The organism is Larkinella punicea, from assembly GCF_003334855.1.
GTDB classification, from domain to species: domain Bacteria; phylum Bacteroidota; class Bacteroidia; order Cytophagales; family Spirosomataceae; genus Larkinella; species Larkinella punicea.
This window is the reverse complement of sequence record NZ_QOWE01000002.1, coordinates 1-57,671: the sequence shown is the minus strand read 5'-3', so window position 1 is coordinate 57,671 and position 57,671 is coordinate 1. Positions and strand designations below refer to the sequence as shown.

The 57,671-nt window shown below is 52.6% G+C and carries 45 protein-coding genes (1 of these 45 running past the window's edge); 15 read left to right on the top strand and 30 right to left on the bottom strand.

The window, feature by feature from the left end; translation table 11 throughout:
- Window positions 1–337, top strand: the 3' portion of a protein-coding gene (locus DUE52_RS02110; RefSeq protein WP_114404300.1) for an NADH-quinone oxidoreductase subunit J family protein. Its footprint begins 182 nt before the window's first position; only the last 337 of its 519 coding nucleotides appear in the window; the start codon falls outside the window, past its left edge; it ends in the stop codon at window positions 335–337.
- Between the two features lie 129 nt (window positions 338–466).
- A complete protein-coding gene (locus DUE52_RS02105) occupies window positions 467–1,753 on the top strand; it encodes an MFS transporter (RefSeq protein ID WP_310587765.1) in 1,287 nt (428 codons plus the stop codon).
- A 16-nt stretch (window positions 1,754–1,769) separates the two neighbouring features.
- Here DUE52_RS02105 and DUE52_RS02100 read toward each other — a convergent pair whose 3' ends face one another.
- From DUE52_RS02100 to DUE52_RS02035, 14 genes are all read right to left on the bottom strand, one after another.
- Window positions 1,770–3,257, bottom strand: a complete 1,488-nt coding sequence (locus DUE52_RS02100; RefSeq protein WP_114404298.1) for a capsule assembly Wzi family protein — start codon at window positions 3,255–3,257, stop codon at window positions 1,770–1,772.
- 26 nt (window positions 3,258–3,283) lie between these two features.
- The gene (locus DUE52_RS02095) at window positions 3,284–4,621 is read right to left on the bottom strand and encodes a sugar transferase (RefSeq protein WP_229312039.1); all 1,338 of its coding nucleotides are present in this window, start codon (window positions 4,619–4,621) and stop codon (window positions 3,284–3,286) included.
- A 304-nt stretch (window positions 4,622–4,925) separates the two neighbouring features.
- Entirely contained in the window at window positions 4,926–6,056 is a 1,131-nt protein-coding gene (locus DUE52_RS02090) for a glycosyltransferase family 4 protein (RefSeq protein WP_170315680.1), read from the bottom strand.
- Between the two features lie 72 nt (window positions 6,057–6,128).
- Window positions 6,129–7,208: a glycosyltransferase family 4 protein gene (locus tag DUE52_RS02085; RefSeq protein WP_114404296.1), complete on the bottom strand. Its 1,080-nt coding sequence runs from the start codon at window positions 7,206–7,208 to the stop codon at window positions 6,129–6,131.
- A 28-nt stretch (window positions 7,209–7,236) separates the two neighbouring features.
- Window positions 7,237–8,532 carry an O-antigen ligase family protein gene (locus tag DUE52_RS02080; protein ID WP_114404295.1) on the bottom strand — a complete coding sequence of 432 codons (1,296 nt, stop codon included), beginning with the start codon at window positions 8,530–8,532 and terminating at the stop codon, window positions 7,237–7,239.
- On the bottom strand, window positions 8,529–9,269 hold the full coding sequence (locus tag DUE52_RS02075) for a glycosyltransferase family 2 protein (protein ID WP_114404294.1): 741 nt from the start codon (window positions 9,267–9,269) through the stop codon (window positions 8,529–8,531). Before DUE52_RS02075 ends, DUE52_RS02080 begins: the two co-directional genes overlap by 4 nt.
- A 52-nt stretch (window positions 9,270–9,321) precedes the next feature.
- Window positions 9,322–10,179, bottom strand: coding sequence for a hypothetical protein (locus DUE52_RS02070; RefSeq protein WP_222930246.1), 858 nt, complete (start codon window positions 10,177–10,179; stop codon window positions 9,322–9,324).
- Window positions 10,180–10,383: 204 nt separating this feature from the next.
- Window positions 10,384–11,487, bottom strand: a complete 1,104-nt coding sequence (locus DUE52_RS02065) for a glycosyltransferase family 4 protein (protein WP_114404293.1) — start codon at window positions 11,485–11,487, stop codon at window positions 10,384–10,386.
- Between the two features lie 12 nt (window positions 11,488–11,499).
- Window positions 11,500–12,486, bottom strand: coding sequence for a hypothetical protein (locus DUE52_RS02060; RefSeq protein ID WP_114404292.1), 987 nt, complete (start codon window positions 12,484–12,486; stop codon window positions 11,500–11,502).
- 170 nt (window positions 12,487–12,656) lie between these two features.
- Window positions 12,657–13,574 (bottom strand): hypothetical protein, encoded by a 918-nt coding sequence (locus tag DUE52_RS02055; RefSeq protein WP_114404291.1) that lies wholly within the window; start codon window positions 13,572–13,574, stop codon window positions 12,657–12,659.
- A 232-nt stretch (window positions 13,575–13,806) separates the two neighbouring features.
- A complete protein-coding gene (locus DUE52_RS02050; RefSeq protein WP_114404290.1) occupies window positions 13,807–15,150 on the bottom strand; it encodes a flippase in 1,344 nt (447 codons plus the stop codon).
- Window positions 15,151–15,163: 13 nt separating this feature from the next.
- Window positions 15,164–16,141, bottom strand: a complete 978-nt coding sequence (locus tag DUE52_RS02045) for a GDP-mannose 4,6-dehydratase (RefSeq protein ID WP_114404289.1) — start codon at window positions 16,139–16,141, stop codon at window positions 15,164–15,166.
- A gap of 100 nt (window positions 16,142–16,241) precedes the next feature.
- On the bottom strand, window positions 16,242–17,354 hold the full coding sequence (locus DUE52_RS02040; RefSeq protein WP_229312038.1) for a GumC domain-containing protein: 1,113 nt from the start codon (window positions 17,352–17,354) through the stop codon (window positions 16,242–16,244).
- A gap of 33 nt (window positions 17,355–17,387) precedes the next feature.
- Window positions 17,388–19,808, bottom strand: coding sequence for an SLBB domain-containing protein (locus DUE52_RS02035; protein ID WP_114404287.1), 2,421 nt, complete (start codon window positions 19,806–19,808; stop codon window positions 17,388–17,390).
- A gap of 156 nt (window positions 19,809–19,964) precedes the next feature.
- Between DUE52_RS02035 and DUE52_RS02030 the strand changes: the two genes are divergently transcribed.
- The 3 genes from DUE52_RS02030 (at window position 19,965) to DUE52_RS02020 (ending at window position 21,594) form a co-directional block, all read left to right on the top strand.
- Window positions 19,965–20,474, top strand: a complete 510-nt coding sequence (locus DUE52_RS02030) for a gamma carbonic anhydrase family protein (protein WP_114404286.1) — start codon at window positions 19,965–19,967, stop codon at window positions 20,472–20,474.
- 39 nt (window positions 20,475–20,513) lie between these two features.
- Window positions 20,514–20,939, top strand: coding sequence for a hypothetical protein (locus DUE52_RS32010; protein ID WP_133299742.1), 426 nt, complete (start codon window positions 20,514–20,516; stop codon window positions 20,937–20,939).
- A 154-nt stretch (window positions 20,940–21,093) separates the two neighbouring features.
- The gene (locus DUE52_RS02020; RefSeq protein WP_114404284.1) at window positions 21,094–21,594 is read left to right on the top strand and encodes a Fur family transcriptional regulator; all 501 of its coding nucleotides are present in this window, start codon (window positions 21,094–21,096) and stop codon (window positions 21,592–21,594) included.
- 18 nt (window positions 21,595–21,612) lie between these two features.
- On the opposite strand, the gene DUE52_RS02015 is transcribed toward DUE52_RS02020, so the two are convergent.
- Both DUE52_RS02015 and DUE52_RS02010 read right to left on the bottom strand, forming a co-directional pair.
- Entirely contained in the window at window positions 21,613–22,266 is a 654-nt protein-coding gene (locus DUE52_RS02015) for a DedA family protein (protein WP_114404283.1), read from the bottom strand.
- Window positions 22,267–22,381: 115 nt separating this feature from the next.
- The gene (locus DUE52_RS02010) at window positions 22,382–24,265 is read right to left on the bottom strand and encodes an ABC-F family ATP-binding cassette domain-containing protein (RefSeq protein ID WP_114404575.1); all 1,884 of its coding nucleotides are present in this window, start codon (window positions 24,263–24,265) and stop codon (window positions 22,382–22,384) included.
- A 255-nt stretch (window positions 24,266–24,520) separates the two neighbouring features.
- Here DUE52_RS02010 and DUE52_RS02005 point away from each other — a divergent pair, with 255 nt between their 5' ends.
- The 5 genes from DUE52_RS02005 to DUE52_RS01985 all read left to right on the top strand — a co-directional run bounded on the left by DUE52_RS02005 (window position 24,521) and on the right by DUE52_RS01985 (window position 28,691).
- Window positions 24,521–25,516 carry a formylglycine-generating enzyme family protein gene (locus DUE52_RS02005; protein WP_114404282.1) on the top strand — a complete coding sequence of 332 codons (996 nt, stop codon included), beginning with the start codon at window positions 24,521–24,523 and terminating at the stop codon, window positions 25,514–25,516.
- Between the two features lie 60 nt (window positions 25,517–25,576).
- Entirely contained in the window at window positions 25,577–25,879 is a 303-nt protein-coding gene (locus tag DUE52_RS02000) for a type II toxin-antitoxin system HigB family toxin (RefSeq protein WP_114404281.1), read from the top strand.
- A complete protein-coding gene (locus DUE52_RS01995; protein ID WP_114404280.1) occupies window positions 25,876–26,226 on the top strand; it encodes a helix-turn-helix domain-containing protein in 351 nt (116 codons plus the stop codon). The genes DUE52_RS02000 and DUE52_RS01995 overlap by 4 nt, the downstream gene beginning before the upstream one ends.
- A 52-nt stretch (window positions 26,227–26,278) precedes the next feature.
- Complete coding sequence (locus DUE52_RS01990) at window positions 26,279–27,604, top strand: Gfo/Idh/MocA family protein (protein WP_114404279.1); 1,326 nt, start codon at window positions 26,279–26,281, stop codon at window positions 27,602–27,604.
- A 100-nt stretch (window positions 27,605–27,704) separates the two neighbouring features.
- A complete protein-coding gene (locus DUE52_RS01985; protein WP_114404278.1) occupies window positions 27,705–28,691 on the top strand; it encodes an FAD:protein FMN transferase in 987 nt (328 codons plus the stop codon).
- A 9-nt stretch (window positions 28,692–28,700) separates the two neighbouring features.
- On the opposite strand, the gene DUE52_RS01980 is transcribed toward DUE52_RS01985, so the two are convergent.
- From DUE52_RS01980 to DUE52_RS01955, 6 genes are all read right to left on the bottom strand, one after another.
- Window positions 28,701–30,269, bottom strand: coding sequence for a S41 family peptidase (locus tag DUE52_RS01980; RefSeq protein WP_114404277.1), 1,569 nt, complete (start codon window positions 30,267–30,269; stop codon window positions 28,701–28,703).
- Between the two features lie 123 nt (window positions 30,270–30,392).
- Window positions 30,393–32,555 carry a PepSY domain-containing protein gene (locus DUE52_RS01975; protein WP_229312036.1) on the bottom strand — a complete coding sequence of 721 codons (2,163 nt, stop codon included), beginning with the start codon at window positions 32,553–32,555 and terminating at the stop codon, window positions 30,393–30,395.
- A 50-nt stretch (window positions 32,556–32,605) separates the two neighbouring features.
- Window positions 32,606–33,106 (bottom strand): DUF2271 domain-containing protein, encoded by a 501-nt coding sequence (locus DUE52_RS01970; RefSeq protein WP_114404275.1) that lies wholly within the window; start codon window positions 33,104–33,106, stop codon window positions 32,606–32,608.
- 4 nt (window positions 33,107–33,110) lie between these two features.
- The gene (locus DUE52_RS01965; RefSeq protein ID WP_114404274.1) at window positions 33,111–34,580 is read right to left on the bottom strand and encodes an ankyrin repeat domain-containing protein; all 1,470 of its coding nucleotides are present in this window, start codon (window positions 34,578–34,580) and stop codon (window positions 33,111–33,113) included.
- Between the two features lie 171 nt (window positions 34,581–34,751).
- The gene (locus DUE52_RS01960; RefSeq protein ID WP_114404273.1) at window positions 34,752–36,263 is read right to left on the bottom strand and encodes a SusD/RagB family nutrient-binding outer membrane lipoprotein; all 1,512 of its coding nucleotides are present in this window, start codon (window positions 36,261–36,263) and stop codon (window positions 34,752–34,754) included.
- Window positions 36,264–36,272: 9 nt separating this feature from the next.
- Window positions 36,273–39,305, bottom strand: a complete 3,033-nt coding sequence (locus DUE52_RS01955; protein ID WP_114404272.1) for a SusC/RagA family TonB-linked outer membrane protein — start codon at window positions 39,303–39,305, stop codon at window positions 36,273–36,275.
- Between the two features lie 101 nt (window positions 39,306–39,406).
- Between DUE52_RS01955 and DUE52_RS01950 the strand changes: the two genes are divergently transcribed.
- Window positions 39,407–40,489 carry a helix-turn-helix transcriptional regulator gene (locus DUE52_RS01950; RefSeq protein ID WP_165840841.1) on the top strand — a complete coding sequence of 361 codons (1,083 nt, stop codon included), beginning with the start codon at window positions 39,407–39,409 and terminating at the stop codon, window positions 40,487–40,489.
- Window positions 40,490–40,501: 12 nt separating this feature from the next.
- On the opposite strand, the gene DUE52_RS01945 is transcribed toward DUE52_RS01950, so the two are convergent.
- The 8 genes from DUE52_RS01945 to DUE52_RS01910 form a co-directional block, all read right to left on the bottom strand.
- Entirely contained in the window at window positions 40,502–41,611 is a 1,110-nt protein-coding gene (locus DUE52_RS01945) for a mechanosensitive ion channel family protein (RefSeq protein WP_114404270.1), read from the bottom strand.
- 88 nt (window positions 41,612–41,699) lie between these two features.
- Window positions 41,700–42,293: a GNAT family N-acetyltransferase gene (locus tag DUE52_RS01940; protein ID WP_114404269.1), complete on the bottom strand. Its 594-nt coding sequence runs from the start codon at window positions 42,291–42,293 to the stop codon at window positions 41,700–41,702.
- An 11-nt stretch (window positions 42,294–42,304) separates the two neighbouring features.
- Window positions 42,305–42,706, bottom strand: a complete 402-nt coding sequence (locus DUE52_RS01935; protein ID WP_114404268.1) for a nuclear transport factor 2 family protein — start codon at window positions 42,704–42,706, stop codon at window positions 42,305–42,307.
- 39 nt (window positions 42,707–42,745) lie between these two features.
- Entirely contained in the window at window positions 42,746–44,194 is a 1,449-nt protein-coding gene (locus DUE52_RS01930; protein WP_114404267.1) for a DUF1501 domain-containing protein, read from the bottom strand.
- 117 nt (window positions 44,195–44,311) lie between these two features.
- Window positions 44,312–47,788, bottom strand: a complete 3,477-nt coding sequence (locus DUE52_RS01925) for a DUF1553 domain-containing protein (protein WP_114404266.1) — start codon at window positions 47,786–47,788, stop codon at window positions 44,312–44,314.
- Between the two features lie 134 nt (window positions 47,789–47,922).
- Window positions 47,923–49,449 carry a c-type cytochrome domain-containing protein gene (locus DUE52_RS01920; RefSeq protein WP_114404265.1) on the bottom strand — a complete coding sequence of 509 codons (1,527 nt, stop codon included), beginning with the start codon at window positions 49,447–49,449 and terminating at the stop codon, window positions 47,923–47,925.
- 175 nt (window positions 49,450–49,624) lie between these two features.
- A complete protein-coding gene (locus DUE52_RS01915) occupies window positions 49,625–50,692 on the bottom strand; it encodes an NHL repeat-containing protein (RefSeq protein ID WP_114404264.1) in 1,068 nt (355 codons plus the stop codon).
- A gap of 40 nt (window positions 50,693–50,732) precedes the next feature.
- Window positions 50,733–51,140: a contact-dependent growth inhibition system immunity protein gene (locus tag DUE52_RS01910; RefSeq protein WP_133299741.1), complete on the bottom strand. Its 408-nt coding sequence runs from the start codon at window positions 51,138–51,140 to the stop codon at window positions 50,733–50,735.
- A gap of 199 nt (window positions 51,141–51,339) precedes the next feature.
- On the opposite strand from DUE52_RS01910, the gene DUE52_RS01905 reads away from it, so the two are divergent.
- The 4 genes from DUE52_RS01905 to DUE52_RS01890 all read left to right on the top strand — a co-directional run.
- Window positions 51,340–52,011, top strand: a complete 672-nt coding sequence (locus DUE52_RS01905; RefSeq protein ID WP_114404262.1) for a sigma-70 family RNA polymerase sigma factor — start codon at window positions 51,340–51,342, stop codon at window positions 52,009–52,011.
- Window positions 52,012–52,068: 57 nt separating this feature from the next.
- Window positions 52,069–53,070: a FecR family protein gene (locus DUE52_RS01900; RefSeq protein ID WP_114404261.1), complete on the top strand. Its 1,002-nt coding sequence runs from the start codon at window positions 52,069–52,071 to the stop codon at window positions 53,068–53,070.
- 28 nt (window positions 53,071–53,098) lie between these two features.
- Entirely contained in the window at window positions 53,099–56,638 is a 3,540-nt protein-coding gene (locus DUE52_RS01895; protein WP_229312035.1) for a SusC/RagA family TonB-linked outer membrane protein, read from the top strand.
- A gap of 63 nt (window positions 56,639–56,701) precedes the next feature.
- Window positions 56,702–57,671: RagB/SusD family nutrient uptake outer membrane protein (locus DUE52_RS01890; protein WP_170315679.1), on the top strand; the 970-nt coding region annotated here is incomplete at its 3' end.

The following is a 57,671-nucleotide window of genomic DNA, read 5'->3' as shown; positions in this document are numbered from 1 at the left end:
CTATGCCGGTGCCATCATGGTCTTGTTTCTGTTCGTGATCATGTTTCTGAACATGAAAACGGAGGATGAAGAATCCAAGACCACCATCACCAAGCTGGCGGCCGTGGTGGTCGGCGGGGTGTTGCTAGTCGTCATGGTGGCGGTGTTTCGGGCGGCTTCGATGGCTACGTACAATCCATCGACCTACAGTGCAAAAGTGGGGCTGGTCGAGAACCTCGGCCTTGTGTTATACCGCGACTATCTGCTGCCGTTCGAACTGGCGTCGGTGCTGCTACTGGTCGCCATGGTGGGGGCGGTAATGCTGGGAAAACGCGAACCGGGCGACCGGCACTTTTAGACCGGGATTCGTATAAAAAGATTGAACAGGTTGTACTGGAAACAGTGCAACCTGTTTTTTTTGGATTTACCGCACTTATTGACGTGTATTCTTGTCAATAAACCAAAGCATAGAAACCAGATGTCCACCATGCGATTAGGCCTTCGGGAAAACTGGCAGCAGTTTACGTTGCTGGTGCTGGTCAATGCGTTTGTGGGCGGGATGGTCGGCCTGGAAAGAACCGTCGTTCCGCTGGTGGGTACCGAAGAATTTGCTATTGGATCCGAACTGGTCATTTTCTCTTTCATCATCGCCTTTGGCGTCGTCAAGGCGTTCACGAATCTGATTTCAGGGCTATTGGCGGATCGTTTTACGCGAAAAAAAGTGCTGATTTTGGGGTGGATCCTGGGCCTGCCGGTTCCTTTCCTGCTGGGCTGGGGACCCACCTGGAACTACATCGTCGGTGCGAATGTGCTGCTTGGCATCAGCCAGGGTCTGGCGTGGTCTATGACGGTCAATATGAAAATTGATCTGGTAGGTCCCGGAAAACGCGGCCTGGCGATGGGATTAAATGAAGCTGCGGGCTACGGAGCAGTCGGTTTGACCGCTTTGCTGACAGGATACCTGGCATCGGTTTACGGCTTGCGTCCGCAACCGTTTTACCTCGGCATTTTTTATACCGTGGCTGGCTTACTCGTCTCCATGCTGATGATTCGGGATACCCGGGCGTATGCCCGGCTGGAATCATCGCAGATTGGTCGAACGCCAGCCGGAGAGACGCCCCACAAACCGCGCCTGGGATGGGTTTTTGCCGAGACCTCCTACCGCAATAAAACTTTGTTTTCGGTTTCTCAGGCGGGTCTGATCAACAACCTGAACGATGGCATGTCGTGGGGCGTGTTTCCACTGCTTTTTGCGGCTGCCGGGGTCAATCTGGAAGGCATTGGCTGGATCAAGGCGGTTTATCCGGTTGTCTGGGGCATCGGTCAGGTCATTACGGGGCCGCTGGCCGATCGGATCGGTCGTAAACCGCTCATTGTCTGGGGAATGATGATTCAGGCGGTTGGCCATGCCGTCATAGGAATCGGTTTCTCATCAGCCCTCGTCACGGGTCTTGTCGGCTCCGTTTTGCTCGGCATCGGAACGGCCCTGGTCTATCCCGCTCTGCTGGCGGCAGTCAGTGATGCCGCCCATCCTGCCTGGCGGGCTTCGTCCGTTGGCGTTTACCGCTTCTGGCGTGATAGTGGCTACGCTGTGGGGGCGTTGATGGCGGGCGTGGTTTCAGCCTGGCTCGGCCTGACCTGGGCGGTTCATCTGGCGGGTTTTCTGACCCTGGTTTCCGGGATCATTGTCTGGATAACCATGAAAGAAACCCTGCTACAAAATCCTTCCTCACCTGCGAAAACGGGCAGCGAAACAACGCAGATCCCGCAATAAGACGGCAGGAAGCTGATTACCGCGATGAGATGATTTTCCGAATCCCGACATAACCGCCCGCTGAGTCGTAGAGCAGTCCGCCGTAATCGTTCGCAAAAGACGCGTTGATCTGGAAATCGCCCAAACCGCCCAGACTGACCGGAGCCATCAGGCTGAACAGCGTTGACCACTGCCGGGGATTGTTGGTATAGGGTTCGTTATAGGTCCCGATGTTGCTGCTGTACGACAACTTGCCCAGCCACTCGACCCGGCCGATGGTGCCGGACAGGCCAAAATGCAGCAAGCTCACCCGGTTGTTGCCAATGGCACCGTTGGGTAGCCCCGCCTGAACATCGCGGCCCGGCGTCATAAACGGGGTGCCAATGGTGCGGTTTCCATAAACCCAGCCGTCGACGTACTGCGAATGATTGAAATAATTATCGCGTCCCCGTTTGGCGGGGTTGCTGATCAGAAACGTGGCCCCCCCCTGATGCTTGGTATACAGAAACTCGAACAAGGCTTCGTGGATCGAAACAAACGCTTTTTCGGGTCGGGTGTTCCTCAGCCGGATTCCGTTCAAACCGTCGCGGATGTTGGTCAGATAAAACAGGGAGCCGTCGTCGTAGATGCTCTGGCGATACATGAAAAGATTGAACGAGCCCAGATCAGCTTCCAGCGCCAGATCAACCGTGCCCAGGTGATTGCCGACCCGGTTTTCTTCAAAACTGGGCAGGGTCGTATCGATTTTGTTCGGATTGCGGTGGGAAGTAACCACAAACCAGTAGTTTTTCAAACTGCGGGGCAGATACCCGTTGTTCGTAAAATCCGGTGAAATCTGATCCGAATAGCCCGCCCACTGCACCTGGTGATTAATCCCGGCGTATAACTTCAGTTTGGAGCCCGGTTTTCCCATGCGCCCGTAGAGGGCCTTTTGATGCAGATAGGTATTGCGGACAATCCGGTCGTTGTCGAACCAGCCGTGGTTGTAGAAGGCATAAATGGCAAGAAAATTTCTGGTCAGCGGAACGGGAACAAACCCCTGGGTTCCGATCTGAATCACCGGAATGGGCAGCGCATTGCCCGACCAGGCAAACGAGCCGGAGGTCAGCGTCGTATCCATCAGACCAACGACGTTCCGACGGCGACCGGCGTAGAACTCGATCCGCCCGTAACGCGCTTTTACGTAGGCTTCCGGGAGCAGGATTTTTGTGTTACCGGCTACATTGGCAACCAGATCGACGCCGTAGCCCCAGTCGAATTTTTTCTGGCGAATGGTGCCGCTGTCGATGACCGGTTTTCCGTAATCAGACGAAATGCCGAGCCGGAAGGTAGCCGCGGGCGTGGTCGTGGGAACGATACCGAATTGGTTGGCCCGCAACCAGAACGGTGTGCGGTTGCCCGAAGAGAGATAAGCGCCTGCCTGCAGATCATACCGCGTGGTCTTCGGGAAGTAAGCCCGCTGACCCAAAACCGGGTATAAACAGCAGCAGGACAGGAGAAACACCAGCCCGGCTTTTAAGTTCATAAATATAATAAGTGACCTCTACACGTTTACTTTCCTCTGCCCTGCACCATGACGCGGACGGTTTGGACAATGAGCCACACGTCGGTCGAGAGAGAAACATTTTGCAGATATTCAAGGTCATACCACAGCCGCTGCACCATCTGCTCAACATTTTCGGCATAGCCGAATTTGATTTGTCCGATGGAGGTAATACCGGGTTTGACCATCAGCAAATACTTGTATTCCGGCGATTTCTCGACGATTTGATTAATGAAATACTGCCGCTCCGGCCGAGGCCCAACCACCGACATATCCCCCTTCAGCACATTGTAAAACTGGGGAAATTCGTCGAGACGTGTTTTTCGCATAAACTGCCCCCAGGGGGTTATGCGGTCGTCGTTGTCGCCCGATGAAAGAGCGGGTCCGCCCCGTTCAGCATCGGGATACATGCTGCGGAACTTGTAAATCCGGAACGGTTTTCCCCACTTCCCAATCCGCTCCTGCGAATAAAAAGCGGGGCCTTTCGAACTGAATTTGGTAATGAGTGCAATAATAAGAAAAAATGGCGCACCAGCCGCGAGCACACTCGCCGAGAAAGCAATATCGAAAGCCCGTTTGAATACGTTCACCTGCAAATCGTCCAGATAATGGGTCGACAGACTAATCACCGGCTGGACGTCGTGGTATTCGACCGTCACGCCTTTCGTAAGAAACCCTTTGAAGTCGACAATCAGCTTCACCTGATAACTGGCTTCCTCCGAAAAGTTCATAATATCACGCAACTGCTCGGTTTCGATATAGGGCAAACAGCAATAAACGCAGTCGATTTCGTTGCGGGTAATGAATTCTTTCAGATAACTGTAATCCCCCCGCAGGGCGGTGGCATTTTCGGCGTTCATTTTATCGAAATACCCGTAAAATTTGAACCCGATTTCCGGATACATCTGGTAGAACGTCTGAATGCTCCGGGAAAGCGGCCCGTAGCCAACCACCACAAACCGCCGGGTGTTGTAGCCCATCGCGCGGTAGACTTTCAGCAGAATAAGCACCACCGAGCGCCAGAGCGAACCGGCGCACAGGAACAGGACGTACGTCAGGGCAAGCTGCTCGCGGGAGTAATCGAAACCGCCCTTCGTAAATACCCAGAAAACCGATACCATGGCGATGTGAAGCCCGATCAGTTTGGCAAGACCTACCAGCAGATTCTGGATCGTAAACGTTAGCCGGGAAAAGTTATAGGGCTTATTGAGCAATAAAATCAGAAACCAGGCTGCGTTGATGAACCAGAACAGGCTAATGTAGGGAGCATCGAAGAGAGACGCTGTCGTACCAAATTTAAGCCGGTAGGCAAGGGCAAAACAGATATCCAGAGAGATGATATCCATCGTTGCACTAAAGGGCCGCAGTAAAAAAGAAAACCGGTGTTTCATAAGCAATTCGTTTGGAACAGCCGCTGCACATGCAGATTACTATACTGCCAGACTGTTCCCTCGCTTGAATTCGTGACAAATGAAAGACACTTAGTATAAACAGAGAGTATAGACGCTAACTCTTTATTAACTCCAAGTTCATCTTATTTGTACGATTTTCGGCGAAAATTTATTGAAAAATGCGCTATTATTTATCCTAAGGACCCGTTGTTTTATTTATTCTTGCGATTATTCTATTTAATAATCAGATCGTTAAAGGTTACTGATCCGCCGAAAACCATTCGGTCGTTTTGCGGGTCACATAACGATCAAATTCCTGACGAAAGGTTTCCCGGCTAAACCGTTGCGCGTGCTGGTGAATGGCAGCCGGGTCGAACTGGTCGGCGCTTTGTTCAAACCGCTGCACGCATTCGGTGAGTGAATCGACCTGTTGCCGGTCGAAAAACAGGCCGGTTTTCTGATTCACCACCGACTCCAGCACGCCCCCTTTTCCGTAGGCCAGCACCGGCGTTCCGCAGGCCTGGGCTTCCACGGGCGTGATCCCGAAATCTTCTTCGGCAGCAAACAGAAATGCTTTCGCTTTCTGCATATACGAAATCAGCACGGCGTCGGATTGGTAGCCAACCAACTCAATGTTGGGCGTTGCCAGCCGTTTGATTTTTTCAAAGTCCGGGCCGTCGCCCACCACCACCAGGCGTTTGTCGGGCATGGTCGCAAATGTTTCTACAATCAAATTTATTTTTTTGTAGGGAACCATTCGCGAAGCCGTCAGGTAATAGTTTTCTTTCTGTTCGCAAAGTACAAATTTTCCGGTATCGACGGGCGGATAGATCACATCCGCATCGCGACCGTACACTTTCCGAATTCGGCGGGCAATATAGCGGGAGTTGGCGACAAAATAATCAACCCGTTGGGCCGATTGATAATCCCACAGCCGGATGTAATGCAAAATCAGTTTGGCCAGGGCCCCACTCACCCCGGTTTTGAGGCCGCTTTCGTTCAGGTATTGGTGGTACAAATCCCAGGCATACCGCATGGGCGAGTGGCAATAGCAGATGTGAAGCTGGTTGGGGCCGGTCAACACGCCCTTCGCCACGGCATGGCTGCTCGACACCACCACGTCGTAGGCACTCAGATCGAACTGCTCGATGGCCAGCGGCATGAAGGGCAGGTAGGTGCGGTATTTTTTTTTCGCCCACGGCAGTTTCTGAATAAAGCTCGTTGTAGCGGTTTTATTCAAAATCAAAGGCCGTTGCGAGTCGGGCAGAAAGTCGACCAGCGTGAACAGATCACTTTGCGGATAAAGCTGCAGGATTTGTTCGACCACACTTTCGGAACCGGCAAACGTAACCAGCCATTCGTGAACCAGAGCGACTTTTTTATCAAGCATGATTTTATGTTGAGAAGTTAGAAATGAGACAAGAGATAAAAGACTTTCGTAAGGCAATCCCTTGTCTCATTTCTAACTTCTCTTGTCTAGTTCCATAATAATTCCGGCCAGTTTCTCCGCGGATTGTTGCCAACTGAACCGTTCGACCCGCCCGCGCCCTTTCTCCACCAAGGTTTTGCGGAGCGATTCATCGCTATACAGCTTCGTCAGGCCGTCGCGGATGCTGCCAATGTCGTAGGGGTCGACATACACGCTGGCGTCGCCACAAACTTCGGGCAGGCTCGTGGTGTCGGACACCAGCGTCGGGCAGCCACACGACATGGCTTCGAGTGGCGGTATGCCAAAGCCTTCAAAAAAAGACGGGTAGGCAAAAAACAACGCGTGCTGATACAGATTGACCAGTTGCGCATCGCTGAGGTAACCCGTAAAAATAATGGACGGGTCGTTCTGAATCATTTCTTTCAGCCCGTTGTCGGCGAATACTTTGTGAGCCGCTCCGACAATCACAAGCTTCGTATCCGGAAATTTAGCTTCCTGAAACGCCTGAATCAGTCCTTTGAAATTCTTGCGCGGATCGAGCGACGAAACCGCCAGAATGTATTTTCCGTAGGGGTTTTCGCCTTTCACCGCAGGCGGATAGAGGAAAATATCCGAAATGCTGGGGTAAATGATGTCCAGCGACGAACGGGGAACCTGATAAAATTGATTCAGATCATTCAGAGAATATTCGCTGATCGTCAGAACCTTGTGGGCGGACTTGACAATGCGGGGAACGGTAAAATTATAGAGTAGCGAGAATTTTTTCGAAAACCATTCCGGGTGACGGTGAAAAGACAAATCCAGAACCGTGACAATCTTGTTGTCGTAAACGATGGGAGCGGTATTGCAGAGGTTCAGCAAGAGCGGACTGCCCTGGCTCTTGAGGTAGAGCGGCATTTCGATCTGTTCCCAGAGATATCCTTTGCTGCGGCCGTAAACCGTAGCGCCTAAATCCTTCGCAATGTCTGGTTGTAGTATGTTGTAAGGCGTTAAAAACGTAATGTCCGGTAGCAGATTCTTCAATCGCATTCCGAGTTCAATGCCAACCCGCTGCGTTCCCGTAACGGGTTGCGTGAGAAACCGGGCGTTGACAACAACTGATTTATGATTCATAAAGGACGTTAAGTGATCGGTCGTAAAATTAGATTGGGCTTTCCATACTACTAGTACTAACCACAGAGTTTCTCTTTTTAGTATCGAAATTTCGTTTCAGCATGTATAAACACAACGCAATCACCAGTGGCAGCGCGTTGGAGGGCGAGGTAATGCGGTGTTCGGTAAAGCTCATGACCGACAGGTTGAAATACGAAACCAGCAGAAACTTCTGCACGATGCTGTCTGCGCCTTTTTTCAGATACCGGTAAAGTGCGTGCCAGAACAGCAGGAAGATCGCCAGCCCGACCAGGCCCTGTTCTCCCAGAATGTGCAGATACGAGTGGTGAGCATGGGCGTCGTTGAAGGCCTTTTTGGGTTGGTCGTTGAGACTGACCACATACGGAAGGCCCTTGTACAGCAACGGGACGTCGTTGACGGAACCAAAACCGGTTCCGATCAGGGGCGAGTGCAGAAAACAGTCGACAGCGCGGGGCCAGGTTTCGACGGCGCGGATGGCGATGTTGGCCGATTTGGTGCTGACTTCGCCAAACAGGGGCGAAATGTAGGTGCTGGCACCCGCTTCGCTCAGGTCGGCGTCGCGGACATACATTGTATAAAGCGGATAGGTATACGTCAAAACCGCACACTGGACCGCGACAATGGCGAAAAGCGCCAGCCGAATCAGGTAGGCCCGGTTGGTGCGGTCGAAGAAGTAAAAGGCAAAACCGGCTACCAGGCCCAGCAGCGAACCGCGTGACGTCGTGGCGATCAGAAAGACGAAGTTGATGACGATCATCAGCAGCCATTTCCGCTTGCGTTCCTGCAAAAACAGCACGATGTTGAGCGATAGCACGATACTGATAAAACCGCCCGCTCCGTTGGTGCTTTTAAAAAAACCGTGGAAGTAGGTTTCCGGATTGCCCCAGTCGGTGATTGCCGCAAAGTTGGTCAGCACCAGATTCAACCCGAACGCAACACCATTGACCAGGGTAGCAAAGACCAGAAACCGTTTAAAAAGGGAATCGACGGCGACATTGTACGAAAAAAAGGCGATCAGCAGTAGCGGCAGATACGATATGATGAAGTTGCCATCGTACCGATAAAAACCGAAAGCGAGCAGCGACTGGGGATAGTAGATCAAAATACCCGCCAGCGAAAACAGAAAGTAGATATACAGGTAATAAATGAACCGGGGAATCACGAAAACCGAATGCCTGAAAAACAGATAGGGCAAAACCGCCAGCGCCAGAATTGACGGCAACGGGCTGATGAAAATCAGGTTGGTCACGGTTCCGAACAGGCCGATCAGCAGGGCGATATAGAACAGCGTCCTGATCTTCATGGGGTTCGGCTGGTGAGCCGTTTGGTGAATACTTTCAGTTTGTCTTTGTAGAGCCAGGTCAGGTATTGACGGCGGCTCAGCAGGCCTTTTTCGTGCCAGAGGTGCAGGTTTTCCCAAACGGCTTCGGCCCGGTGCGACGCCCCGCCCTGCCGGAAGTTACTGAGAACAGCGTTGAGGGGAATAAACGGACGCTGGTTCGCGGCCAAACGGAGCATCAGTTCATAATCGCTCACATAGCGGTATTGCTCGCTGAACAGCCCGTCGGTTTGGTAAAAGGCAGCCGGCACAAAGCAGGTGGGGTGTTCGATGTTGCCTTTGGGAAGCTGGCTGGCGTGCGTCTGGATCAGAAAGGCTTCCTGCTCGCCGAGAAACGTCCGCTGAATGCCGTGGTAAACGGCGGGGCCAAACTGTTGATAAGCCTGCACGACCCGTTCAACGGCGTCGGTTTCGTACCAGTCATCGCTGTTGATAATGCCGATCAGTTCGCCGGTGGCCAGCCGGATGCCTTTGTTCATGGCGTTGTAAATACCGCTGTCGGGCTCGGACAAGTACTTGATTCGGTCCGGAAACTGCCGGGCATACTGCTCGATGATCGTTACCGTCCGGTCGGTCGATTTTCCGTCGATCAAAATGTACTCAATGGGCGCATAGGTTTGATTGACAACCGATTGAATGGTTTGTTCGATGTGTTTTTGGCTGTTGTAACAAACCGTAATAACGGAAACCAATGGCGGCATAGTCAACTCCGGTGAATGGCGTAAAGGAAAGAGACAGGCGTGCAAAAGCAATTTAGAACGGCTCTACCGCCTGGGTTCGGGTATTGAAAACCGGCAGTCCACGGATGATTTCGATGCGATCATCACCGGTCGCATACGTCAGCTTTCCGTCCGGGTCACGACCTTCGCGAAACTTGGAATAAACGTAGCCTTCAGCGGCTGTGAGCGGTTTTAAAGATCCCAGTTGCGTACTTTTCACAAAATAGGCATTCAACCCGGTGCTATTACATCCCACAAACGAATAGCCCTTTTCGGTGGCCAGATCGCAAAGGGCAGCCAGCGATGCTCCGAAATACAGGTAGCTATAATGAGCCTTACTACGTACAAAATCCGGTTGATAAGGAACCGTAACAGGCCTTTCGGGACCGAAAAGGCTATTGTATTCCACCACGACAATGTCCGCATCCACCGCATCGATGGCTTTCCAGACCCAGTAGTCATTGCCGTCGATGTCGATACTGAGCAAGCCCAAAGGTCCTTTAAAACCCGCGTCGGTTAGCAGAGAATTGATATTTTCGGCGGTGATAAAGGCCTGGTTGGCAATGAGGTGGTGTTGCCAGAAAAAGGGATCTGACCGAATGTAGGCAATATTTTGGTCGCTGCCATCTAATACCAGCCCGGTCCAGTTGTTATTGATCAACAAAAAGCGGGTGTTCGATTCCACGTAGGTTTCCACGCCGAATTCTACAAAGCTGTGGGAACGGATGGAAGCCGCTTTGATCAGATACTGGATGATGCCATCGTCTCCGTATTGGGAGAATACTTTAAATTCAGCATCCTGAATGGAATTGATTTCCCGCGTCTGCATCGAAAGGAGTTTTCCCATCAGGACGCGGTTTTCGTATACTTCGTGCCGCGTTTCCCGAAGCATCGCCGAAAAAAACTGAAATTTCTTTAGTATTTTCCCAAGAATCATAACAAAGCGTAAGATAGAAGCCGCTAAAAAAGGGAAGGCTCCGCGACCGGGGCCCTTCTTTTCCGGTGTATAGTTCATTCCGTCGAAGCCGCAAAGATAGGGAATTGCGGTTTGACTACCGGGCGGATCGGTCCGGACTCCTCTTGAAAGGGAAAAATATTATTGTAGAGACTGGTATAAATCAAGCGTTTCCCGAACGGTTCGGTCCCACGAGAACTGTTGCAACTGAAGGCGTCCCAGCCGGGCGAGGTCAAGCCTTAAAGCCGGATTATTCAGGAAAAGTCCGATGGCGTCATGGATGGAATCGCGGTTCTCGGGGTCGAAATAGAGCGCGGCTGACCCTGCTACTTCGGGTAGTGAGCTTCGGTTGCTGAGCAGGCAGGGGCATCCACAGGCAAACGCTTCCAGCACCGGAATGCCGAATCCTTCGTAGAGTGAAGGAAACACAAAACCCAGGGCCTGGCTGTATAACCGGCGCAGCGAAGCATCATCAATGGGTTGTTGTTCAACGAGATCATGAATGTTCAATTGCCGGATGACGACTTCTTCTTCGGGAGAAAAAGGGCCACCACCGGCGCAAATTACCCGAATTTGATGGGAAAGCAGCAGGGGGGCTGCGGCCCGAATGAAAGAGAAAAAGTTTTTATACATACCCCGGTTTCCCACAAACAGCAGATAGGGCGGAGTGGTGGATTGTTCAGCGGTATTTTCTTCAAGGGATACCGATGAACCCAGGTAAATGACCCGGACTCGCTCCGGTGGAATGTTGTAATACGCGATTAAATCCCGTTTCGTATTTTCTGAAATGGCAATAACCGCTGTCGCCCGGTCGATGATTTGTTTTTTCCATTGCATAACGCGGTAATCGGCGGCCAGTTCGGGAAAAACCGTGTGGTATTTTTCATGAATCATGTCGAGAAAAGTCACCACCACGGGGCGTTTTCGGATGTGGTCGAGGAAATACGGTTCGTAATACGTGGCATGAAACACATCGTATGACCGCGTTTTCATTTCCAGCAGATTGAAAGCTTTGTTGATTCGGTAAAGGTAAGGCTGGGTTTTCGAAAAGGGCTGGCCGGGCAGAAAAGGATAGGCCGGGAGGGACTTTTCTTTTAAATAGGCATTGTTGGAAAACAGCAGCGACAGGTGTGCCTGGTGTTTGGCGGGGGGCTGGTTGATGCCGGCAATCAATTCGCAGAAATACCGGGAAATTCCGCCGTAATTTTGCTGGGAAAAGGTTTGATGATCAAAGAAAATCTTCATGCAGGGATTCTTTCAGGGAAGCAGATGCTTTTTGAAAGTGGTTTTCATGTTTGTTAACCCGGTTCGCTTTTTAATATCCTCCACGCGCTGTTTGATGCGGGTTAGTTTCCGAAAATAGTGATGCAGCGAGTATTCGGTGGCCTGACGGTTCTCAATGATAAACCGGGGATGAATGATTTCGTTTAGCGGGTAGACCGGTTTATTGGCAAACGTCTCATTGTTGGCTTTGGTATGCGTGGCCTCTCCGCCAAAACCGATGTTGGAAATAAGATTCTGATTGGGGTTGATACACAGTCCGTTGTGAGTCCAGATGGCATAACACCACTGAAAATCCCAGGTGTTGATCAGGCCATTGTAGGTACCCTCGAAGGAATCGTTCCAAAATTCCTGAACCTGGGGGTCGGTGAAAATATCGGAGATGAGCTTTTGGCTTCTAAATTCCGGATAACTCGACATCGTAACGTCGTACTTTTCCCAGGCCCGGCGCCAGCTCGCCCACCCCCAGACGTGGCAAACTTTGGTATAAAAATAGGAACCGTCTCCATACTGCCGCCCATTTTGCAAATTAATACCCCCAATGTGCATAATAGCGGTATTATTCAGGTGGTACCAGAGATTTTCGCGGCAAAAGGTAAAAAAGGTTGGGTCGGGCAGACAGTCATCCTCCAGAATAATGCCCATTTCCACCTGCCGGAAAAACCAGGTGATGGCCGTACTTACGGCGTGTTTGCAACCCAGATTCTGCTCCTGAATCAATTGCTGGACCTGACAGGGCCAGTCGATTTCGTCCAGCAGGGCCTGGCACTGGGCCACTTGTTCTGCATCGGTGGGGTGGTTGGGGCGGGGGCCATCGATCGATACAAACAATTCCCGGGGTTGAATTTCGCGAATACGTTCAAAAACCCGTCGGGCGTGATAAGGCCGGTTAAACAAAATAAAGAGAACTGGAATATCAAATTGAAGGGGCGCGTCGAACAGAGAGGCCTGAAGCGTTGTCACTGTATTTTGTTTATTTTGACGGTATAAGGTACAAAATAAACGATAAACTAATCAAAAAAAGGTTATTGAGCGGCTATTTCTGAAAAAGCCATAGACTCTCCAGGCCGTGATCAGCATTGACCCGGCCCAAAAGTGTAGAATTTCGCGCCATACAGCAACGGTATTCGGGGCTAATGTTTCAGACCAAGCCGTCTTTTCAAGCCTTCGGCTTTCAGGGTTACCCAGGTTGGTTTCTTAAAATATTGGTTATTTGAATATTCCGTTGCCGGAAGGTTTTCAATCAGGAAACTGGGATGGCGGATCTCGTTCAGCGGTTCCAGAGGCACATTTGCCAGTGAGCCACCATCGTCCAGCGTATGGGTGGCGGCAGTGCCAAACCCGATGTTGGAAACCAGATTCTGGTTGGGCGAAATGCAGAGACCATTGTTGATCCAGATGGAATAACACCAGGGATAGGCCCAACTGTTGATCTGGCCCGCATGTACTCCGTCGAACGCTTCTGTCCAGTACTCCTGAACTTTGGGATCGGAAAAAAGGTCGGCGATGCGGTTTTGCTTTCGAAATCCCGGATAGGTCGACATGCTTCCGTCGTATTTTTCCCAGGCCCGTCGCCAACTCGCCCACCCCCAGACATGGCAAATCTTGGAATAAAAATAGGAGCCATCCCCGTGCCATTGACCATTCTGGAGGTTGGTTCCCCCAATGTGCAGGATCGTGGCATTGTTGCGGTGGTAATGCAGGTTTTCGCGGCAAAAGGTAAAAAAACTGGGGTCGGGCAGGCAGTCATCTTCCAGGATGATCCCCATTTCAACCTGCTGAAAAAACCAGCTAATTGCGGTACTAACGGCTTTTTTGCAACCTAAATTCTGATCCTGGATGAGCCGGTGTACTGAGCAGGGCCAGTCAATGTTGTCAACCAAAGCCAGGCATTCGGCAACCCGCTCCGCATCGGTGGGGTGGTTGGGGCGGGGGCCATCGATGGAAATAAACAATTCCCGGGGTTGAACCTGACGAATGCGTTCGAGTACCTGACGGGCCAGGTCAGGTCGATTAAACAGGAGGAACAGGATGGGAACGTCTAACGGCATCTTTTCGCTACGTTTAGGGTGGTTACTGGAGGGGTGCGATGCTTCTCCCCGTTAAAAACAACGCCAAGGGTAAAGAATTCGGTATGGAATTCGGGCATTTTTGGCAAAATGAAGTTCAGGGTCATCCATCGAATTCATACTTCTGAAGACAGCATCTGGCGCAAAAACGTTGTCAGGGTTGACCTGAAAACCGCTTTTTGCGTACTGCATAGGCCCGGAAGAACGGGCAGGATTACCGGGAGCGCTGTAAAAGATCCTTCAGGAAAGTTAGCTTTACCACATCGACGAGTGCTGCAGACTGAGCGAAAAAAACCGGGCGGGCTTCCTTGATGAAATAGTTCATGAAGTAGGCCGACATCATCTGGGCGAGCAGGGTGGCAATGGAGGTGCCGATGGCACCGTAACGAGGAATCAGAATCAGATTTAACAGAATATTCACCGTCGCTCCGGCGATGGTCTTCAACAGCAGCAGGCGCTGTCGATCGTGCAGAATGAACCAATAGCTGCTGCCAACCCCAATAAAGACAAATACGGCCGACCAGATGTGAATAACCAGGATGTTGTCTACACCGGTATACTGCTGCCCATAGAGCAGGTTGACGAGAAAAGAAGACGAAAAGGTAATAAAAACCGCAATCAGGATGCTGATGGACGCCAACAGGCTCAGAAGTTTTCGAAAAGCCCGCTGAAAGGCTTCCTCATTTTGGGTTTTCAGGGCAACAATGGTTGGGTAAAATGAGGAGGTGATGGCCGTAGCGATAAAATACCATACTTCCGACAGACGCAGGGCGGCACTAAACTTGCCTAACTCCAGGTCTGTAGCCAGTTCTTTCAGCATAAACTGGTCGGAGCGCATGTAAATAAAAATGAAAAACTCCGAGATCATGAGCGGCCAGGATAACCGGAGCAATCGGATCGCCAGTGCCCGGTTGAACCGCCAGTGCAAAATGTGCTGCCCTTCTTCCCGGTTATAAATGAAAATCAGAATCAGGGCCGAGAGGGTGGCTTCCACGAAAACAACCGAGGAGAACGCCAGTAAACTGAAGTGATTGGCCAGAAAATAAACCCGCAGCAGCGTCGATAAGGCAAAGGCAACGGATTTGGCAACGACCGACAGCCGGGATTTGACGCGCGACTGGAAATGCAGATCGATGACGTCCACGCTCTGGCAGACCAGCACCGAACTGGTGAACAGAACCATGGCCTGCAAAACCGGCTGATCGCTGTAGAGAAGGCGAATGGTAACCGCAATCACAAACAGGGAAACTGCCCCGGCAATGAGCCGGAGAATGAAAGCCGTTCCGAGCAGTTGATTTTCGGCGTATTCGCCTTTCCGGACGATTTCCGTAATCAGGATGTTCGCCAAACCCAGCCCCGCCAGCGACATCAGCACCGTTGGAAAAACGTTGGCAAAGTTGAGCAGACCAAACTGGGAAGGCCCCAGATACCGCGCTGACCAAACGCCAACCAGCAAAGCGGTAGCCATCCGAAAAATGCGGTCGAAGAAAACCCAGCCGGCATTGGCAAACGCTTTTCGGGCGGTTGCACTCAGCTTTTGGGGGCTTAGTTCAATCATACCGGTTCGACAATCAGGAAACGGTCGGATGAAGGACTCCGGTGAGCTGGGCTTCGACCATCAACCGGGCCACGTCCTCCATCTTGTGTTGGGCCTTCCAGCCAAAATGCCAGAAGGCTTTGGCGGGGTTCGCATTGCCTTCGGCCAGGTCGGTGGGGCGGAAAAACGAGGAGTCGATCTGAACGTGTTCTTCCCAATCCAGATTCACCTGTTCGAAAACGATTCGGATGAAATCTTTCAGTTTCCGGGTGTGTCCGGTCGCAATCACGTAGTCGTCGGGCTGGGGTTGTTGCAGCATCATCCACATGGCTTCTACATAATCGGGCGCCCAGCCCCAGTCGCGGGCAATGTCGATGTTTCCCAGCGTCAGTTTCTCGTTGCTGCCCTGCGCAATCCGGCAGGCGGCTGCCACGATTTTCCGGGTGACAAACCGTTCGGGGCGCAGGGGCGACTCGTGGTTGAACAGAATCCCGGTGCTGGCATAGAGCTGGTAGGCTTCGCGGTAATTGGCGACCTGCCAGAAAGCCGCTGCCTTGGCCACACCGTAGGGACTGCGCGGGCGGAAAGGCGTCTCCTCATCGGCCGCCAGGCGGCCCGTATCGCCGAACGACTCACTCGATCCGGCGTTGTATAACCGGATCGGGAGTTCACTAAACCGGATGGCTTCCAGCAAATTCAGCGTTCCGATGCTGATGCTTTCCAGCGTTTCGACGGGTTGTTCGAAGGATAGACCCACCGAACTTTGCCCCGCCAGGTTATAAACTTCGTCGGGCCGGACTTTCAGTAACGTTTGCAAAACACTGCGGAAGTCATTGATGTTGACCGACACCACCGACACCTGAGACCGGATGTTGAGCCGGGTCAGGTTGTTGAACGACGACATCTGGGCATCACGTGAACCGCCGTATACCTCATATCCTTTGGTCAGCAGCAAATGCGCCAGATAGGCCCCATCCTGCCCTGAAACCCCACAAATCAATGCTTTTTTCATACGAATATTCAGTTTACGGTTTACGGTTTTCAGTTTACGGTTGCTGATGCATACGACTACCGGACGCGTTTACAACCGTAAACTGAGAACCGCAACCCGTTCATCCCAGGCGATTCATTTTTTCCAAAACGATTTTTCCCAACGTCCAGCCCAAGCCGACAACCGCACCAGCCACTAAACCGGCCACCACAATCAACGTGCGCCGGGGGCCGTTGGGCCGTAGTGGTATGCGCGGAGGCTCCAGCATTTTGAAAACCGGTGTTTCTTCCTGCACCCGAATTTTGGCCTGTTCCAACTGCCGGGATAAATCGTTGTACACGGTTTGTGCCAGCAGAAACTCGGCTTGCAGCCGTTGCTCGCTGATCCGGGCCAAACCGCTGTAAAGACTCCGGTTCCGGTCGCGGTAGCTTTCCAGGTCATACTCCGCTGTCTGGTACCGACGCCGGGATTGCTCGACCTGCTGGGTCAGAAATCGCTCCTGATTCTTGACTTTCTGCGTCCGGTAGCTGGTGATGTAGTTGGTCAGGTATTCAAGTGAAAACCGGGCGACAGTGGCCGCTACCACCGGGTCGGGCATGATTACTTCAATGGTCACGACGCCGGTCCGTCGTTCGTAGGTGGTTGTGATCCGGTTCGTTAGGAGGGCTGCCAGACCTTCCTGTTCGGGCGTAACCTGCAAGGCTTTGCTGTAGTTTTTAGGATCGGGCAACACCACCGGAACCGGTTTTGAGTCGTCGGCGGTGGTTTGTTCCGTGTTTCCGGTCAGCCGTTGAAAAGCCGTTTCCTGCCTCTGCCGTTTCAGGTAAGCTTGCAGCGGCAGCACGGTTTTATAGGTTTTGGAATAAACCGGCTGCTTCAAAATCTGCAGGGCAAACGGAATGCTTTGGAGAACCTCCGGGTAGAGATCGGGCCGGATGCCATCACCGGCGGCATTGTCCATGCTGATGCCAGCCAGCCCGGCCAGCGACCCGAGGTTACCCATGCCACCCGGACTACCTGCCGAAACCTCCGGCATGACGGTAACCTCGGCTTTGTAGTCGTCCGGTTTAGAAAAACCGTAGTATAGCCCTGCCAGCGCGCCCAGCACGGCAAAAGCCAGCACGGCCAGACGGCTGCGCTGTAGAAATTTCCAGATGTCACCGGGGCGGATCTGTACCAGATCGTCGTCGTCCATTTCTGACCCTGTTGATGGTTTGTGCGTTGTTACTGCCATGAAGCGACGTACTAAACGTGGCGCTAAAGATGCTTAAAATAATCGGGCCAGATTGATAATAACGGTGGTAAGGGTCACGGTCATTGTACCAATCACCGAAATAAGGCCAATTCGTTCACCCGCCGTTAGCCGCCGATCGTCGGTCAGTGGCCCAAACGGCACGATAACGCGTGAGCCGGGTTCGATTTTGGGGTATTTCTTGAAAAACAAAAACCGCTTGGTTCGGTCTTTCAGTCCGTTGGCGTAGATCACATACGCTCTTTTCTGCCGGGCATTGTCGGTATAGCCCCCGGCCTGCGTTACGTAATCCTTAAAATGAAAGCCTTCCGTAAAACTAACCGTCGAAGGATTCAGAACAGCGCCCTGAATGCTGACGGTTTCGGGGCGTTTCGGAATAATCAGCGAATCACCGACTTCCAGCAACAGGTTTCCCGATACGCCCGGATCTTCCAGAATGGCTCCCAAATCGGTCGCAATGGGAATGCCGCGCCGGGAAAACCGGGCTCCCGGCAGAAAAGCCCCCGCTTTCAGGCCACCCACGCGCCGAAGCACATCCGAAATCCGTTCGGAACGCGACTCGATGGCGTAATTCCCGGGGTGCATCACTTCGCCAAATACCGCCACATTCTGCTGAAGTTCGTAGCGGGGCGACGTTCGGACGTACACCACATCGAATGGCTTGAGCGGAAACCGCGCATCGGCGGGTTGAAGATTCAAGGATCGGTCGATCGAAAACTGAAAAACCTGAACGGTTTCGCCACCGGTCATTTTGGTGGTATCTTCCCGAATCCGCCGGGCCACTTCAATTCGGGTGGGTGTGGCACCTTCCTGAAAACCGCCCGACAGCGCAATCAAATCGGTGACGGTCAGGTTGGTTACGTACGGAATAGTGTCCGGCCGGTTCACCGCACCCTGAACGCTGACGTAATACGGCTCGCGCAAATCACGGACCGAATAAATATGCACACTGTCCTGTCGGGCCAGCGGAATGTCCTCCGTTTCGTTGCGCATCAGCCGCCCCACATCGAACGGAATGGCTTCCAGGTCGGTGTTTTCGCGTTCGCGGTACAATACCGCCCGGTTCAGAAAAGCGTCTTTCCGCAATCCTTCGGCCCGGCTGATGAGCGACCGAACGGACGTAATTTCGTCGCCCAGCGCATAATCGCCCGGTCGCATCACGGCACCGGATATCTGAATCCGGTTTTCATACCGGTTCAGGATTTCACCAGTCGTGTATTTGTCGCCGGACTGCGGAATGAAGGTCGCAATCTGCTCCTGCGTGATGGTTGAAATTCGCAACTCGCGGGGCGTGTTCCGGCGCAGGGTGATCGAAAACGTGTAGGCCCGATCCGTAAAACCGCCCGCAAAACTCAGGACATTCTTGAGCGTTTCACCGGGTTTCACTTCATAAATGGCTGGCCGTTTGACCTGCCCGGCCATTTCAACGCGAACCCCGTAGTCGTTGACCCGAATCACATCCTGATCCAGTAGCCGGATGTCGTCTTTTTTATCCGCCCGCAAAAGGTAGTCATACAGGTCGATGGTGCGGATGACGCGGTTGTTGCGGATCACCTGAATATCGCGGAATGAGCCGGTTTCGGGGTTCGGGCCGCCCGCCAGATACAGGGCGTTGAAAGCCGTCGACAATGACGAAAGCGTGTAGGTTCCCGGCATGACGACTTCGCCCACCATCGTGACGCGGATGCTGCGGATGTTGCCCAGGGTTACGGAGGCATAGGTGCCGCTGTTGGGGCGGTTCAGACCCTGAAAAGCCTGCCGCAGCCGCCCGACAATCCGCTGTTCGGCCTGTTCGATGGTGAGGCCGCTGACAAAAATAGGCGCCAGGTTTAGCATCCGCACCGATCCTTCGGGACTGACGCGCAGCCGGAAACTTTCGGTAGAATTTCCGTAAATTTCCACCACAAGTTCATCGTCGGGTCCCACCACGTAATTCCGGGGCGTGGCAATGCGGAGGTTCGGCTCAAAGGTGAGGGATGTTCCCTGAAACAAAGCCGCGCCAAAAATATACGGTCGCCGAATGGTGTCCCGGCGCAGCAGATTCAGGCTGTCACCCCGCGCGTAAGGCCGTTGCGACAGTGTCCCCTGCTGGCTTCGGTTGACGAGGGTATCGCCGGAAATCTGCCCGGTGCGGTTCGATTGCTGGCGGATTTTTGCCATGCGTTGCCGCATTTTGGCAATGTCGGTCAGCGTATAGCCTTGAGACATAGCCGCTTGCTCGATTTGCATCTCGGTAAGTCCGCTGCCCTGCGCCCTTTGATAAAATTCAATAATCTGCTCGTCGTTCAACTGATCGGCCCGCGAAGGTTGCTGGGTAAAACCGGCGGTGACAGCCACCAACAGGAAAAAGAAAGACAGCACGGACAGTTGCCGAAACAACAAAAACGGGGAGTCACGAAGAGTAAACCAGTATGATTGTGTTCTGCTACGGTTCATGCAGTGAAAAAAATCTGACCCACAAAGTTACGAATTGATTGATTCTCTGCCGCTTTTTATAGTCAATGGTCCAAAAGTGGCTTTTTATTTGAAAAAACCGCTATTTAGCCGAACTGTTTTCCGAAATAATAACCGAACAAATAGAATATATCCAAGATGGCTTTGATAAAATCCGTTCGTGGGATTCATCCGAAAATGGGCGAAGAATGCTGGTTTGCCGATAACGCAACGATCGTTGGGGAAGTCGTGATGGGTCGAAATTGCACCGTCTGGTTCAACGCCGTGGTGCGGGGTGATGTGAATTCGATTACGATGGGGGATTATTGCAACGTTCAGGACGGGGCCGTTATTCACTGCACCTACCAGAAATTCAGGACCATCATCGGCAGTTACGTCTCCATTGCCCACAATGCCATTGTCCACGGCTGCACCATTGAAGATCAGGTTCTGATCGGCATGGGCGCGATTGTGATGGATGGGGCTGTGATCGGAACCGGCTCTATCGTTGCTGCCGGGGCCATTGTGACCCAAAATACCGTCGTGCCGCCGGGAACTGTTTACGCCGGCAATCCGGCCCGGTTTCTGAAAGCCGTTACGCCCGAACTGGGTGAAGTTTTTATGCGGACAGCCAACAATTATGTGATGTATGCCAAGTGGTATAACTAATCCGCCAGCTAAAACAAGGCGGCTTTAACCCTAACACCGGTGCAACGCGCAAAACAGAGTCGAGTTTTCAGGCCAAGTTACACTAGCCCCGACCGCAGCAATGTTCAACGCCCCATTATGGTCAGCCGAAAGCGCGAACTGTTCTTTGATGGGGTAGTAGGCCAATTTGTGAAGCCCAAACTGCTTAAGCTGTTTATTCTCCCAGGCCATTTCACTCAAAGCATTACAAGCCTGATTGGTTCGACTGAGCGTATCAAGCAGGTTTTGAGCCTGTTCGGAAGTCGGGAGGAGTTTTATTTTGGCAGTCAGTTTCACAACCCGAAGATACGAAAAGTCTTTCAGTCATTGAAAAATCATGTTTCACCGGAGGGTTCGGCAGACGCCGACGGTCCGCCGTTGCGTTCGCTTTCCTCCCCACCCAAAAAGGCGGGGAGTTTCCGCTCCGATTTCATGAATGAGGCTTAAAAGTCCTTTTCAACAAGTATTGCATCGCATTTATTGCGGTCGTATATTTGTTTGAAATTAGTCTAAATAATTTTAGGATTATTTTTTTGTTGGTCAGCGGCCGGTTTCCAAGCGCTCTGCCTGGTGATGTAGAAGCCGTCACGGCCTTATTCTTATGGCGAACCTAACTCCATTGATTACGACAGCCCGAACGAAACTGGAAGAATATTTACTCATGAAAGGGCTGCGCCGGTCGTCGGAACGGTTTGCCATTCTGGAAGAGGTGTATTCGCGCAATGACCATTTTGACGCTGAGGAATTGTATCAGGCGATGAAAGACCGGTCGTTTGCCGTTAGCCGGGCCACGGTGTACAACACGCTGGATGTACTGGTCGATTGCGGTCTGGTGAGCCGACACCAGTTTGGCGATGAGGATAATACGAAAAGTCGGTTTGAAAAATCGCTCGGTCGGCAGCAACATGCGCACCTGATTTGTGTCAACTGCCACCGTGTCATGGAATTTTGTGATCCGCGTTTGCAACTGATCAAAACCACGGTCGGCAATACGCTGCAATTCCATGTCGAATCGCATTCACTGGTTTTTTACGGCGAATGTGCGGACGAAGCCTGCGTGACCCGTACGAAAGCCGCAGCGGCCAATGCCAACGTAAACTAGCGGAAATGCCTGATTGGATTATTCGCTGACGGCTTCTTTTTCCTGCTTCATTTCTTTCCGGGCGTTGATGTAACCCCGAATCACGGTGAAGGTCGTAACGGCCAGGAAGAAAATGATGATGTAGTGGACGTAATCGACAATCCAGGGGAATTTTTCGCCAAAATAATAACCGCCCCCCACCAGCGAGACCACCCAGATGGCCCCCCCGATAACATTGTAGAGCATAAAATACCGCATGTCCATTCGGATTAAACCCGAAAGAATGGGCGCGAACGTGCGGACAATGGGCAGAAACCGGGCCACGATCAGCGTCCGGCTGCCGTATTTCAGGAAATATTCGCGGGTCGTTTCAATGTATTTTTTCTTGAAAAACAGCGAATCCGGGCGGTTTTGCAGCCGTTCACCGAAATACCGCCCCGTCAGATACCCCACCAGCGACCCCACCACGGCGGCTCCGAAAATGCAGAGCAGCAACAGCCACAGGGGGACAGCCAGAATTTTGGTACCGGCAAAAACGCCCGACAGAAACAGCAGGTAATCGCCCGGCAGGAAAAAGCCGAAAAACACACCGTTTTCGATGAAAATAATGAGGGTGATCAATACCAGCCCGCCCGTCCGAATGATTTCCTCGGAATTGAGTAAGTATTGGAAAAATTCGGCGATCTGGTTCATCTTTGAAATGAGTGAATGAGTGAATGAGCGAATGAGTGAATAGATCGAAGATCACGCTTTGAACCAACGGCACTGCGTCAGCTATTCACTCATTCACTCATTCGCTCATTCACAATTAAATATAGTCCGCCAGCTCAAGCCAGCGGTCGGATTTTAGGGAAATTTCCTGTTCGATTTGCTCAATTTGCCGGGCCCAGGACGTCAGTTCTTCGTGACTCTCGGAACCGGTATTCAGTTGATCCAATAAACCGCTTTTTCGTTGTTCCAGTTCCTCAATTTCTTTTTCTAACGTTTCATATTCCCGCTGCTCCTTGAAAGATAGTTTTCGCTTGGTTTCCGTCACCGGCGCAACGGGTTTACTTTCTGGAACTGAGACGGTTGGTGCAGCCTTTGGCTTGTCGGCGGTTTTGCGATCGGCGGGCTGACTGGCTTTGCGTTCGCGGTAATCGGTGTAATTTCCCGGAAAGTCGCTGATTTTACCGTTTCCTTCAAAAATAAAGGCGTGATCGATCAGCCGATCCATGAAATAACGGTCGTGGGATACGAGCAGTATGCAGCCGGGAAAATTCAGCAGAAATTCTTCCAGTACATTGAGCGTCGTAATGTCCAGGTCGTTGGTCGGCTCATCCAGAATCAGGAAGTTGGGATTTTGCACCAGCACCAGCAACAACTGCAACCGCCGTTTTTCACCGCCCGATAATTTGTGGACGTAATCGTACTGTTTGTTGCGGTCGAACAGAAAATGCTGCAAGAATTGGGAAGCCGTCACGGTTTCGCCCGTTCCCAGTTTCATCACTTCGGCTACATCCTGCACCACGTCGATCACCCGCTGGTTGTCGGGCAACACCAGATCCGATTGCGTATAATAGCCAATTTTGACGGTTCCGCCGGTGCTGATGATGCCCGAATCGGGGCGCAGTTCGCCGGTAATCATGTTCAGCAGGGTGGTTTTGCCCATCCCGTTTTTCCCGATGATGCCGATGCGGTCATTTCGCCGGAAGGTATACGTAAAATGGTCGAGCAACACCTTTTCACCAAAGCGTTTGCTGACGTTTTCCATTTCGATGATTTTGCTGCCCAGCCGCGCCGTTCGAATGTTCAGCTCCAGTTGGTCGTTGCCGAGTTTGGTGTGCGCTTTGGCGTTCACCTCATCGAACGCATCGACCCGGTATTGCGCTTTGGTGCCGCGGGCTTTGGGTTGCCGACGCATCCAGTCCAGTTCGCGCCGGAAAAGGTTTTTGGCCTTATCCACCTCAGCCGCCAGAATGGCCTGCCGCTCGGCTTTCTTTTCCAGGTAATACGCGTAATTGCCTTTGTAGCTGAACAGCGTTTGCTGATCGAGTTCGACAATCTGGTTGCAAACCCGGTCCAGAAAATACCGGTCGTGCGACACCAGCAGGAGGGTGGAATTGTTGGTGGACAAAAAGTTTTCCAGCCACTCGATGGTTTCCAGATCGAGGTGGTTGGTCGGTTCATCCATGATCAGCAAATCCGGGGCTTCGATCAGCACCTGCGCCATCGCCACCCGTTTGCGTTGCCCACCCGAGAGTGTGGAGACCTGCTGCGTGACGTCGTGAATGCCCAATTGCCCCAGAATCTGCTTCAACTGCGTTTCATAATCCCAGGCCTGGAGCGTGTCCATTTGCTGCATGGCCCGGTCGAGCGCGTCGTGATTTTCGGACAGCAGGGCTTTTTCATACTGCTCAATCGCGAGCAGGGCCGGGTTGTTGCCGGTTAAAACGACTTCCATCACGGTCAGGTTGTTGTCCAGTTGGGGCTGCTGTTCCAGAAAACCGACGGTGATGTCTTTGCGGATGCTGACCAGTCCTTCGTCGGAAGGCATCAACCCGGCCAGAATGGATAATAAGGTAGATTTGCCCGTACCGTTGGCACCAACGATGGCGACTTTATCCCCCCGGCTCATTCCGAACGTTACGTTGCGGAATAACCATTTGTCGCCGAAGGATTTGGAGAGATTTTCTGCTGATAGATAATTCATTGTCCGCAAAGATACGCATCCTGAACCGGATCGCCGAAGTAAACTACGCGATGGGAACGCGGATTGAACGGATTGTAACGGATCAAAACGGATTTTATCGGTGCCAATCCGTTCGATCCGTTCAATCCGCGTTCCCATCTCATCTGATGATTGCATGAGACAAGCCGCTGTATGGTAGAATTTCCGGTCTAAAAGTGGTAAATTTCCGCTCTGGTTTTCTTTATACATTTTAGAGCTTAATTCATTACCCCATTCATGCAAAAATTCATTGCTCTGTTCGGTGTCGCGTGTGTGATCTCAGCGAGCAGTCTGGCCCAGGTAACCGACGATGTAACCAAATCCTATACCCAACCCATTCCGGGCAGCACCCAGGTCTATGATCTGGTGGCGATTCCGGGCGGGGAGTTCATGATGGGGAGTCCGGCTGCTGAAAAAGGCCGCAAACCCGACGAAGGGCCGCAGCACAAAGTGACGATCGAGCCGTTCTGGATGGGAAAGATGGAAGTGACCTGGGATCTGTTCGATCTGTTTGCGTTCATTAATATGGAAAAGGAAATGGCAAAGCGGACGCCCGGTTTCGATTTAGCTAAAACCGATGCCGCCACGCGACCGAGTCCGCCGTACGTCGATATGTCGTTCGGAATGGGTCGGGAGGGTTATCCGGCCATCAATATGACGCAATATTCGGCCATTCATTTCTGCGCCTGGCTGTACGCCAAAACCGGTATTTTCTACCGTTTGCCCACCGAAGCCGAGTGGGAATATGCCTGCCGCGCCGGAACCAAGACGCCGTATTCATTCGGCGCTGATGCCAAACAATTGGGCGAATATGCCTGGTTTACCGGCAACAGCGACGGTTCGTATAAACAAGTTGGGAAGAAGAAACCGAATCCGTGGGGCCTTCACGACATGCATGGCAACGTGATGGAGTGGACGCTCGACCAGTATTACCCGGATTATTACGCCAAAAAAGCGAAAGGTGAAGTGAAGGAACCGTATGCCAAAGTGACGGAGCTTTATCCGAATGCCGTGCGGGGTGGCTCGTGGGACGATGATGCGCCGGTGTTGCGCTCAGCCGCCCGGACGCCGTCCAATGCCTCGTGGAAAATGCTCGACCCGCAGGCTCCCAAAAGCGAGTGGTGGCTGACGAGTGCGTCGTTTGTTGGTTTCCGGGTGGTTCGTCCGGCTAAAAAACCGTCAGAAGAAGAAATCAAAGCGTATTACAACCCGCCGTTGATTGAGGAGTATTGAGAAATGAGTCAATTGAAACGATAATTGACATACCTTTGTTTACCATTAGTAAACTTTGCGATGTTTAATATCATCAATACGAGGACATTAAATTATTGGTGTACAAAATATCCTGAAGCATCAGGCTCTTTACGGAAGTGGTATTTTGATCTCAAAAGAGCTTCTTTCTCAACTGCCAATGAGTTGAAGTCGGCTTACGGAAATGCTAGTATTATTGCGGATAACCGGGTTGTATTCAATATCAGTGGAAATCATTATCGCTTAGTTGTACGGATTAATTATCAATACAAGGCAATCCAACTAAAGTGGTTTGGCACGCATGCAGAATATGATCGAATTGACGTAACGACTGTACAGCCATGAATTGGAAAATAATTAAAAATGAAGATCAATATGAGGCCGCTTTACATCGTGCCGACGAAATTTTTGACGCGCAACTGGAAACGGTCGAAGGTGAGGAGTTAGAATTGCTTGTCATGCTCATCAAAGAATATGAAGACCGTATGCATCCGGTTTTACCCCTTGACCCCGTAGAAGCCATTCGGTTAACGATGGAAGAGAAAGGGCTGCAGGCAAAAGACCTTGTACCTTTGATCGGTTCAAAAAGCTATGTATCCCAATTGCTTAACCGAAAAAAACCATTAACGGCTGAAATGATGCGTATCCTTCATAAAACGTTAGGCATCCCCGCTGAAATTTTGCTCTCGTAAATTTTAAGGTACCCGATAAATACCGGTTCATTATTTCTAAACCTTGTTTCCTATGTCAAACGAATCAAACCGCCGGGAGTTTCTGAAACAATCCGGCCTGCTCACGGGCGGTGCCCTGTTGACGACTCTGCCTTCTTTTGCATCTTCCTATGGCTTCAACAACTCGGCTGATGATACCATCAAAGTGGCACTCATTGGCTGCGGTGGCCGGGGAACCGGTGCTGCGCTTCAGGCCCTGAAGTCCAAGCAGAATGTGAAGATCGTGGCGATGGCCGATGCGTTCCGCGATCGGTTGGATGGCGCGTATAAAAGCCTGACTCAAAATCCAGAGCTGACCAAGCGGGTCGATGTTCCGGAAGAACGCAAGTTTGTCGGTTTCGATGCGTATCAAAAAGCCATTCCCCTGGCGGATGTCGTGATTCTGGCAACTCCTCCGGGTTTCCGGCCGATGATGTTTGAAGAAGCCGTGAAGCAGAACAAACACATCTTCATGGAAAAACCGGTAGCCACCGACGCACCGGGCGTTCGCCGGGTGCTGGCGGCTGCGGAAGAAGCCAAGAAGAAAAAACTGAACGTGGTGGTGGGTTTGCAACGCCATTACCAGCCGAACTACCGTGAAATGGTCAAACGCATCCACGACGGCGCGCTGGGCGACATCATCGGTGGTTCGGTCTATTGGGTGAGCGGGGGCGTTTGGGTAAAACCGCGTCAGCCGAACCAGACCGAAATGGAGCACCAGATGCGGAACTGGTATTACTTCAACTGGCTCTGCGGGGATCACATCAACGAACAGCACATTCACAACATCGACGTCGCCAACTGGGTGAAACGCGGTTATCCGGTTTCGGCGCAGGGAACGGGTGGACGACAGGTGCGTACCGGCAAGGAGTACGGCGAAATTTTTGACCACCACATCGTCGATTACGTTTACGAAGATGGTACGCTGATCAACAGCCAGTGTCGTCACTACGAAGGCACGTTTAGCAAAGTGGACGAAGCCTTCCTGGGCACCAAAGGCCGCGTCGACTCCTTCGGGCGACAAAGCATTCTGAAAGACCACAAAGGCGGTTCGATTTATACCCACAACGGCAAAGGCGACGGCGATCCGTACCAGATCGAGCACGACGAATTGTTTGCGGCCATTGCCAAAAACGAATACAAATTCTGGGATGCCGAAAACGGGGCGAAAAGCACACTGACGGCCATCATGGGCCGGATGGCGACGTATTCGGGCAAAGTGGTGAAATGGGACGAGGCTCTGAACTCAAACATCAACCTGTTCCCCGACAAACTGGCCTGGGATGCGAATCCGAAACTGTTACCGAACGCGGACGGTTTTTATCCGGTTGCCGTTCCGGGCAAAACAGTGGCGGTTTAGTTGCGCCAAGAATTCTATTCTGAATGCAAAAAGGGAGCCGACGGTTCCCTTTTTGCATTGAAAATAGTCAGGTCTGCGCAGGATTTTTGATTTTTGCGGTATGAAACAAGTCCTATTCCTCATCTTCATTTTATCAGGATTCTGCACCACGGCCCAGGTGTTGCGAAAACGGACCGTTAAGTTAATGGGCAGCCGGTTTGACATCACGATTGTTGCCCAGGACTCCCTGTCGGCGGAACAAAACATTGATGCGGTGATTGCCGAGGTGACGCGGATCGAGAATTTAATCTCGGACTGGAAAGCCGATTCTCAAATTTCGCAGGTGAACAAAAATGCCGGGATTGGCCCGGTGCGGGTGGACGCTGAAGTATTTGCCCTGACCGAACGGGCACTCCATTTTTCTACCATCACGAAGGGGGCTTTTGACATTAGTTTTGCCGCGATGGACCGAATCTGGAAATTTGACGGTTCGATGACGGAAATGCCCAGCCCGGAAGCGGTTAAGAAATCGGTGGAGAAGGTCGGCTATGAAAATATCGTGTTGGATCGGGCGCGGTCCACTATTTTCCTGAAACGGAAAGGCATGAAGATTGGATTCGGTGCGCTGGGCGAGGGGTATGCCGCCGACCGCTGCCGCGACCTGATGCTGGCCAAAGGAATCAACGCCGGGATTGTGAACGGTTCCGGGGACATGAGCACCTGGGGAAAGCAGCCGGACGGCAGCGACTGGACCATCGGCATCACCAACCCGATTCGGAAAGACACGGTTTTCGCCATCGTGCCGCTGCGGGAGAGTGCCGTGGTGACCTCCGGAAGTTACGAGAAATTCGTGGTGTTCAACGGCAAGCGGTATGCCCATATTATCAACCCCGTTACGGGCTATCCGGCTACGGGCGTTTGCAGCGTGACGGTTTTTGGCCCCAGTGCCGAAACCGCCAACGGGTTCAGTACATCGCTGATGGTGCTGGGAAAAGACGCGGGTTTGACACTGATCAATCAGTACCCGGACTACCGCTGCATCCTGATCACCGACGACGGCCGGATTTATTCATCGCGAAATCTGGATGTTAAGGCTTATCGTTTGTAGAGAGGTCGTCTATTGAGCAGATGAATCGTAAAACTGGCTGCTTAAATAGTTGTAGGACAAGGCACAGTGTTCGACAATCCGACCTCCGTTATCGACCACGACCAAAACCGTCTCGCCTTTCCAACCGCCCCGGCTTAGGTGTAAACGGACATAATGCCGATTCTCAATGGTAATGTGATGAGCGACGGTTAACCGGCGGGCATTGCGTTTGACAAAGGGCCAGCGTCTTCTGGAACGGATCGGCGGTTGAAGATGCACATAAAAGCGACGTTGAACATTTTGGGTATAAAACGCGGAGTCGGCCACTTGTTCGGCCTTAATCCGTTTCTGTACACCCTCCGACCTGGTAGCCGATTGCAACGAATAGCATTTTTGAGCAAAGGGCGCTAACAAAGACGCATCTTCTTCCACCAGGCCCGTCGAGTAAGCGGTGATATCGCCGTAGGTTTTGTGGATCAATAAGCTATCGGCATAATAATTCAGGGCAATTTGTTCATAGCAAAGGGTCTGCTGATGCAGGGAATCCTGGTTCCGTTGCAGGAAGTTGAACGCATTTTGTAGTACGGGGTCCGTTCCCCGCAGCATATCCTCCCGATGGTGGATGGCCACTACATCAACCGGAACGCCTTTTCCTTCGTAGCTGATGCGTTTGCTATTGACCGTCTGGCCGTTCGACAGGGAAATCTCCCAACCATTGGGCAAGGTCTTTCCCAGCATCCCCGAAAAAATGCCATTCGAGTTTTCACCCATCAGTTTGACATAAGGCAGTTCCTTCAGGTACAGGGCGCAGTGATCGCCCGCACTAATGGTCGATCCGCTCGTCAGGAGCACTGTCGGCTTAATGAGCTGTTTGGGACCCTGTGGTGTTATGTGGTAGGCCGTCCAGGACGAATAATCCCGGTTTCGTTTGCCAATCCGGGTTCGCCCATAGCCCACCAACCGCTTGACTTGTGTGAGCCGCCCAGCCAACGCATTCAAATAGGCCGGAGAACCACCTCCATTGATCCGGATGTCAATAATGAGGGCTTTGACGTCGGCAAAGTCGAGAACCATTTCATCCAACTGCTGGGCGAATACCGCCAAGGGCATGCCGCCAAATCCGTTTAGCTGAAGATAACCGTAGTCGCTGGATCGACAATAACCGCCAATTTGATAAGGCTCACTCCTGAATTTTGTAAAAGCACCAAATCCCTTTTTCTTCAAGGCATCCAGGGTTACCTGATGGAATTGCGCCTGCAGTTCTTTCGTTGGAAACTCATGATGAAACCGGGCGTATTTGGCACTCGCTGGCAAGTCGCCCGTTGGCGAGATAACAATGTGGCCATCTTTCAGGGGGGCCACCATGTCATTAAAAACCGCCAGGAGTTGATCGTCGGTTGTCTTTTCGGTAACCAGGGGTTTAAAACGCTGATAGTGCTGTTTCCAATCCACCCCTCTATTTTCGAAATGGGCATAATACCGGTTGAATAGGTGCCAAAACTCCTCAAAGTTTCGCTCCGGGTCAGTTTTGGGTGTTGATTGGGCCAGGCCAACCCGTTGCCCAAGACAGGACAGCAAAATCAATACGGCAAGTTTCATAGGATGCGGGAGAAAACGAGCGCAAACGTAGTTCGAATCATCAACCGTTCTAGCTAATGGTTGGCAATATATAACTATTAATTATATATGCAATAAGGCGTCCTATTTAGCGTTTCACTCCCTTCAATAACAGTCCATCAGAATCTGGCTGTGTGACTGGTAGAAGCTGACGCTTTTGCCCGTTTTCGTCTGGCAGATGGTTTCCAGTAATTCGATGACATCTTTTTGCATCGAAAGAGAGCCGCAGATCATCAGTACGCCGTTACTATCCAGTACATTACCAATAAAATCAGCATCCCGCGCAATCAGGTTGCTGACATATTGTTTTTCGCCTTCGCGCGAATACGCCAGGTGGAGATTCGTGAGTTTTTGCGCCGAACGGCTTTCTTCCAGAAAATCCCGGTAGGGGTCGAACGAGGCACGTTGTCGAAAACCGCCGTACAAATGGCAAGGCGTTTTCTGCTTATTCTGGCTGATCATCCCCAGAAACGGCGCAATGCCGGTGCCATTGGCGATCATCACCACGACCGGGGCTTTTCGGGGAAAATGAAAGTGGTCGTTGTTGACGATCCGGGCGCGAACGGTTTCACCGGGCGTCAAGGCGTGTAGAAAGCCGGAACCCAGTCCGCCCGGTTGGAGCCGGACGCTCAATTGAAGCTCGTCTTCCAGGACACCAATCGAATACAGCCGTTCACGGTGGTCGTTGGCGGGATAAATGGCCAGCAGATCGCCCGACGTAACACCCTGACTACGCTTGCTCTGGAAACGGATCAAAAACGTGCCGTCGGGCTGGGCGGTTTGGGTGTTGCTGGTGACGGTCAACGTTTCAAGCGGAAGTGCCGGAGCTTTTAACAATTCACCCGAAACCGGCATCGGCAGATTCGTTTGCTGCGACCAGGCTTCGGCCCACAAGCCAAACTCGGCCGGCGATTTATCATTGACCGTATGAATATCGACCAGCGGAATGGCCCACGATTGCCGGGCCAGCAACTGATTCACCTCGAAGGCAAACTGACAGAAATCGGGGTAAGCGTGCGACCCAAACCCGAGGACGGAATAGCGGACGGAATGCGGTTGTGGGTATTTTTCAACCCGTTTCATAAACCGGGTGGCGTTGGTCGGCGCGTCGCCCAGCCCGTAGGTAGCCGTCAACGCGATCAGGTAGTCGGCTTTTGGGAAAACCGTGTAGTTATTGAACTCGGTCAGAAACGATTTCTCCCCTTGCCTGAGCAACTGCTGGTGAATGGCCTGCGCAAACCGGAAGGTGCTGCCGTTCTCCGATCCGACCAGAATGATAAACCGGCTTTCGTCGGCTGAATAGTTATTCTTTTTGACGCGATTGGCCCGTCGTTTCCAGGTAATGGCAAAACCGGAATAGATAAAAAAGAGTATATTTCCCGAAGCCACAGCCAGAATGACAGCCCAAATGGCGCTCGTCCGGCCGGTGTGCAAATCCAGACTGAGGTTGGTGAGCAGGACGGCGGTCGGATACCGGTTTTCGCTGAGGATGTCGCCGGTAATCTGGTTGACCGTAATCTCCCGGTCTTTGAGTTTCAGCGTGTAGTAATCCTCAACGTCTTCCGAAAACGGAAATTCGAGGGTCTGTACGTCCGCCAGTCGGGTGTTCTGAAAAACCGCAAAGTCGGCCAGCGCCCGTTGCGGTTTTGACTGGATAGCGTCGAAATCAATTTGGGGAGAAACTTTCTCTTCACCAACCAGACCAAACCGGGCGAGGGAAAGGTAGGTTCCTGACAGGGCAATGAGGAAGATCGGAATCAGCGACAGCCGCCCCAGCACGACGTGGTAATACTGGGCGAAATTGTCCCGAACAATCCGGGTAAAAAACCGCCTGACACCCCGTTGACGCTGGATAATGAGCATCGTACCGGAAACGGTAATCAATAGCAACAGAAACGCGGTCAGCCCGATGAAAAACCGCCCGGCTTCGTGCAGAAACAGCGAGCGGTGCAGGGCCGTAACCCACTGGAAAAACTCACTTTGCGGGCTGGGAATCCCCAGAATTTTGCCCGTCTGCGGATCAACGAAAGCGGTCAGGTTTTTGCCGTCGGCATCGCTGCCCTTGATCTGCACAAACTGGTTGGCGTCGACGCTCAACTCACTGATTTCAGCATAGTTTTTTTTGAGCACCGGCAGTGTCTGGGCCAGGGTAAGCTGGCTAACGGCATCGACCCGATACGGCTGAATTTTCTGGGCTACGGGTTCGAACGCCAGAATAATTCCCGTTACGGACGCCAGCGCCAGCAAAAGAAAAGAAGATACAGCCAACGCTAAGTGGCTGTATCTCCACACAGAAATGGTCATAAATCCGGCCGCTGTTAATTGGGGCTGTTGGGGCTAAAGCGTACGTAGCGAATGTAGCCCGTTCCCTCGCTTTTGGCGGAAAGCCCTTCCGTCGTGAGCGGAATTTCGAGATCTTTCGCGATGTCCTGCTTGTCTTCCACGGAGCTGGCAAACCGCAGTTTGTAATCCTTGTTGAGCTTCGAATTATCAATTTCCAGTACGATGACGCTGCGATCGCCACCAGCCACTGACGCCCCGGTGATGGCACTGAGGTTGGGCGTTTTTTTGCCCAGTGCCCGGTACCATTCCTTAACGTCCGGATACCATTTTTTATCGGAACCGAGCACATACAGGGTTTTTTCGTAAGCCCCTTTCCCGTTCATGAGCGAAACCGCGATGTACGCTTTTTCGCCCATGTAGTTGGTCATCTGGATCATACATTTGTACTGGGTAGTCCCGGACTGAGCCACCGAAGCCGATGGCCGGGCGACTACCAGAACCAGCGCGAGCAAACCGATTTTAAGCAAATTGGGCATAGACTTATTTCAGAAAAGTAACGGAAACATTGCTTTTGGAGAGCGATTCATTCTCGCTGGCCAGGTCAAAAGCGGTTTCTTTAAAATTGGTCGCAATGTCCTTTTTGGCACCGATGGACAGCAGGTATTTCAGCATGGCGTCGTCTTTGGACACCATCGCGGCTTTGTGCAGGGCGGTAATGCCTTCCTTGTTTTTGGTGTTCACGTCGATTTGCAGCGCTTCCAGCCGTTTCACCAGCGAAAGGTCATTTTTGGTAACCGCCAGGTGGTAGAGCGTATTGCCGTTCTGTTGCGGAGCCTTGATATCGAGCCCTTTGTCCTGAAGCAGTTTTAGTTTGGCTTCAAATTCATCGGTTTTCGGCCCATACGACTGCACCAGGTAAGCCAGCAGGTTATCGCCGTTTTTGTCCGTTGCCTTCACATCGGCTCCTTTGCTCAATAGATAGTTCACCACTTCGGGCGAATTGCCCCGAACGGCCATCGCCAGTGCCGACACGCCTTTCTGGTTGCGCTGGTTGATGTTTTTCACCTTCGGCTGGAGCATCTCCATTACGGCCAGATCCCGGTTGGCGGCAGCCGCATTCATAAACACGGTATTGCCTTCGTCGTCGGCCTGGTTGACATCGACACCTTTGGCCAGAAAATACTGAATGATTTCGTTCTGCTTGGGTCGGCGAACCAGCGCGTGCAGCACGTTTTCACCGGCCTTGTTGGTCGCGGTCGGTTTGAGGTTCAGGCTTTCCAGATACTGGAACACCTCAATGGGAGTGGCCCCCCGGCGTCCGCCCTGGCTGGCCATGATCAAGGCGTTGTCGGTGGCCGGAACCCCGCGTTGCAACAAGGCTTTCAGGATGTCGATGTTCCCACCCCGGGCCGCATAACTAAAGGCGTTGTTACCGGCCGCATCCGTACTTTTCAGATTCAGGCCTTTCGAGACAAAATAATCCGTTAGCTTGAGATCCTTGTCGTTGGCAACCGCAATCAGTAAGGCGTTGGCACCGTCATGATTCAGGTCTTTCTTTAAATCGGCACCGTTCTGGAGGCACAGGTCATACACCCGTGTATTCGTCTGCCCGTTACCAGCCGCAAAATTCAACACCGTCATGCCGTGGCTGTCTTCTATAGTGGTTTTGGAGCCTTTCGCCAGCAGGTATTCCATCAGTTCCACATTGCCCCGACTGGCAGCCCAGTGCAGATAAATCCGGCTATCGTGGGTGATTTTGCTGACCTCGTTGCCGGGTTGCGACAGCAGGTACTTAATGGTTTCGTTGGGCGCCTGGGCATTGATCGCCATCACGACGGGATCAAAACTGTTGGAATTGAACTGCGACGGGCTGTTTCCTTTCTCAATTTCGGCTTTCACCTGACTCACGTCCGGCTTTCCCTGCCAGAACGACGGTTCCAATAGCACGTTCTTCTGGGCCTGGGCGGAGAGAACCGTGCCGAACAGAATAGCGATGAGTAGTTTTTTCATACGGATATACTGAGGTAGAAATGCTGATACAACGCGCTCAGGCTTCCTTTAAAAACCCGAACGGATTGCAAATTAATAAGATTCAGTCTAGATAAGAGACGTTTACGGTCATTAAATTTGAAAGAGACTAAATCATCCAGGGAAATTCTGGTTAAAAAGTCACGAAGCATTCTACCGGTTCCACCACACTTTGTCTTTAATCATGTCGTCGCTGCCCTGTTTAGACGCTTCGGCGTTGTTGGTTTGCCGTTCCGATTCCGGATACATCAGCCGCAGCGGGCGGGCCGTCGGCGCGGGGGCATCCAGCGAATTCGGAATGGCGGGAATGCCCAACCGGCGGTAGTCACTCCAGGCTTCGATGCTACTGAGGCTGTTCAGGGCCAGCCACTTCTGGGTGATAATGGCTTCAATTTTGTTGGTTGCCTGATCGAAGTTGACGGCCGGTTGCGCGTTATAAGCAGCAAATTCACTGGCAGCTACTTCCATGTATTTGAACGATTCCTGAATACCCTGTTCGTAGAACGTTTTGGCCGAACCGGTGATCCAACCCCGTTGCGCGGCTTCGGCCTGGAGAAACAGGCTTTCGAAGGAACCCATCAAGACGGAAGGCTGCGTAGCGGTTTTGAACAGCGCGGCTGGTCGGTTGCCGTTTTCCTGCGGTCCTTTGAAAGCCGAGGTGCTGGCCCGGTTGTACTGCGCTTCGGCGTTGGGATTTCCGAAGAGAACCCCCTTGTAATCCGTTCCAACCGACACGTAAAGCGTAGCCAGACGCGGATCATTTCGGCGTTTGTACTGTTCCAGCGCAAAAACCGTGGGCCGCAAATCCTGGTGATTGCCGGTGCTGGCACCCTGAACCGTCCGGTAGTAATTTTCCCAGAATGGATTCAGTTTCGAAGCGGTATTCAAATAACCGGGTTGCACAAACGCGTTTTCGCCCACACCCAGAAAACCGCTGCCTTCGGCCTGAATCTTCTGGATTTCAGCCGTGATATACGCCGGATCGCCCGCGGCACTCTGGTGAATCAAGGCCCGTAGTTTCAGCGTATTCCCGAATTTGATCCACAGGGTTTTGTTCCCTTTGAACAGCACATCGTCCGCACCGGGACCCACGCCGGCGGGTGCATTTTTGAGGTCTTCGATGCCCGCGCTGATCAGGTTGATGGATTTTTCGTACACGGTTTTTCCGTCTTCGTAGCGGGGTGTCGGGTGCAGCGTTCCCTGCAACGCATCGTCGAACGGCAGGTTATTGTAGAGATCCACGAGCCGGGTGAAATGCCATCCCTGCATGATTTTGGCGATTCCGGCGTAAACCAATGCGCCTTCCGTTTGCGCCTGTTCCTTGATCAACTGGTAATAGAGCAGGTTAGTGTACCCATTCTCCCAAACCGGAATGCCGTCGCGCTGGTGACGAATGGCCGGGCCGTTGTACGACTTCAAATCGACGAACAGGTTCACGCCTTCGCTAGTCGTTCCCCAGTAACCGGCCCAAAACGCGCCAATCTGGTTGAGCTGACCAGTTTCCTGATTCACCGTGCTGACCAGAGCCGCCGGGAGCTTGGCACTCAGCGACAGGTTTTCGCTAACCGGGGCGTTGGGATTGTTGTTGACTTCCAGAAACTCGCTGCACGAACTGAACGAAACCGTCAGTGCAGCCACTAAAACGAGCTGTATTATCTTCTTCATGTCTATTTCTCAGAATGTTAAATTCACATTGAAACCGTAGGTGCGATAGGGCGGAACCTGGCGGAAGCTCAGGTAACCGTCGGTGCTGTTGTAGAGGTATTCGGGATCGCCGTACTGGTTGTCTTTGTGTCGGATGATGAACAGGTTCGTGCCCACGAAACCGATGCTGGCTTCCCGAACTACCTTCTGTTTGCTGAGCAATGCGGCAGGCAAAGCATACGAAATGCTGAGTTCACGCAGTTTGAAATAATCGGATTTGGCGGCTGTATTGATCTGGATTTCACCCTGTTTGGTCCAGAATGCCTTATCGCCTTTTGACAAAACCGTGGTGTTGGGTGTAAACGTACCATCGGCATTCTGAATCACCGAGTTCGGGAAAATGAACGGTTGGCGGTCAAACTCGGCGGTGCGCGGATCGGTTCCGGCGGTATACATCCGGGGCACAATCTCGGAATACAGCCAGCCGCCCATCCGCCAGTCGAACTGGGCACCCAGGCTAAACCCTTTAAACTGTAGTACGGTACTAATCCCCATTTGATACGGCGGAACCATCGTTCCCAGATGAACGGGATCGGTCGCTACCAGCGGTTCGCCGGTCGTGGGGTTGATGATCACCCGACCCTGCGGATCTCTCTGGTAATCACTGACCTGAAGGCTGGGGTATTGCTGGCCAATGTTGGCGTACGACTGCCGGAAAATGTTGAACGATTGGAGCCCTTCGTACAGTTCTTTCACTTCATTGTTGATGTGAGTGTAATTAAAACCCACGTTCCATTTCAGGCCATTCCGGCGAATCACATCCCCGTTCAGGCTCAATTCGACGATGTTGTTGGTCAGTCGGCCGGCATTCACCACGGCGCTGCTATAACCCGTTGCGCGGGAGGTCGTTGCGTTGAAAATCTGCCCTTTCGAATCCGAGAAAACGTAACTTCCTTCAAAGTTCAGGCGGTTATTCAGGAAACTCAACTGCACACCCGCTTCGTACGACGTCACAAATTCCGGCTGAATGTTCGGGTTCGGATACCGCGCGCCGGGCGTAAAACCGACCAGATTGCCGAACGGAAAACCATTGGTCTGGCTGTACGGATTGTTGAGCGAATAGGGGTCCAGCGTTACGTTACCGGTTTTGTTCCAGGACGCAAACACTTTCCCGAAGGACAGAACACGGCTGTTTTTCAGGGCGTCGATCGCTTCGTTGAACACAAAGGAAGCACTCACACCGGGGTAAAAATACGAGCGGTTTTCTTTGCTCAGCACCGAAACCCACTCGTTTCGTCCGGTTAAAGTCAGGAACAGGTAGTTGTTGTAACCGCCCGTAAATTCGCCGTAACCCGCCAGAGAGCGGTATTCCGTGATGCCTGAACTGCCGGTTAACTCGCCAATTCGGGTGCCGGGGTTGAACAAATCGGGCAGTAGCAGATTGCTCGACGAAATGGTGGCGGTTTTGGTGTAATCCGAACGGAAATTCTGGCCCAGAATCAGGCGGGTGCTGAATTTGCCAAACGTCTTGTTGAAATTCAGGATCAGGTCGCCGTTGAGTCGTCGGAAATTATTGCTGCCATCGCTGACGCTACCGTTGACGTTCCGCCGACCGGCGGCTTCGAATTTGCCCGTCGTGCTGCGGGTCTGCGTCGTGGTGCTGAACAAACCAACGCGGTACATCGCACTGAACCAGGGTGTTACCTGATAATCCAGCTCCACTTTCCCGTTGACGGTTTGCTGCTCGTTCAGGTCGCGGATGTTGTCGATCTGGTGGTAAGGGTTTTTCTGCAAATCGGTGAAAAAGTACGACGGACTGGCAAACGAAGTCGGATTTCGCCAGTCTTTCATCGAGTTGAAATCGAAGTTGGCCGGCAATTGGTAGGCGGTAATCCACGGGCCGTCGGGCGTCGTGTTTTTCTTGAAATAGACGTAATTGACGTTATAAGACGTATTCAGTTTGCCGAATTTCCGGGTTCCGTTGAAACGCGCGCCCGTCCGGTGGCTCTTGTCTTCCGGAATAATTCCCTTGATGGCAACATCCTGAACCGAGAAGAAATAGGTGGTTTTTTCGTCACCGCCCGAAAACGAAACGTCATTCTGGAGATTGACGCCGGTTTCAAACAAATCGAGCCGGTTATCACGTGAGGGAGCTGCATACAGCAACTTATGCCGCGAACCGCCGGGCAAAACCGGGCCGAAATCCTTCATCGAACCATCGAAGGCGGGTCCCCAGGATTCGGCCTGCGTCGGGTCATACACGCCGTTGACGCCCTGGCCGAATTGGGTTTGCGCGGGCGGCAGCAGAAATACCTGCGAAAAGGTGGTCGTATTGCTGAATTTCACCGTTCCCCGGCCCCGGGTGCCGCTTTTGGTCGTGATCATCAAGGCACCATTGACTCCTTCCGAACCGTACAAAGCTGCAGCGTTGGCCCCTTTCAAAACCGTAATGTTCTCAATGTCGTTGGGATTCAGGCGGGTGATTTCCGGAACCGGAACGCCATCCACCACATAAATCGGCGCGTTTTTGGCCCGGTTGAGCGAACGACTTCCCCGCATTGTGATCTGAATCTGCGGGTCTACCTTGCTGTCGTACATATTGATCCGCAGCCCGGCCACCTTGCTCGTCAGTCCAAAAAGCGGATTGACGGTTTTTCCCTGATTCAGGCTTTCGTTGCTGACGACCTGAGCGCCACCGCCAAATTCGCGGGCGGCCCGTTTGATGCCTAATGCGCCGGTAACGACCACCTCCGAGAGTTGCTTCAAATCTTCTTTCAAAGCAACATCGAGCGTTTTAGTATTCTCCGTAACCGTCATTTCCTGAGCTTCATAACTGATGAACGAAAACACCAGGATCTGCCCCGGATTAACCCGGATGGCATACTCGCCCTGTTGATCAGCGGTGGTTCCCTGCGAGGTTCCCTTGACGGTAATGGTGGTTCCCGGAAGTGGTGCCCCCGTCGTCTGCTCAATCACTTTGCCCCGGATGGAGCGTCCTTCCTGGGAAAAAGCGGTTGTGGTGAGTGTCAGAAGAAGGATGAAAGTGGATAGTGATTTTATCATAGAGTTTGAATTTTAATCCTGGATTAGAAGGTTCTAATTTTATTTAGACACAGTCTAATTAACTTTACGGCCGCAAAGGTAAAAATGGAATGAAAAGGGAAATGACGGATAAAGGAGAATCGATGACGCCATCGGGAGAAATCGGCGTGATTGGATTAACGGGAATACGGGAGTCGACCCTGATCCGGTACAAGCCGGATTTTTTTGGCGAAGAAAAAGAGGTTCAGATCGAAGAATGGGATCACTGCCAGAAGGAAGGATCAGAGGGCTCCAGCTATGAATTTATTTCGGGCGGTATTCACATCTGGTACGGAAATTTGAAACTCAAAAAGAATATAAAAGCACTGTTTGCTAATTCTGGGCCTTACATCCACATGCTTTTTTCAATCCGGTCTGACCGTTTTTACACTTTTGATACCGTTGGGAAAACCGCTTATAAGTTTTCAACGATGGAGCATAATATTCTGACGCTGCCGGGCGGGGAGGTGTCTGTTGATCTGGCGTGTTCGGATCAGATCGAGTCGCTTTCCATTAATTTATCCCCTGAATTATTTCTGAATTATTTTCCTATTACGAATCCCCTGTTTTCAAGATTCGGAACCAGTATACAAAAGCAGATTCCAGCCCGGCTGAGCCGGAAAAACCTGCCCATCATCCCTAAAATCAACACCTTACTACATGAGATTGTGCATTGCCCGTTGAATGGGTACAGCAAGCGGTTATACATTGAAGCAAAAATTATGGAGTTGCTGGCGATTCAATTCGATCAGTTTGAGCAACTGAGTACGGGGCCGGTTTCTGCCCCGTTAAAGAGTGGAGAGGTAGAAAAAATGCACCAGATCCACCAGATTATTTCAGAAAATCCCGCAAAAAACTTTTCGTTAAAAGAGTTATCCCGGCACGTGGGAACGAACGAATACAATCTGAAAAAACACTTCAAACAGGTTTTTGGTAGTACGGTTTTTGGGTATATTCAGAAGTTTCGGATGGAGAAAGCAAAAGAAATGCTGGCGGATGGTACACTAAAAATAGCCGAAATTAGCCGACAATTAGGCTACAAACACGCCACGCATTTTACGGCCGCGTTTAAAAAATACTTTGGATATCTGCCCCATAAAGTGAAGGCTTTCTTCCTGATTGACTTTTTTGAATACGATCTTACCCTGCTGTTCGAATGCCTCTAGCAAGACCGGCCATCAGACGGATGGGGCCGTTTCGGTAAACTGAAACCGGGTTTGGGGCAGGCTTTCGGGGTACTCATCCCGCAGAAAGGCAATGATATTTTCCCGCAGAAAACACCGCAGATCGAAACTTTCCGGGGCATTGCGCGAGGAGGTCAGGATGCGGATGACGACGCAGGTCGGTTGGGTGTCGGTCACCTGAACCACACAAACTTCCCGGTCCCACAGCGGGTTGTTTTCAACCAGTTCTTTCGCCTTCTCCCGAATGCGATCAACGGGGACATTATAATCCAGATACAGTAGGACCGTTCCCAATACCGACGCGTTTGACCGCGTCCAGTTCTGGAACGGTTTTTCGATGAAATAGGTAATGGGCAGAATGAGCCGACGGCGGTCCCAAACCCGCACCACCACGTTGGTCAGGTTGATTTCTTCAATCCGGCCCCACTCGTTTTCCACCACCACGGCGTCTTCCACCCGAATCTGCTGCGTAAAGGCAATCTGAATACCGGCCAGCAGGTTGGCGATGGTGCGCTGGGCGGCAAAACCGATGACCACCGACGCAATCCCGGCGGAGGTCAGGAAGCTCAATCCAATTTTGCGCCCGCCATTGAACGACAGCAGCAACACGGAAAAACCAACGGCAATGACCAGGATGGAGACGAGTTGCCGGACAAAGACAATCTGGGTTACGAACTTCCGCAGGTGCAGATTGACGTCGCTGGCCGTGTCATACCGGCGGATGATGAGTCGTTCCAACACTTTCAGAAGTTGAACCACCAGCCAGGTGGTGGTGATGACAAAGGCAACTTCGGCGGCTTTGGAGGCATACGGAAACCGCTGAAACGAACGCTCCTGAATGTTGGTGATAATCAGAAAAAACAGGGAGGGTACGAAAAAATAAAAGGCATTGCGGACGTATTGACGCAGAAAACCCAATGCTTCAACATGGCGACGGCGGAGAATCATCCGGATCGTTTGCGCCACAATCATATTGACCAGCAATCCGGCCCCAACGGCCACGGCCAACAAAAGCCAGCCGGAAATTTTCCGGTTGTGCCGCAGCCAGCGATCGATCTCCGTGCCGATCTGGCTGAAATTATCCCAAAAATCCGTCCAGTTCATGGTATACTAATCGAGGAGTTACCTATAAAAGAAGCCAGAGATAGAAATTGTTGCCCGGTTTTGGGAAAGATTTTTCAGCAGCGTGCACTTACAACGCCCGCATCCAGTACACCATCGGTTTGGGCGTCGATGTTACTTCGCCAAGATCAGGCCATTCGAGGCTGCTCCGCAAAGACGGTTCTTTCTGATATCCTCTTTTGAGCCAGAACGCGTCGTTGGGCCGGTAATCGAGCGGTTTGGCGGGGTGGTTTTCTTCGCGTTCAACCGAGCAGAAGCAGGTGAGTTTGAACGTGCCGGAACGGCGGGCGTGGGCTTCCCGTTCATCGAAAAACCGGTGGCCTAAACCCTGCCCCCGATAGGCCGGAAGTAAAATGCTTTCACCGAAATAAAAGATCGTATCCAGGTCAAAACCAGCCTGTTCGAATGGCATCCGGATGTCGGCGGTTTCGTCCCGCAACGGAATGCAGGTGGTGGCTCCGACCATCTTTGGCCCGTCATACACGGCAAACAGAAATGACCATTCCGACCGTGCGTAGGTTTTCAGGTATTCTTTTTCGTAGTCGATTGTGCCTTCGTAGAGATACGGATAGTCACGAAAAACTGCAATCCGGAGAGCCGCCAGATCATCAAAAACCGATTCAATTTCCGGGCCTTTTTTCGTCAGAAAAGAAAGCGATTGCATGGGGTGCGGTTTTAGTTTGAAACCGCTTGAATCCACTGAGGCAGGTTGTAATAGGTCGTTACGCGGGTTATTTTTTCGTCAGACACTTCCAGAAAAGCCGCTGCCGGAACAACGTAGGTTTGGTTATTCGCTGGTGGCAAACCGTCTTCGGCCTTTTTATAAACGCCATTTACGACAAATTCAACGGCGACCCGTTTATCCGATGGTTCACTCAGGAAAACCAACTCCGTCAATTTTTCATCGTACGATTCGTCCATGTGATGAACAAAGTCGGTGAATTTTTCCAGGCCAATGCGCGCTTCGCCCTGATTGGGTTCGTGCCGGATGTCGGGGTGTACCAACGCCAGCATGCCGTTCCAGTCTTTTTGATTGAAGCAATCGTAATAGGTTTTGACAACGTCGAGAGCGGTCATTGATTCGAATGGGTTTGTTTGGCGCAAAGATAGGAAGGATTACGCCAAAACCGGCTTCACTACTTTTCCGTGCACATCAGTCAGCCGATACCGCCGTCCCTGGTGTTTGAAAATCAGCTTCTCGTGATCGACGCCCATGAGGTGCAGAATCGTGGCCTGAAAATCGTGGACGTGGACGGGATCTTTGACAATGTTGTACCCAAACTCGTCGGTTTCGCCGTACACCATGCCTTTTTGAACCCCCGCACCGGCCATCCAGACCGTGAAGCAACGCGGGTGGTGATCGCGACCGTAATTCTCTTTCGACAGCTTGCCCTGCGAATAATTGGTGCGGCCAAACTCTCCGCCCCAGATCACGAGCGTGTCGTCGAGCAGTCCGCGTTGTTTCAAATCCATGATCAAAGCCGCCGACGGCTGATCGACGCTTTTCGTCTGAATCTTGATGTCGTTCGGCAAATTCCCGTGCTGATCCCAGCCCTGGTGATACAACTGCACGAACTTGACGTCCTTTTCAATCAGCTTCCGGGCCAAGAGGCAATTGGCGGCAAACGTTCCCGGTTTGCGCGAATCGGGGCCGTACAGGTCAAAAATGTAATCCGGTTCTTTCGAAATGTCGAGGGTCTCGGGCACCGACGTCTGCATTCGGTACGCCATTTCATATTGCGCCATCCGGTTGTTGATTTCCGGGTCCAGCACCTGTTTGTATTGTTCCTGATGCAGTTTTCCTAAATAATCCAGCATCCGCCGACGACTGGTTTTGTCGATGCCCGGCGGGTTGTTGAGGTAATAGACCGGGTCGGGGCCGGAGCGGAAAACCACGCCCTGATGCACGGAAGGCAGAAAACCGTTGCTCCACAACTTGGCATACAACGGCTGATCACCATCGCGCCCTTTCGAGAGCAGCACGACAAAGGCCGGCAAATTCTGGTTGTCGGAACCCAACCCATAGCTGGCCCAGGAACCAAACGATGGCCGTCCCGCCTGCTGCGAACCGGTCTGGAAAAATGTCACCGCCGGATCATGGTTGATGGCTTCGGTGTTCATCGAACGAATGAAGCACAAATCATCCGTAATGCGCGACGTGTAGGGCAGCAACTCGCTGACCCACATCTGACTACGACCGTGTTTGGCAAACTTGAACTTGGAAGCGGCCAGCGGAAACCGGCTTTGTCCGGAAGTCATTCCCGTCAGGCGCTGGCCTTTCCGGATGGATTCGGGCAAATCCTGGCCCCACATCGTTTCCAGTTTGGGCTTGTAATCGAACAAATCCAACTGCGAGGGTGCCCCGCTCTGAAACAAATAGATGACCCGCTTCACCTTCGGTGAAAAGTGCGGTTTGCCCAGTGCGCGGTTTTCTTCGCTCCCGGCCAGCCCTTTCGTCGGATTGAGCAAGGATGCGAGGGCAATGGCTCCCAAACCGGCGCTGGTTTTGCCCAGAAAGGTCCGGCGGCTCAACTGATCGTGCAGTTCGTCTTCCAGGTTGTTCATGATCTTGGTTGAAACCCTGTCAGCGGTCAGAGACCCTGACAGCGGTTTAGTAAGGTCAGTATAATGAAACAACGATAACCGCTGTCAGGGTCTATCGACCGCTGACAGGGTTATCGATTATCGTTTGATAATCGCTTCGTCAACATTCATAATCGTGCTGGTCACCACCGTCCAGGCTGCCAGCTCAGCAGTCGACAGGGTTTTATCGACCGGATATTCCCCTACGCTTACTAATTCCATCGCCCGTTTGGGGTTTTTCCTGAAATCGGCGAGTTCTTCGGTATACAACTGCTTCATCAGGGCCACTTCGGCGGGCCGAACCGGGCGGCTGGTCACGGCTTTAAATACGTAACTGATCAACGGCTCATCCCGCAATCCTTTCTCCAACGCCTTTTGCCCCAACACCCGGGCGGCTTCCACAAACTGCGGGTCGTTCAGCGTCACCAGAGCCTGCAAGGGCGTCGAGGTTTTCTGCCGTTTCACGATGCAGGTGTGCCGTTCGGCGGCATCGAAATTGAGCATCATCGGGGGCGGTGACGACCGTTTCCAGATCGTATACAGACTTCGGCGGTAGAGGCTGTCGCCATGACTTTGTTCATACTTGATGGCATTTCGGGTGGCCAGGGCTTCCCAGATACCGGAGGGTTGATACGGAAGTACGCTGGTGCCGCCAATTTTGCGGGATAATAAACCGCTGGCAGCCAGAGCATTGTCGCGAACCTGTTCCGCCGACATCCGGTAGCTCGGGCCACGCGAAAGCAGTGAATTGTCCAGATCGGCTTCCAATTTTTTGGCATCTGCCACGGACGACTGGCGATACGTAGCCGACATCACAATCATTTTCTGCAAGGCTTTGGCGTTCCAGATGCCTGCCCGCCCGGTGCCATCCCGGAAGCGAACGGCCAGAAAATCCAGCAGTTCGAGGTGGGAGGGAAGGTTGCCCTGATTCCCGAAATCATCACTGCTTTTGACCAGTCCCTGCCCAAAATACTGCTGCCAGAACCGGTTGACCATCACGCGGCTGAACAGCGAATGGTCCGGATGCAATAACCACATCGCCAACCCCAGGCGGTTTTTCGGATAGTTGGCCGGGAAAGGCATGAACTGCTCGGGTGTTGCGGGCGTCACTTCTTCGCCGGGCGCGTCGTAGGCTCCCCGTTTGAGCAGAAAAGTTTTGCGGGGGAATTTCCGCTCTTTCATCACCATCACCTGGTCGGAATTGTTGTACAGCATCACTTCTTCCGCCCGGTTTTTCTGATATTCCGCAAACGCTTTTCGGTAGGTCGAGTCGTGGGCGGTAACGTAATACGTGTACAAACCGGCGCGTTGAGCCGCCGTCCGTTTGGCCGCTGGCGTAAACAAGGCCGTTGTCAGGGCGTCCGGCTGACCCGCCAGTTTCGGAATTTCCAGCGGAGTCAGGGTGCGGTTATAAATCCTTAATTCGTCAATCGCGTAATCTTTGATGTAATGATCGTGGATGCGGCCAATCAGGAAAGGCGACCCGGACCAGTTTTTGCCATTTTTTCCGCGGTCGATGCTGTGAACCAGGTGGTCGGTAATGATTTGAAGTTGAGTTGGTTGCCCGTTCAGGTACAACTTAATTCCACCTGCCCGGCCCGAGCCGTCGTAGGTCATGGTCAGGTGAAACCACTGTTTGTAGCGGATTTTGGCGACGGTTTCCACATCGAGGCTGTTGTCGGGCCAGACGTGGTTGATCGTGAGCTTAAACCGGCCATCTTCCAGCAGACCAATTTCGTAGCCCCGGTTTCCGTCAAACGGCCCGTTCGACTTGCCCATCAACATCCCTTCCAGACCCGGCTTGGCCACGTTGAACCACGCACTCACCGAAAACGGCTCGTTTTGCTCAAAAAAGCCTACTTTTCGGGGCAATTCAATATTGCTGTCGCCCTTCAGATACCGCGCCATTCCAACTTTCCCTTTGATTTGGTACGGGAAACTTTCCGGGTCGCCGGCCAAACGCGCGGGTAGCGTGTCGTTCACCTGATTCCAGAAAGCATTGCGGGGATCTTTTTCCAGTTCTTCGTGGGTTTTCGGAACGGCGGGTTTCTTCACTTCCGGCAATCCCAGTTTCTTACGCCGTTCTTCCTCTTTCTTTTTCAGCTCGTCTTCTTTTTTCCGTTCGGCGTCTTTCAATTTCTTTTCCTCCGAACTTTCGTAGGCTTTAAAATCCCGCCGATCGGCCTCGTCGAAAGTGTAATGCGCCACCAGACCGACGTTGACCGACGAAGCGGGATTCCGTTCCGCCTGCGTCAGCCACTGACCAAAAGCCTGCTGGTATTCGGGGCGATTGGGATTCAAGCGTTGTTGTAACGGTTTGATTTTCTGGTGAATGAACTTCAATTTGGCGTCGACCTCCGACGAGGTGAGCGTGATCGTCGGGGCGGGTTCGCCGTTGTACGGAATCTGGCCGCGCTCGTTGTTGTTGTTGAAAAACGCAAACAGCGAATAATAATCTTTCTGGCTGATCGGGTCGTATTTGTGGTCGTGGCAACGGGCGCACTCGACGGTCATGCCCAGCATCGCTTTCCCAAACGTATTGACGCGGTCGGCGACGTATTCCACCCGGTATTCCTCATCCACAATCCCGCCTTCCTGGCTCTGCTGGTGGTTGCGGTTGAACGCCGTGGCCAGGAGCATGTTTTCAGTCGGCGGTCCGCCGTCGCGGTTGGGCAGCATATCGCCCGCCAGTTGCCAGGTGATGAACTTATCGAACCGCAGGTTTTTGTTGTATGCCCGAATCACCCAGTCGCGGTAGGGCCACATCGTCCGCAAACCGTCGTCCTGGTAGCCGTGCGTATCGGCATACCGGGCCGCATCCAGCCACTCAACGGCCTGACGTTCACCATAATGCGGACTGCTGAACAAGCGGTTAACCACCTTTTCGTAGGCATCCGGTGACTGGTCGGCCAGAAACGCATCCACTTCGGCCACCGTCGGCGGCAAACCGGTCAGATCCAGCGAAACCCGGCGCAGCAAGGTCGCTTTATCTGCTTCGGCATTCGGCGATAAGCCTTTCTCTTCAAGTTTTTTAAGGACAAAATAATCAATCTCATTTTTGGCCCACTTCTCATTTTTAACCTTCGGAACCTCCGCCAGTTGGGGCGCAATCAGCGACCAGTGTGGTTTGTATTCGGCCCCCTGCTCGATCCAGCGAACCAGCAAGGCTTTTTCTTCCGTCGTCAGAATGAGATTGGATTCCGGCGTTGGCATCCGGTATTCGGGGTCGTCAGAAATGATGCGGTGGTAGGCTTCACTTTTGGCCAGATTACCGGGAACAATGGCTTTTTTACCGCTTTCGGCTAAGGCTTCATAGGCACTTTCGGCAATGTCCAACCGCAAACCGGCTTTTTGCTTGGCCTTATCCGGGCCGTGGCAGGCAAAGCAGCGATCGGATAAAATGGGTTTGATATGGAGGTTGTAATCGACTTTTTCGGGCAATTTACTTTCAATCGCCAGCAGTTCAGCCGGTTTTTCGACGCTCGTTTCACACGAGCTTCCAACGGCCATCGAAAACAGGCCGATTGCCGTGCTGAGCAGGAAGGATTGAACTCGTATGTCGGGTAAATGACGCATACGAACAAAGGGGTTTAAGGGAAAAACACAATGAATTTACGAAAATCAAGCGGGTTTGTAAAGAAATAAACCAATTCGGCTTCAAAAAAGTGCTATATCCTTGCCAAAACCGGTGTCTCGTCCGAAAGGAATCCTCACTTCGCTTTTGCTTTTTCGGCTTTGGCCGAATCCGCTTTGGCAAAGGCCGCAATGGAATTCTCGCCCAGTCCCATGTTGATTTCCAGTCCCGGCAACGCTTTTTTCAATTCTGCCACACCCGCATCCGTCACTTTGGTTTGCCAGAGGTAAACGGTTTTGAGGTTTTTGATACCAGCCAGTTCGGCCAGCCCGGCGTCGGTCACGGCGGTCCCGTACAGATTCAGGTATTCGAGATACGGCAGGTTTTTCAGGTTTTTCAAACCGGCGTCGGTTACTTTCGTTTGTTCCAGGTGCAGTTTTTGCAGGTTCTTTAACTGAGCCACCTGCGCCAGTGTCGCGTCCGAAACTTCCGTATCCCCCAATTTCAGCCAGACAATCTGCTGGCTCAGTTTCGGCAGCGAAACCGCCTGCGCATCGCTGAAGGCCCGGGCGTTGACCGCGCTGACTTCCAGTTGATTCTGTTCTTTCGACAGCGGCAAAACCAGCAAACCGGCTTTTTTCAACTCTTCAATTGCTTTGGGATCAGCAGCCGGCAGTTTCATCGTCAACACCGGCGACTCCGGTGCCGGACCGGTTGCAACCTGCTCACCGCCCACGTTTCCGCCACCCGTTCCGAGTGCGGCCAGGGCCGGTTTGATGGTGTCGGTCACTTTCAGTTCGGCCACCTTTTTGTCGAACGGTGCGCCCTCGTTGATCCACCAGGTGAGCAGCGCAATTTGATTTTCAGTAAGTTGGGTTTTGCCTTTGGGCGGCATGTGGTGGTCGTCCTCTTCCGGCAACAGACACACTTTAACCAGTTTGCTTTGGTCGGCTTTACCAGCGACTAGAATCGCACCATCTTCGCTGCCCTTCTTGATCATTTCGGGCGAATCCAGCCGCAGATCGGCCTTCGATTTTTCCGGATTGTGGCACTGAATGCAGCGGCTTTTCAGAATCGGATGAACAATTTGCTGATACACCATTGCCTGATTGACGTCTTCGATGGGTTTCGCGGCTTCTTCCGCTTCCTCGCGGGGCGGAATCCCCGCCAGCGACCGGAAGGGTTCGGGAGTATGTTGGGTCAGGAAGTCGGAACCGTGGGTGAGCGACCCGCCTTCGTGGCCAGCCGCCAGCAACAGCAAAACCGCTACGCCCAACGCGGGGTAATACAGCAGGGGGCCAAAGCGGATTTTCGGCCCAATCCGTTCGTGCTTGATGGCCCAGGCCACCCAGGCAAAAACCGCTACGCCGATGCCTTCCCACATGTGGTTGTTCAGCGTTTCCTCTTCGTAGCCACCGCCCAGCGAAAGCAGATAACCGAAGATACAAGCCATCGTGGCACTGACGGCCGACCAGAACAAAATCAACGTAATCGTATGGGAACTAACGGTTTGGCGACGCGTCAGCCGGTCCAGTTCGAGCAGGCCCGCAATCAGCAGAAAACCAATCGGCAAGTGGACGATGAGCGGGTGGAAATGCCCAAAGAACAAAGCCCACTCGGAGGGTTGCGGTGCGGTAGCCTGTAAAAGAATAAAAGGAGTCATTGAATCAATCGGATGTTCAATTTTGGGAGGAACGTCGGCCTGAGCAGAGCCTGACGAGTATGCGTATGATTCCAAGCCGGGCCAAAGTTGTTTCCGGCCCGGCAAACGGTATGGTTGAGTTCAGGAAGCAGGCCGTCATTACAGGCGTTTGTGCTTGCAATGACGGCCGATTTTATCAGCTAACGCGCTGTAGTTTCACCGGATAGGTTTTTTGGGAAGCCCATTGCGGCACATACACATTTTCGTCGCCATCGACCAGAACGTCGTGCGGGTGCATGAAGCCGGTGAAGCTCGTGTCTTTCCGCTGTTCTTCCAGTTTGCCGTCTTTGTAAACCGGTGCCGAACCGCCCGGCGTGGAAACCACCTTGTCGTTTTTATCCAGAATCTGGATGTAGCCCGAGTTCGGGTAGGCATCGGACGTACTGCGGAACACCGCACCGTAAATCATGTCGCCGTGCAAAACCGGCCGACAGATGTACGAACCGGGTAAGGCGATGGTCGAGAGGTATTTGCCATCGAGCGTAAACCGCTTCAGGCAGTTGTGACGGCGGTCGGTAATGAGCAGGGTCGGATTGGCTTTGTTGCGGGTGTCGACCAGAATGCCGTGGCAGCAATCGAACTGACCGTTTTCGGAGCCTTTGCCGCCCCAGTGCCGGATGTATTTGCCCTTGGCGTCATACTGCGTGATGTAGTTCAGGCCGTAGCCGTCGGCGATGTAAATATCGCCGTTGGCGGGGTTGATGGCGGTTTCGGTCGGCGTAAACTGCGTCGGGTAATCGTATTTGCCGGTTTCTTTCGGGTAATCGATTTTCAGCAGTTCTTTGCCTTTCAGGTCGGTTTTGATGACCTGATGCCGGTTGTTGTCGCAAATAAACAGGAATTGTTCCCCGCCTTCATTGGCCAGCGTCAGGCCGTGGGCACCGGGGTAGGTAGTGCCCCAGGTTTCGAGCAGTTTGCCCGATTTATCGTAAATGATGACGTTATTCTTCGTCTCGTTGGTCAGCAGAATCAGGCGGCCTTTGGCATCTTCCACCATTTCGTGGCAGTCGTTGACCGGATTTTTGCCCGCATCCAGAACGCCCCAGTTTGGCACGACCCGGTAGCGGTGCGAGCCATGTCCGACGGTTTTTTCATCGGCTTTGGGCTGGGCACCAAAATTAATATGGGGAATCGTTAATCCGACGGCGGTTGCGGCTGTGGCCTTCGTAAGAAACGTGCGTCGGTTTACAGGTTGTGAATTCATAAGAGCAATTACAAAAGGTTTAGGAAATTGGGTGTTTAAGCTACGACAATTCGAGAAATCGTTCCGGATTGATGCCCCGGTCTTCCAGCTCGAACGAATTGTTTATAATAAGTTGGTGAATATACTGCCAAAACGGGCGATTTGTCAACCAAAAATTCAAATCGACGTTCAGAACACTCTGAAAAAGGTCGCCGGGGTAATATTCTCCTTCGGCAAACGGGTTTTTGGTGAGCCTTTCAAGCGCCAGCGGAATCAGGTACGGCAATGAAATTCCTTCGGCAATCAGCAACCGGATGTCTTCCGTGCTAAACTGGTTCAGGGGCGTCTGCCGCAGGGCGTAGATCTTCTGACTCCGGTTGTCGCCAAAATCCGGCTCTTCTCCACTTGTTTTCTCCAGATTGTCAAGGGTTTGCTGCTGCCAGTTTTCCTCCATTGATGTATGGTTCATGTCAGACAGGAGACGCTTTCAACCGCAAATTTATCGCGTCCGAAACCACTTCTGTACGTGTAAAGGTATCTTTTTTATTGGCGGAAAATCGCGGGGAATGGTGAAAAAACCACTAAAAATTTATTTTTCATCCGCCATGTGAGGTAATAAAGTGCAAACTTGTCTATGTTAAATACCACCTGGTTTAGCAACACGCTGCATGCAACAAGTACCCTTAGACGATACCGAAAATAGCGGAGATTCTTTGCCGCGCTTTTTGGGAAGCCACCAGCCGCTTCAACCCGGCAAAGTGACGGACGATGAATTGATCTTTCGCCAACTCTTCGCTCAGGATCCGAAACGCGGTTGCGAACTGCTGTTCCGGCGGTATTACACCAATCTGGTCAACCACGCGGTTCGGTTCGTCTACTCCAAAGAAGTGGCCGAGGATCTGGTGGCCGAAGTCTACACGGCTTTCTGGCAGGATCGCGTTTTTGAGCGGATTACGACGTCCTACCGGGCGTATCTCTACCAGACGGTTCGCCACCGGTCCTACAACTACCTGCGCTGGGAACTGCATCCTTCCGATTCGCTGGACACCCTGCACACCCAGGGCATATCACCGGCACTGCAACCCGACGAGGTGCTGCATTACAGCGAACTGCACCAGAAAATTGAAGACGCCATCCAGAGTCTGACCCCGCAGTGCAAGCGGGCGTTTCTGCTGAGCCGGATTGAAGGGAAAAAGTACCTGGAAATTGCGCAGGAGATGCAGATCAGCAACAGTGCCGTTGAGAAACTGATGATCAGGGCACTCAACCAGTTACGTCAGGAATTGAAAGGAGAATGGTTTATCAGTCTGCTGCTGGGGCTGGTTACCTATGCTTTCTGATGGGCCGATGACACCCTTCTTTCTCCAGTTGACTAACCGGCAAAATTTGAATCTGCTATGGAACCTTTACTGATAAAACGCATTGTATTCGATTTTTTCGATGGAAAAGCGACGGCGATCCAGCGAAAATACCTCGAAGAATGGCTGACGGACGAAGCCAACCACGAAGCCTATTACCAATACCTGGATGAATGGGAAAGCCAGCGACCCCAGTTTTCGGTAGACGCCGAAAAAGCACTGACCGCCTACCAGCGGGTGCTGGAAGACGACCAGCCGACCGTGACTCCATCGAAAGTGCTGCCGGTTTCCCGATCCGGACTGTTTCAGAAATGGCTCCCCTGGGGCATAGCGGCTTCCATTACCTTGCTGGGCCTGCTGGGTGCCTACGTTTTCCGGACCCAAATCCTGTATGAAACCCACCGGACGGCCTTCGGACAAACCAGCGAGTATAAACTGGCGGATGGAACGAAAGTGACGCTGAATGCTAATTCCAGCCTGCGCGTTCCCCGGTTTGGGTTTGGGAACAAAACGCGGGAGGTGTATCTGGAAGGCGAAGGCGAATTTAAAGTGACCCATACCGCCAACAACCAGCGGTTTATTGTCCGGACGGCGGATCGTTTTCAGGTCGAGGTGCTGGGTACTGAGTTCGTGGTGTATGCCCGGGCCAAAGGCAAGCGGGTGTTTCTCAGCAAAGGCAAGGTGAAGCTGGATCTGCCGCAGGGTCAGCAGCTTTACATGCGGCCCGGCAACGTGGTGACGGTGGCCAATTCCGGTCGGTACCGGCTCACCCAGACCAAAACCGCCCGGCCGTATGTTGCCTGGAAAGACCACTGGTTTTACTTCGACAACACCTCCCTGACCGAGGTCGCCGATCAGATTCAGGAGCAGTTTGGAATCAAAGTCGTGGTGCCCGAACCCAAACTGGCCCAACGGCGGATTGCCGGTAATTTCCGGGCCGAGCAGGCCGACGATCTGTTCCAGATTTTAGCCGAATTGCTGACGATCAACGTGGTGAAAAAACGCCATTATATTGAATTGACTACTCCTAAACACCCTTAACCATTCCTATTCCTAAATCCTACTCAATATGGTAATCTCATTTTTACAAAAAACGGCCCTGGTTTCGCTGGCGGTGCTCAGTCACCAACTGACGCAGGCGCAACCGATTGCCCTGGCCCGGCAACAAAGCCGATCGACGGAGGTGATTCAGACCGTTCCGGCGGCAGGCCAGAAAATGAAAGAAGTGTTGACGGAATTAAGCCGCCAGCATCAGGTCAGTATTCTGTTCGAGGAAACGACGGTGAACGGTATTGTTGTTCCGGCCAACGTCCGGCTCCGTTCCGGGAAGCTGGAAAAGCAGTTGGAAACCCTGCTGAAACCGTATGACCTGATGTTTAAAAAGGTGGGAAATCAGGCCTATTACATCATTAAAAATCCGGCCAAGACCAGCGCTCCGGCCACGCCGGCCCTGGAATCGGTGAATACACCGGTTTCACTAAAGGAGCCTACCGCGGCAGGAAGCCCGGTTTTCTCCCCGAATGCGCCATCGGTCAACATCGCCGACTTCACGGTGAGCGGGAAAGTGTCCAGTGAAAACGGCGAAGGGCTGCCCGGTGTTAGCGTGGTGATCAAAGGAACCCAGCGCGGAACCGTAACCAATGCGGAAGGCAATTATTCGCTTTCCGTTCCGGAAGCCGCCACTGGCGCGACACTGGTTTTCAGCTTCGTGGGGTATTTGTCTCAGGAACTGAACGTGAAGGCGTCGACGACCGTGAATGTTTCGCTAAAACCGGACGACAAGGTACTGGAAGAAATCGTGGTCATTGGCTATGGTACGGCCCGGAAAAGCGACTTGACCGGGGCCGTCGGTTCCGTTAAAGAAGCCGAATTGAAAGAACGCCCGGCGGCTTCGCTGACCCAGGCGCTGGCGGGTCGGATGCCCGGCGTGCAGGTCAATAACAACTCGGGTCGGCCCGGCGGTCGGACCACCATCCGCGTTCGCGGGTTTAGCTCCATCAACTCCTCGAACAATCCGCTTTACGTGGTCGACGGGGTGATGTTGCCGCAGGGAACCCAAAACCAGTTTAGTTCGGCCATCGACTACATCAACCCCAACGACATTGTTTCGGTGGAAGTGTTGAAAGATGCCTCTTCGACCGCCATTTATGGCGCGCGGGGTGCCAACGGCGTGGTGCTGGTGACGACCAAAAAAGGAAAATCGGGTGAAGGTCAGGTTACGTACAATGTCGATTTTAGCGTGAATGCGATTGGTCCCAACCGCCCAAGGGTTCTGAATTCCCAGCAGTATATGGCCGTGGAAGACCTGGCCTGGGCCAACATGGCCAAATACGATCCGGCGGGGTGGGCGGCTGGCAAATGGGCGTATCTGAACCCCAAACTACGCCGGATCGACCCCCGCGTCTGGAATTCCGACGGCAGTCCGAAGTATGATACCGACTGGTTCAAAGAAACCACCCAGAATAAACTATCACAAAACCACCAGTTGGGTTTCAGCGGAGGCAACGACCGCACGCAGTATTCGATTTCACTGGGCTACCGCGACGATCAGGGCTTGCTCAAAACCTCGTACATGAAGCGGTATTCGGGCCGGTTTACGATCGACGATCAGGTGAAATCGTGGCTAAAAATGGGCGGTACGCTGAGCTACAACAACCAGACGGAGAACCTGGTGGACGTGAATGACGCCGTGGCCCGCCAGATTGTGGAAGATTTCCCGTTCTTGCCCGTTCAGTACGAAGACGGTTCTTTCGCCAATAACCGGGATTTTCCGTTTGCGGAAGGAACCATGAGTTCGTACCACCGTCTGATGGGTCGCCGGTATATTCTGAACACGCAAACTACCACCGGAAGTCTATATTCGAACATCAGCCTGGCCAAAGGGCTGGAAATGCGGACGGTTTTGGGAGCCAACGTCCAGACGCAGGAAGTGAACCAGTCCAGCACCCGGACGCTGGAAATTGGCGCAAACGGGACGGCATCGGCCAACAATTTCAGAGACTCGTTCTGGTCGCTGGAAAACTACCTGACCTATAACAAGCAGATCAACGACAAACACGCCATCAATGCCCTGTTGGGGGTGTCGTGGCAGGAATCGAATTACTTCACGATTGGGGCCAGTGTCCGCAATTTTGCGACGGACTATTTTGGTTTCAACAACCTGGGCGCGGGTGCCACCAACCCGGCGGTGAGTTCGGGCGCTTCCCGGTTTTCGTTCAATTCCTATTTCGGCCGGATCAACTACAGCCTGATGGAGAAGTACTTACTGACCTTCACCGGTCGAGCCGATGGTTCTTCGAAATTCGGGAACAACCACAAATTCGCGTTCTTCCCCTCGGCGGCTCTGGCCTGGCGGGCATCGGAAGAGGAGTTCCTGAAAGGCAATTCCATCATCTCGAATTTGAAAGTGCGGACGAGCTTCGGTTTGACGGGGAATTCCGAAATACCGCCTTACTCGTCGCTGTCGCTGCTCAGTTCGAACTACGCAACCATTTACGGCGATAGCCGGGTGTCGGGTACGGGAATCAGCCGACTGGCCAACCCGGATCTGCGCTGGGAAAAAACCGCCCAGACGGATATTGGCGTCGAACTGGGCCTGCTGAAAGGCCGGATCAATCTGGAAGCGGATTACTACTACCGCAAAACAACCGACATGCTGCTGGATGCGCCGGTTCCGCGCACGAGCGGCTACGGCACGATTCGCCGGAACGTGGGTTCGATGCAGAACAAAGGCTTTGAATTTGGTCTGAACACGGTCAACATCGACGCGGGCGGTTTTCAGTGGAACTCGACCTTCAACATCTCCTTCAACCGCAACAAAGTCTTGTCGCTGGCCACGCCTTCGGACATCTTCAACGTGGGTGGGCCGAACTTTACGAATCCAACCAACGTGATCCGGGTGGGCGAACCGGTCGGGTCGTTCTGGGGGCTGACCCGCGTGGGCGTCTGGAGCGAAGCGGAACGCGAAGAAGCGGCCCGGTTTGTGAGCTACCGGAACGGTTTGACGATGCTGCCGGGTGACATCAAGTACCTGGATGTCAACGGTGACCGTGCCATCACGGATGCCGACCGGAGCATCATCGGGAATGGTAGCCCGAAAGCCTGGGGTGCTTTTTCCAACACCTTTCGCTACAAAAACTTCGATTTAACGCTGGAGTTGCAGTTTTCCTACGGCAATGATGTCATGGATCTGAACATCTCGACCAGCGAAGACCGCCAGGCCCTGGCCAACAGCTACACCTCGGTGTTGAATGCCTGGACGCCGACGAATCAAAACAGCCAAATTGCCGAAATCCGCGATACGCGGGCCGGTTATGTGTTGAACGTAGACAGTTACTGGATCAAGGACGGTTCGTTCCTGCGGGGCCGAAACCTGCTGTTTGGGTACACGTTTCCGGGTGTTGTAACCAACAAACTCAAACTGAACCGCTTGCGGGCCTATGCCACGGTGCAGAATTTCTTCCTGCTGGTGAAAGACAAAATCATCGGCGACCCGGAAGTAACCCCGACCAATCAGGGTGATAGCAACAGTGCGTTCTCGCAAGGAATGATCTGGCACAATTACCCCAAACCGACGACGTTCATGTTTGGGTTGCAGATTGGGCTGTAATTTAGGGACGATTAAGCGATAGTTCAGTACATTCTAACGTATTCAAAATTCGATTTTCAAAAAATGAAACATATCCTTCATAAAGTGAGCAAGGTGGCCCTGCTGGGTGCCATCCTGCTGGGTCCGGTGGGTTGTTCCGATTTCCTCGATGAGCAGGCACCCTCCAACCTAACCCCCGACAATTTTTATACCATTCCTGACCACGCCGAAGCCGCCCTGGCTTCGGTCTACGCCGACCTGCGTTTCATGGGCGACGGGGCCGGGATCTTCTCTTCCAACTGGCAGTTGCTCGAGGCCCTCACCGGCACCTCGACCACCGAAACCGCCCAGAACTCGGATTTGAACAACCTCTACGGGCTGGTTCACGACGGCAACACCGCCCATGTGGTCAACTACTGGAACGGACTCTACAAGGTCATCGCCCAGGCCAACCAGGTGCTCGACCGCGTGCCGGCCATTACGCCCATGCCGGATGCCCAGAAGACCAAGATTCTGGGGGAAGCCCGGTTTCTGCGCGCTTCTGCGTACTTTACGGCGGTTCGTCTGTGGGGTGACATTCCTTTGATTACCAAACCGCAAACGGCCACTTCGGAAGATTTCCAGCCCGCCCGTGCTTCCCAGGAAGAAGTTTATAAACTGATCGTGGAAGACCTGGTGGCGGCCGAAGCGGCCGGACTGGCGTGGATGGATGTCAGTGGCCGGGCTAACCTGGCGGCTGTCAAAACCCAACTGGCGAGAGTCTACCTGACGATGGCGGGTTTCCCGCTCAGCAAAGGTGCGACGCACTACAAGCTGGCGGCCGACAAAGCCCTGGAAGTGATCACCTACTCGAATGCCAACCCGACGGTGATCAACCTGTTCACGACGTATGAAGATGTACACCGGGAAAGCACCGAAAACCGCCTGGAGCACCTGTTCATGCTGCAATACAACACGCTGGTGGCGGGTAACCCGATGGATAACATGTACCCTAACTTCAAACCGGTGACCTTCAACGGTCCGTCGGGAACGGGTAGCACGGTGCCAGTTCCTT

Coding starts and splice junctions, on each gene's coding strand:
- DUE52_RS02015 (WP_114404283.1), bottom strand. CDS start 22,266: ATGAACCAGATCGCCGAATTTTTCCAATACTTACTCAATTCCGAGGAA.
- DUE52_RS02090 (WP_170315680.1), bottom strand. CDS start 6,056: ATGCTTGATAAAAAAGTCGCTCTGGTTCACGAATGGCTGGTTACGTTT.
- DUE52_RS02005 (WP_114404282.1), top strand. CDS start 24,521: ATGCAAAAATTCATTGCTCTGTTCGGTGTCGCGTGTGTGATCTCAGCG.
- DUE52_RS01920 (WP_114404265.1), bottom strand. CDS start 49,449: ATGACTCCTTTTATTCTTTTACAGGCTACCGCACCGCAACCCTCCGAG.
- DUE52_RS01955 (WP_114404272.1), bottom strand. CDS start 39,305: ATGATAAAATCACTATCCACTTTCATCCTTCTTCTGACACTCACCACA.
- DUE52_RS01995 (WP_114404280.1), top strand. CDS start 25,876: ATGAATTGGAAAATAATTAAAAATGAAGATCAATATGAGGCCGCTTTA.
- DUE52_RS01925 (WP_114404266.1), bottom strand. CDS start 47,788: ATGCGTCATTTACCCGACATACGAGTTCAATCCTTCCTGCTCAGCACG.
- DUE52_RS01930 (WP_114404267.1), bottom strand. CDS start 44,194: ATGAACAACCTGGAAGACGAACTGCACGATCAGTTGAGCCGCCGGACC.
- DUE52_RS01965 (WP_114404274.1), bottom strand. CDS start 34,580: ATGAAAAAACTACTCATCGCTATTCTGTTCGGCACGGTTCTCTCCGCC.
- DUE52_RS02100 (WP_114404298.1), bottom strand. CDS start 3,257: ATGAACTTAAAAGCCGGGCTGGTGTTTCTCCTGTCCTGCTGCTGTTTA.
- DUE52_RS02055 (WP_114404291.1), bottom strand. CDS start 13,574: ATGCCGTTAGACGTTCCCATCCTGTTCCTCCTGTTTAATCGACCTGAC.
- DUE52_RS01970 (WP_114404275.1), bottom strand. CDS start 33,106: ATGCCCAATTTGCTTAAAATCGGTTTGCTCGCGCTGGTTCTGGTAGTC.
- DUE52_RS02085 (WP_114404296.1), bottom strand. CDS start 7,208: ATGAATCATAAATCAGTTGTTGTCAACGCCCGGTTTCTCACGCAACCC.
- DUE52_RS01945 (WP_114404270.1), bottom strand. CDS start 41,611: ATGAACTGGACGGATTTTTGGGATAATTTCAGCCAGATCGGCACGGAG.
- DUE52_RS01895 (WP_229312035.1), top strand. CDS start 53,099: ATGGTAATCTCATTTTTACAAAAAACGGCCCTGGTTTCGCTGGCGGTG.
- DUE52_RS01910 (WP_133299741.1), bottom strand. CDS start 51,140: ATGAACCATACATCAATGGAGGAAAACTGGCAGCAGCAAACCCTTGAC.
- DUE52_RS01985 (WP_114404278.1), top strand. CDS start 27,705: ATGAAACAAGTCCTATTCCTCATCTTCATTTTATCAGGATTCTGCACC.
- DUE52_RS01940 (WP_114404269.1), bottom strand. CDS start 42,293: ATGCAATCGCTTTCTTTTCTGACGAAAAAAGGCCCGGAAATTGAATCG.
- DUE52_RS01915 (WP_114404264.1), bottom strand. CDS start 50,692: ATGAATTCACAACCTGTAAACCGACGCACGTTTCTTACGAAGGCCACA.
- DUE52_RS01950 (WP_165840841.1), top strand. CDS start 39,407: ATGACGGATAAAGGAGAATCGATGACGCCATCGGGAGAAATCGGCGTG.
- DUE52_RS02000 (WP_114404281.1), top strand. CDS start 25,577: ATGTTTAATATCATCAATACGAGGACATTAAATTATTGGTGTACAAAA.
- DUE52_RS02070 (WP_222930246.1), bottom strand. CDS start 10,179: ATGCTTCGGGAAACGCGGCACGAAGTATACGAAAACCGCGTCCTGATG.
- DUE52_RS02030 (WP_114404286.1), top strand. CDS start 19,965: ATGGCTTTGATAAAATCCGTTCGTGGGATTCATCCGAAAATGGGCGAA.
- DUE52_RS02095 (WP_229312039.1), bottom strand. CDS start 4,621: ATGGATATCATCTCTCTGGATATCTGTTTTGCCCTTGCCTACCGGCTT.
- DUE52_RS01900 (WP_114404261.1), top strand. CDS start 52,069: ATGGAACCTTTACTGATAAAACGCATTGTATTCGATTTTTTCGATGGA.
- DUE52_RS02010 (WP_114404575.1), bottom strand. CDS start 24,265: ATGAATTATCTATCAGCAGAAAATCTCTCCAAATCCTTCGGCGACAAA.
- DUE52_RS02105 (WP_310587765.1), top strand. CDS start 467: ATGCGATTAGGCCTTCGGGAAAACTGGCAGCAGTTTACGTTGCTGGTG.
- DUE52_RS01980 (WP_114404277.1), bottom strand. CDS start 30,269: ATGAAACTTGCCGTATTGATTTTGCTGTCCTGTCTTGGGCAACGGGTT.
- DUE52_RS02045 (WP_114404289.1), bottom strand. CDS start 16,141: ATGAAAAAAGCATTGATTTGTGGGGTTTCAGGGCAGGATGGGGCCTAT.
- DUE52_RS02050 (WP_114404290.1), bottom strand. CDS start 15,150: ATGATTGAACTAAGCCCCCAAAAGCTGAGTGCAACCGCCCGAAAAGCG.
- DUE52_RS01990 (WP_114404279.1), top strand. CDS start 26,279: ATGTCAAACGAATCAAACCGCCGGGAGTTTCTGAAACAATCCGGCCTG.
- DUE52_RS02035 (WP_114404287.1), bottom strand. CDS start 19,808: ATGAACCGTAGCAGAACACAATCATACTGGTTTACTCTTCGTGACTCC.
- DUE52_RS02020 (WP_114404284.1), top strand. CDS start 21,094: ATGGCGAACCTAACTCCATTGATTACGACAGCCCGAACGAAACTGGAA.
- DUE52_RS02080 (WP_114404295.1), bottom strand. CDS start 8,532: ATGAAGATCAGGACGCTGTTCTATATCGCCCTGCTGATCGGCCTGTTC.
- DUE52_RS01935 (WP_114404268.1), bottom strand. CDS start 42,706: ATGACCGCTCTCGACGTTGTCAAAACCTATTACGATTGCTTCAATCAA.
- DUE52_RS01960 (WP_114404273.1), bottom strand. CDS start 36,263: ATGAAGAAGATAATACAGCTCGTTTTAGTGGCTGCACTGACGGTTTCG.
- DUE52_RS02075 (WP_114404294.1), bottom strand. CDS start 9,269: ATGCCGCCATTGGTTTCCGTTATTACGGTTTGTTACAACAGCCAAAAA.
- DUE52_RS02065 (WP_114404293.1), bottom strand. CDS start 11,487: ATGAAGATTTTCTTTGATCATCAAACCTTTTCCCAGCAAAATTACGGC.
- DUE52_RS02040 (WP_229312038.1), bottom strand. CDS start 17,354: ATGGCAGTAACAACGCACAAACCATCAACAGGGTCAGAAATGGACGAC.
- DUE52_RS01905 (WP_114404262.1), top strand. CDS start 51,340: ATGCAACAAGTACCCTTAGACGATACCGAAAATAGCGGAGATTCTTTG.